Source organism: Pseudoduganella aquatica (assembly GCF_020865585.1).
In the GTDB taxonomy this organism is placed as follows: Bacteria; Pseudomonadota; Gammaproteobacteria; order Burkholderiales; family Burkholderiaceae_D; genus Rugamonas; species Rugamonas aquatica_A.
In genome coordinates this window covers 1,310,945-1,368,615 of record NZ_CP086370.1, presented here as the reverse complement: position 1 = coordinate 1,368,615, position 57,671 = coordinate 1,310,945, and the positions used below count along the sequence as shown (strand labels likewise).

Genomic DNA, 57,671 nt, shown 5'->3' with positions numbered 1-57,671 from the left:
CAGAACGTGTCCACCACCGGGCAGCGCGACCCACCCACATGGCGGTGATACCAGAGCCACGCCTCGGGATTGATGGGCTCACCGACTGAACCAAGCAGGCGCAAGGTCGAGAGGTCGTAGTTCTTGGGATGCACCGCAGGGTCCATGTCCGAGGCCTTGATCAGCGAACGGATCGCGGTGGGGGCGGTGTAGAAAATGCTCACGCCGTGGCGTTCTATGGTCTGCCAGAAGCGGCCCGCATCCGGATAGGTGGGTACGCCTTCGAAGATGACCTGGGTTGCGCCCACCGCCGTCGGCCCGTAGGCGATATAGCTGTGGCCCGTGACCCAGCCGATATCGGCGGTGCACCAGTACACGTCGTCCGGCTTGATATCGAAGGTCCACTTCATCGTCAGCGCGGCCCACAGCAGGTAGCCGCCGCTGGCGTGCTGCACGCCCTTCGGCGTGCCGGTGGAGCCGGACGTGTACAGGATGAACAGCGGATGTTCCGCCCCCACCCACTCCGGCTCGCATCGCTCCGGCTGGTCCGCCATCAGGTCATGCAGCCAGATGTCGCGGTCGGACACGTGCGTGACGCCGCCGCCGGTGCGCTGGTACACCACCACGTGCTTGACGCTGCCGCAGCCGCCCAGCGCCAGCGCCTCGTCCACGATGGATTTGAGCGGCAGCCGCTTGCCGCCCCGCAGCTGCTCGTCCTGCGTGATAACCACGCATGCGCCGGCGTCGGCAATGCGCTCCTGCAGCGCCTTGGCCGAGAAGCCGCCGAACACCACCGAATGCGTGGCGCCGATGCGCGCGCACGCCAGCATGGCCGCCACGCCCTCGACCGACATCGCCATATAGATCACCACCCGGTCGCCCTTGCCCACGCCGCGCGCGCGCAGGCCGTTGGCGATGCGGCACACCCGCGCGTGCAAGCCGCTGTAGGTCACGTGCGAGAAGGCGCCGTCGTCCGCCTCGAAAATAATGGCGGTCTTGCCGCCCAGGCCGCGCTCGATATGGCGGTCCAGGCAGTTGTAGGACACGTTCAGGCGGCCGTCGCCGAACCAGCGGTAGAACGGCGCTTCGCTCTCGTCCAGCACGCGCGTGAACGGCACCTGCCAATCCAGGTTGGCGCGCGCCTGCATGCCCCAATAGCCTTCGTAGTCGCGTTCCGCGTGCGCGCACAGGGCATGGTAGGCGTCCATGTCGGGAATGGCCGCCCTTGCGGAGAAAGCGCTTGGCGGCAAATACGTTGATTGCATGATCTTGACCCTCTTAAAAAAACTGACGGCCGCAGCCGTCAGTAAGACACCAGGAAACCGCAGTGATTACTTCATCAGCTTGAATACCCAGACCGAGCCGCCCTGCTCCAGGAAGTTGACCTTCTTGGCCACTTCGCCGCCCCACAGCGGCACCGCGCCGCCCCAGCCGGACACCACGGCCACGTACTGCACGCCGCCGTCCTGCCAGGTGACCGGCGGCGCCACCACGCCCGAACCGGTCTGGAACTTCCACAGCTCCTTGCCGGTCTTCGCGTCCAGGGCCTTCAGGTAGCCCTCAGGCGTGCCGTAGAACACCAGGCCGCCGGCGGTGGTCATCACGCCGCCCCACAGCGGCGCCGTGTTCTTGACTTCCCAGGCGACCTTGCCGGTCTTGGGGTCCACCGCGCGCAGCGCGCCGATGTAGTCGTCGAACAGCGGCCGGATGGTGAAGCCCGCGCCCAGATACGCGCCGCCCTTCTTGTAGCTGATAGGCTCATTCCAGATGTCCATGCCCCACTCGTTGGCGGGAACGTAGAACAGCTTGGTCTGCGGGCTGTACGCCATCGGCATCTGGTTCTTCGCGCCCAGGAAGGCTGGCGCGGCGAACACGGTCTTGCCCTTCTTGCCTTCCTCGCCCTTGGTCGGATCGCCGGGACGGCCTTCGGTGATGAATTTCGGACGCCCGGTTTCCAGGTCGATCCCGCTGGCCCAGGTGATCTTCTTCACGTAGGGGAAAGCGTTCTTCAGCTTGCCGGTAGCCGCGTCGTTCACGTAGAAGAAGCCGTTGCGGTCGGCCTTGCCGCCATAGCGCTTGCCGTCCATATCGAAGGTGACGAATTCATTGGCGCCGTCAAAGTCCCAGGCGTCGTTCGGCGTGTTCTGGTAGGCCCACTTGATCTGGCCGGTGGCCACGTCCAGCGCCACGGTGGACGATGAATACAGATTGTCGCCGGGGCGCAGATGGCTGTTCCATGGTGCCGGGTTGCCGGTGCCGAAGTAGGCCAGGCCGGTGGACGGATCATAGGTGCCGCCCATCCAGGTGGACGCGCCGCCGGTCTTCCATAGCTCGCCCGGCCAGCTCTTGTTCGGCGTGCCGGTCACGCCGTTGTCGCTTGCATTGCCGTCCTTGTCGTACTTGTGGCCCATGTGGCCTTCCACCGTGGGACGCGACCAGACCAGCTCACCGGTCTTCGGATTGCGCGCCTCCACCCGGCCGACGATGCCGAACTCGCCGCCGGACACGCCGGTCAGCAGCAGGCCCTTGGCGATCAGCGGCGCGGCCGTCATCGAATAGCCTGCGGCATAGTCGTCCACTTTCTCTTTCCAGACCACCTTGCCGGTGTCCTGGTCCAGCGCCACCAGCTGCGCGTCCAGCGTGCCGAAGATGACCAGGTTGTCGAACAGGGCGGCGCCCCGGTTCACCACGTCGCAGCATGGCATGATGCCGTCCGGCAGGCGATGCTCATACTTCCACAGCTTGGCGCCGGTCTTCATGTCGACCGCGAAGATGCGCGAGTACGAGGCGGTGACGAACATCTTCCCGTTGTGGATCAGCGGCTGCGATTCCTGGCCGCGCTGCTTCTCGCCGCCAAAGGAGAACGACCAGGCCGGCGTAAGCTTGCCCACGTTGGCGGTATTGATCTGCGCCAGCGGCGAATAGCGCTGGCCTTCCGAGCCCATGCCGAAGGACAGCACCGACGAGGTATTTTTCGCCGCCGCCTCCAGCATGCCAGTGGTGACGGCCGCGCCGCCCGCCTGCGCCAGTCCCGCGCTGCTGGAGGCCAGCAGCGCCAGCACCGATGCGATTAAAGTTTTTTGCACAATGATCTCCTCTTCCCATGTTTTTATTAAAGTGACGACAAACCCAGTTCCCTGCACTCCTCGTCCGTGAACAGGCGCGAGCGCGTGAGAAAGCGGCGCCCGGTCCCGTTATCCAGCGAGAACATCCCGCCGTTGCCCTGCACGACGTCGATAATCAGCTGCGTGTGCTCCCAGTAGCCGTACTGTTCCAGGCCGATGTAGAACGGCGCGCCGTTCAGGTTGCCCAGGTAGACATCGGTGTCGCTCAGGTTGAACTCCCCGGCCTGGTAGCACATCGGCGTGCTGCCGTCGCAGCAGCCTCCGGACTGGAAGAACATGATCGGCCCATGGCGATGGCGCAGTTCTGCAATCATCTCCAGCGCGGGGCCGGTCGCGATAACGCGGGCTACGGCGGTTTTCATGTCAGCCTCAGAAAAAGCCCAGCGCCTTCGGGTTGTAGCTGACCAGCAGGTTCTTGGTCTGCTGGTAGTGGTCCAGCATCATCTTGTGGTTCTCGCGGCCGATGCCGGACTGCTTGTAGCCGCCGAAGGCCGCGTGCGCTGGATACAGGTGGTAGCAATTGGTCCACACGCGGCCGGCCTGGATGCCGCGGCCGACGCGGAAGGCGCGCGCGCCGTCGCGGGTCCATACGCCTGCACCCAGGCCGTACAGCGTGTCGTTGGCGATGCGCAGCGCGTCCGCCTCATCCTTGAAGGTAGTGACCGACACCACCGGCCCGAAGATCTCCTCCTGGAAGATGCGCATGCTGTTCTCGCCCTTGAACACGGTGGGCGTGACGTAGTAGCCGCCTTCCAGCTCGCCGCCCTGCACATTGCGCGCGCCGCCGGCCAGCAGCTGGGCGCCTTCCTGTTTGCCGATGTCCATATACGACAGGATCTTCTCCAGCTGCTCCTGCGAAGCCTGCGCGCCTATCATGGTGGAGGAGTCGAGCGGGTTGCCCTGCTTGATGGCCGCCACGCGTTTCAGCGCGCGTTCCATAAAGGCTTCGTAGATCGACTCCTGTATCAGCACGCGCGAAGGGCAGGTGCACACCTCGCCCTGGTTCAGCGCGAACATGGCAAAGCCTTCCAGGCATTTGTCGAAAAACTCGTCATCGGCCGCCATCACGTCTTCGAAGAAGATATTGGGCGACTTGCCGCCCAGTTCCAGCGTGACCGGAATCAGGTTCTGCGCGGCATACTGCATGATCAGGCGGCCGGTGCCGGTTTCGCCGGTGAAGGCGATCTTGGCGATGCGCTTGTTCGAGGCCAGCGGCTTGCCCGCCTCCAGGCCGAAGCCGTTGACAATATTAAGCACGCCCGGCGGCAGCAGGTCGCCGATCAGCTCCACCAGCACCATGATGGAAGCAGGCGTTTGCTCGGCCGGTTTCAGCACTACGCAGTTGCCGGCCGCCAGCGCGGGCGCCAGCTTCCATACCGCCATCAGGATGGGGAAGTTCCACGGAATGATCTGGCCGACCACGCCCAGCGGCTCGTGGAAGTGGTAGGCGTAGGTGCTGTCGTCGATCTGCGCGACCGAGCCTTCCTGGGCGCGGATGCAGCCGGCGAAATAGCGGAAATGGTCGATCGCCAGCGGAATGTCCGCCGCCATGGTTTCGCGGATAGGCTTGCCGTTGTCTATGGTTTCCGCCGTGGCGATCAGCTGCAGGTTCTGCTCCATGCGGTCGGCGATCTTGTTCAGGATGTTGGCGCGCTCGGTCTGCGAGGTCTTGCCCCACGCTTCCTTCGCTGCGTGCGCCGCATCCAGCGCGATTTCCACGTCTTCCGCCGTGGAGCGCGCAATCTCGCAGAACGGCAGGCCGGTGATCGGCGTGAGGTTGGCGAAGTACTCGCCCTTTACCGGCGCGACGAACTTGCCGCCGATGTAGTTGTCATAGCGTTGCTTGAAAGGGTTGGCGACACCCAGTTTGTTGATATCGGCGAGATTCATGTCATCCTCTTTCTTCAGTGTTGGTTGGACTTGCACCCTCTATTTCGCAAACACCGTGCCAGCCCTCCGCGCCGCGAAAACCGCGCTGCCGCCGCCGCAATCTGTTCCAAAGTTGAACAGGTGTTGCATGGCCGCTGTGGCAAGTGTCACGCTCAGGGGATGGCCACGCCCCAGGGCAATTCGCCCACCGCGATGTCGGCCACCTTGCGCGCGCTGGCCGTGTCGATGACGGAGACGCTGTTGGAGCGTCCGTTGGCCACATACAGCTTGGCGCCGTCCGGCGTGAGCGCCATATTCCAGGGCCGCTTGCCCACGGCCACGGTCGCGCTGACGATATGGCTGGCGGTATCGATCAGCATCACCGTGCCGTCCGCGCCGTTGGACACATAGACTTGCTTGCCGCTCGGGTGCACGGCGATGCCGTTGGCGTTGCGCCCAGCCGGTATCCTGGCCAGCGTGCTGCGCGTGGCGGTGTCGATCACGTACACCGTGTTGACCAACTCACAGGCGATATAGGCCCTGCTGCCGTCCGGCGAAAAGCCGATGCCGCGAGGGCGCAGGCCCACGGCCACAGCCCCGGTCTGGCGCCGCTGCGCCACGTCGATCACGTCCACCTGCTCGGCTTCCTCCGCGCTGACATAGAGCCAGCGCCCATCCGGACTGAACACAGCGTGCTCGGGATTGCGGCCCTGGACCGGTATGTCGGCCAGCCGCGCGCCGCTGCGGGCATCCACCAGCGTGACGCTGTTACTCTCCTCGACCGCGACGGCGGCGTAGCGGCCATCGGCCGACACGCCCACGCCTTCCGGCGATCTGCCCAGCGCCAGCGCTGCGGGCGCTGAACCGCCTGCGCTATCGAGCATCAGCAGCTGGCTGCTGGCGGCGTCCGTCACGAACAGCCGCGTGCCGCCGGCCAGCGCAACAGCGGCAATGCCGCGCGGCCTTTTGCCCGCCTGAAGGCTGCGCAGCACCGTGTCGGTGGCGGTATCGACCACGCTCACCGTGCCGGACTTCTCGTTCGGCACATAAGCCAGCGCGGCCGCCTGGACGCAGGGTTGCACAGCCAGCAGCAGGGAAAGGCTTGCAAGCACGCCGGCGGCGCGGGGACAATAGGATTTTTTCATGGCGGCACCTTTAAGGTCAGTGAGGATCGCAAGGCGATGCAAACGCCATGCCACGCGCACAGGAAAAGCGATGGCAGGTATATTGCTTACGGGTTGAAGCAGACTTGCCGGCCCCCGCCAGGCAGGCGCGGAACTCAACCAAGGAGATTCAACATGCAGCACCGATTTCATTTAAACGCCGTCGCAGCCCTGTTCGTGGCGGGCGCCGCGCAGCAAGCGGCGGCAGCCACCGGCGAAGCGCCGGTCGTCATCGTCAGCGGCAGCCGCGTGGAGCACAGCAGCATGGACTTCCCGGCCGCCATCGACGTGGTGGACGCCGAACGCATCCGCGACAGCCAGATGCGCGTGAACGCATCCGAATCGCTGGCCTCCGTGCCCGGCCTGGTGGCGCAAAACCGCCAGAACTACGCGCAGGATTTGCAGATCTCCTCGCGCGGCTTCGGCGCACGCTCGGCCTTCGGCGTACGCGGCGTGAAACTGATCGCCGACGGCATCCCGGCCAGCATGCCGGACGGCCAGGGCCAGGCCGCCACCTTCAACCTCGACATGGCCGAGCGCCTGGAAGTGCTGCGCGGCCCCTTCTCCGCCGTCTACGGCAACCATGCCGGCGGCGTGGTGCAGCTGTTCACCCGCGACGGCGAAGGCCCTCCCACGCTGGAAACCAGCCTGTCCGCCGGCAGCGACGGCGCACGCAAAGTGGATGTCAACGCACAGGGCAAGGCGGGCAATGTGGGCTACGTGCTGGACGCGTCGCGCTTCGACACGGACGGCTACCGCGACCACAGCGCCGCACGGCGCGACCAGGCCTACGCCAAGCTCACGCTGGCGCCCGGCGCAGGCGGCAAGCTGACCATCACCGCGAGCGCCCTGCGCCAGGACAATACGCAGGATCCGCTGGGCGTCACCTGGGCCACCTGGCGGCGCGACCCGCGCGCCGGCGAAATAGACACCAGCGACACGGCCGCAATCAAGCGCACCTTCGCGGAACGCTACAACACCCGCAAAAGCATAGACCACCAGCAGATAGGCGCGGCGTGGGAACAGCAGCTCGGCGGTATCGCGGGCGGCGACAGCGGCAAGCTGCGCGTCACCGCTTATGGCGGGAACCGCCAGGTCATCCAGTACCAGGCCTTCTCGCGCGCCTTCCAGGCGCCGGCCAGCCATTCGGGCGGCGTGGTCGATTTCGACCGCGACTTCAGCGGCATCGACGTCAGTTGGGTGGATGTGCGCGCCCTGGCCGGGGGCAAGCTGACTTCCACCGTCGGCATCGAATACGGCCGCTCGCAGGACGACCGCAAAGGCTATGAAAATTTCACCGCCACCGAGTTGGGCGTCAAGGGCAAGCTGCGGCGCGATGAAACGGACACCGTGGCCAGTACCGATCCCTACCTGCAAACCGAATGGGCGCAAAGCGCTTGGGTGCTGAACGCGGGCCTGCGCCACAGCCGCTTCAAGGTGGACGTAAGCGACCGCTATCTCTCGAACGGCAACGACAGCGGAGGGCTGCGCTACAGCCGCACCACACCGGTGGCTGGTCTGCTGTACAAGGTATCGCCGGTACTGAACGTGTACGCCAGCGCCGCGCGCGGCTTCGAGACACCCACGCTGAACGAACTGTTCTACTCCGGCGCCGGCGGCGGTTTCAACTTCGGCTTGCAGCCTGCGCGCAGCACGCACCTTGAAACGGGCGTGAAAGCGCTGCTGGGCGCAGACAGCCGTATCGACGCCGCAGTGTTCCAGGTGAAGACCAGCGGCGAGCTGGTGGTCGACGCCGCCAGCGGCGGCCGCACCAGCTACCGCAACGCCAGCGAAACGCTGCGCAGGGGCGCCGAGGTATCGGCGGATACGCGCTTCGGCTATGGCTTCAGCGCCCGCGTGGCGCTGACCGCGCTGCGCGCCGTGTACGATCAAGCCTTCGGCAACGTGCAACGCGGCAGCCGCCTGCCCGGCGTCCCTAAGGCCTACGCCTACGGCGAACTGGCATGGCAATCGCCATCGCGCGCACTGGGCGCCGCCGTCGAAACCGTGGCCAGCGCCAGGGTCTACGCGGAGGACAGCAACACCGAGCAGACCGCCCCCGGCTACGCCATCGTGAACCTGCGACTGACGGCCCGGCAGGAAATTGGCGGCTGGCGCTTCAAGCAGTTCGCCCGCCTGAACAACGTGGCCGACAAAGCCTATGTGGGATCGGTCATCGTAGGCGACACCAACAAGCGCTACTACGAAGGCGCGCCGGGCCGCAACTGGCAACTAGGCGCCAGCGCCCAATACCAGTTCTAAAACCGCAGGGCGCGTACCGCGTAGGGCGGGTTAGCGGCGCAGCCGCGTAACCCGCCAACCCTGCAAGCCACGTTCAGAAGCGATACCGCACTCCCGCCGAAACAGAGCGCGGCGCCCCCGGCGCCACAAAACGCGCCAGCGATGCCTCCCCGCCGGCGCCCTGCGGACTAGCCAGCTGCCCGCCCGGGAAGATATCCATACCAACCGAGCCAAAAGTCTCATAGCGGCGGTTCGCAGCATTATTCACGCGAACAAACAGCTCCCAACCCGGCTGCGGCTTATAGCTCAAGCTCAGTCCCAGCAAAGCATAGCCGCGCGTGCGCAGGTCCGCGCGCTGCGGCGCCTCGCCGTCCTGCGGATCGGCCGACAAGCCATCCTCATTCCCCTGCGTACCCTGGCTGGACACAGCGCGCAGTTCCGCGCCCAGTGTGAGCGCAGCGGCGGCACGCCAGTCCAGCGCCAGCTTAAGCGTATTGCGCGGCAGTCCCGCGATGCGCGTTCCCGGTGTAACAAGCACCTTGCGCGTGCCCGTGAACAGCGTTCCGTCCGCGTCATAAACGGCATCAAGCCAGCTGTAGCTGAGCCGCACAGCATACGGCCCGCGCTCAAAACCCGCGCTCAAATCCAGCCCCTGGTGCCGCGTGCGTGAAAAATTGGAGAAATACCCATGCTGGCTCAGGCCTGCGCTGCGGAACAGAATATCGTCCCGGTTCACGGTGCGGTACACGGTGGCAGTAACAGTATCGCGGCCGGACTGCCAGCGCGTGCCCGCCTCCACCGTGCGTGACACCACCTGCTTCAAATAAGGATCGGACTGCAGCCCCACCGGCAAGCGGCAAGGCTGCTCCGGATCCGCGCAGCCCAGTTCAATCACGGTAGGCACGCGGTTGCTCTGCGCCGCATTGGCAAACACCGTCCACCCGGGCGCCGCCTCATACGACAGCCCCAGAGCGGGACTAAGCTTGCGGTAGCTGAACGCCTCGCGCGGCTGTGGCACGCCCTCGTTACTGATAGTGTTGGCCACGCGCGCGCTGGCATAGCGGACAGACGCGGTGAGCCAGGTTGCAGGTGCGACAGTCCAGGTGCCGGTGAAATAGACGCTGCCGCCGCGCGCCCGGCCATCGACGGAAGCGTCCAGTTCACGTTCTTCGCCGCTGTCCGCGACCACGCCGCGCGCGGTATCGAAACCGGCCGCCTGCTCATACTGCGCAAAGCCCACCGTGCTGCTGTCATAGCTCAGGCCAGCCATCAGATTCGCCCCGGCAGAGTGGCCCGACCATTGCGCGCTGAAACCACGGCTGCGCTGGCGAGTGCTGGTGGTATTTAGCGACGCGGCATGCTGGTCCGCGTCTTCAAAGCCGTCGCTGACATCGCCGTTCACCGTGTCGCGGCGGCTGTTGCGCACATACGCGGCTGCGGTCAATTGCGCATCCGCAGCCAGGCGGCGCGTGTAGCTCCATTGCGCCTGGCGCAAGCGGTTGCGGGTCTCGTCCGGCCAGGTATAGACCGCGCGCCGGTCTTCCTCGTACATGGCGTCCGGCAGCAAGCCGTTGCCCACCAGGCGGCTCGCGCCACCCAGCAGAGTAAGCTGCCATTCGCTGTCCGTCTGCGTCCGGCCCAGCTTGAGGAACAGATTGCCAAGCCACCCGTCCGAATGCGCGCGCCAGCCGCCGTCGTCGAACAGCGTGCCGGCGGTGAAGATATGCCAGCCGTTCTGTGCCGCGCCATAGGCCAGGTCAGCCCGGCGCCGCTGGTGGCTGGCGCTACTGACGGATGCCTGTAGACCGGGATCGCTGGCGCCGGAACGCGTGTTCAGCGCCAGCGCACCGCCCAGCGTATTAAGCCCGTACAAGGGATTGGAGCCCGGCGCCAGCAGCACGCTGCCTATCGCCGCTTCCGGCAGCATGTCCCAGTTCACCACGTCGCCAAAGGGTTCGTTGACGCGCACACCGTCCAGATAAACGGAGATACCCTGCCCCGTTCCCAGCACTGGGGAAGCCCGGAAGCCACGATAGGTAAGGTCGTTCTGGAAGGGACTGCCAGAGATGTCGTTCAGGTTAACGCCGGCGAAACTGCGCGCAAGGAACTCGCTCAGATTGTCGCCCCCGGCACGCGACAGCGCCGCATCGGACGCCGTCTGCACCGCGTAGGGCAGCGTCTTGCGCTCCACGCCCAGTCCCGGCAAGGGCGCAATGCCGACGATCTCCACGCTCGCCATCGGCGAGGCCGCCATGCCGGCACCATGCGCCAGCAGCATGGCCGCCAGCGCAATGGCCGTACGCTGCATCATGGCTGCACCATGCGCACGCCATGTTTGGCGAAGATAGCCTGCAGTTCTCCGCTCTCGCGCATCTCATTCACCGCCGCCTGCAGCAACCGCGCCACATCCTGTTCATCCTTGCGCACGGCCATGCCCACAGCCCAGCCCTTGCGCGGCAAGCGCTGGAAATCCGCCTGCGCCAGGGGGAATGCAGGATCGTCGCGGAACACCGATTCAATCTCCGAGCGGTTGGCCAGCACCGCATCCAGCCGCCCCTCCTTCAGTTCCTCCAGCGCGGCTGCGGCGCTCGGGAAGATGCGCACGTTTTCACGGAAGCGGCCATTGCCTTCACCCAGCAGCACCATGGCGGCGATCGATACCTTTTCCACGCCGATGCGCTTGCCAGCCAGCGCATCAATGCCGTCGAACACCGGCACGGCCTGGGCGCTGCGCACCAGACGCACCGCCTCCACATGGTAAGGCGCGAAGATCTGCACCTTGCCGTTCTCCGCCATCAACTGCGGATCGACCGGCACGTGCAGCAGCACATCGGCCGGACCGTAGCCGAGGTAATGGCCTTTCCACACCATGTTGCGCAAGTCGTCCCCCAGATTTTCGCCCGCCGGGAAAGGCAGCAGCGTGAGCCTGAGCTTGAGCTTTTTGGCCAGCGCATCGGCCAGGTCGATATCTATGCCGCTGCCGTGATCGGAGAACGGCGCAAACTCGTTGTACACCGCCACCTTCAGCGCGCCCGACTGCTGCAGCCGGCTCCAGTCGGCGTGCGCCGGCAGCACGGCGGAGGCGAGCGCCAGCACCGCAGCGGCCTTGCGGTAGAAATGGGACATGGCGTGCTCCGGTATCAGTTGGTTTCGCGGCGGTTTTCCAGGTAGGTCTTGATGGCCCACATGGCTTCCTGGTTGAAGATGCCTTCGAACGGCGGCATATAGACCGCGCCGTTGCGCACCTTGCCGGCGCGGATGGAGCTGAGGAAGTAGGCGTCCACTTCCTTCAGGCAGGCGGCTTTCTTGGCGGCGTTCTTGACGGTGGCGCAGTCGCGGTCCAGCAGGCGCAGGTCGGGCGCGATGCCGCCCGATACCGCCTCCAGGCCATGGCAGCGGGCGCAGTTCTGGTTGTAGGCGGAGCCGCCTATCTTCAGCGCCAGCTTGTTGCCCTTGTAAGGATTCTCGTCGCGCCATTTGTCGCCCAGGGCGGCAAGGCCGGTGGTGTCGACCGCCTGCGGCGTGACGGCGCCATGCGCCTGCGCACCGAAGGAAGTGATAAGGGCCGCCGCCGCGAGGCAAAGGGTAAGTGCGCGTTTCATGGTGTTGTCTCCTGTAGTTGTGAATAGCTGCTGATCCACAAGGAGCAATTGGCGTGCCACACGGTTTTGCAAGGTACGCGCAGGGGGCGTGCCGCAGCGCTGTACCAGATTGGGACAGGTGTCACATGCTGTGCAACACCTGTCCTTTCAGCGCGCCGTGACGCAACAGGTACTGTGCCTGTCGCCGGCCCGGAACTGGATGTCCACCGGCAGGAAGCGGGCGATCACGGCGGCATTCGTCAACGCATGCTGCGACACGCGGGCCACCGTGAATTTGCCGCCGCCCGCCAGCGCCATTGGTATCAGCAACTGGTCGGCCAGATGCTCCCCCACCGCTGCGCCGGATGCGACATAGCGGCGCACTTCAGCTACCGCATGCCGGGCGACGTTTTCCGCCGTCACCGACTTTTCGCCAAAGCCGGCGATCACCTCGGTAACGTGCTCGGAGTCCAGCGTAATGAGCAGCACATTGCCCGGTCCCTGCTCGTCCGGCAGCTTCCGCTGGTGCAGCTGGGACTCGGACCAGCCCAGGCCTGTGGCCACGCACTCCAGTTCGCGCCGGGCCACACGCTCCGGCACACCGGCGATCAGGCTCTCCGCATAGGAGTGCAGCCTCGCGCCTGGCGACATCAGCTCGATGCGCGTCAGTTGCCCGCACGGCCGCACCACCGCAGCGATTTCGCCGCCGCCCGCCGGATAAAAACCGTGGCGCCGAAGCGCTATCGACATGTCCGCGCCCATGGCCGCCATTGCCCGGCCATAGCTGCGCTCCAGGAAATGCGCGGGCGGCGCCATGGGGTTGTGCGTTCCGCCGCAGACCGTCACCGTGGACGGCGCGTCGGCAAACAGCAATGCAGGCAATAGCGTCTGCAGCACCAGCGTGCAGCTACCCGCCGTTCCGATCGCAAAGCGGTAGCTGCCGCCGCGTATCGCGCCTGGCTTGAATTCCAGTTCGCGCGCGCCCACCGCTGCAAGCGATACGTCCGCGCCGCACACCTCCGCTGCGGCCTGCACGGCAACCAGGTGCTGCCGCATCAGACCCGGCTTGGGGCGGTTGGCGCGGATGTTCACGATACGGAAAGGGCGTCCAGTGATCATGGCCAGCGTCAGGGCGGTGCGCAGCACCTGCCCGCCGCCCTCACCCTGCGCACCGTCCAGTTCCAGCATGTCCATCGCCATCATCACCCTTTCACACAGACGACCTGCTTCAGCGTGTGCACCACCTCCACCAGGTCGCGCTGGGCATGCATGACGGCGTCGATGTCCTTGTACGCCATTGGAATCTCGTCGATCACATTGGCGTCCTTGCGGCACTCCACGCCTTCCGTCGCGCGCACCTGGTCCGCCAGCGTGTAGCGGCGCTTGGCCTCGTTGCGGCTCATGGTGCGGCCCGCGCCGTGGCTGCAGCTGTTGAAGCTCTCCGGATTGCCCTTGCCGCGCACGATGAAGCTCTTGGCCCCCATCGAGCCCGGAATAATACCCAGCTCGCCTTCGCGCGCCGACACCGCCCCCTTGCGGGTGACCAGTACGTCCTGGCCGAAGTGACGCTCCTTCTGCACATAGTTGTGGTGGCAATTGACCGCCTCGACGTGCGTCTCGAAGGGCTTGGCGATGACTTTGCGCACCGCCGTGATCAGGTTCTGCATCATCACCTCACGGTTCATGCGGGCGAACTTCTGCGCCCAGCCCACGGCTTCCACGTAGTCGTCGTAATGCTGCGTTCCCTCGTTCAGATAGGCCAGGTCCTTGTCCGGCAAGTTGGCGATATGCGTGCGCATGTCCTGCTGTGCCACCTCGATGAAGTGGCTGCCGATCGCATTGCCCACGCCACGCGACCCCGAGTGCAGCATGAACCACACCGCGCCCTGCTCATCCAGGCAGACTTCCACAAAGTGGTTGCCCGAACCCAGCGTGCCGAGATGGCGGTAGTTATTGGTGTTCTTCAGCTTGGGCGTCTTCTGGCAGATGACGTCGAATTCGTCCTTCAGCTGAGTCCACGCCGCGTCCACCGCCGACGGCGGGTTCTGCCAGCTGCCTTCGTCGCGGCCCTTATAGCCGCGCGTCTTGGGCGTCATGCCGTGAGGGATGGCTTTTTCGATGGCGCTGCGCAGCGGGCCAAGGTTGTCCGGCAGATCGCGTGCATTGAGCGTGGTCTTGGCCGCCATCATGCCGCAGCCGATGTCCACGCCCACCGCTGCCGGGATAATCGCGCCCAGCGTCGGGATCACGCTACCGATGGTCGATCCCTTACCCAAGTGCACATCGGGCATTACCGCGATGTGCTTGTAGATAAAGGGCATCTTCGCCGTGTTGGCCAGCTGGGCTTTGGCCTGCTCTTCAACCGGCACGCCGCCGGTCCACATTTTCACCGGGCTGCCGCCCTCGTTATCCAGCAATTCGTAAGTTTCGTCTTTCATCATCGTTCCATTTAATCCGGTTTAATCATCGCCGACAAGAGCGGCCAGTACGCCATACCAGACTTGCCTGGCCTGGGCGGCAGGAAGTGCGCGGCCGGCAGTGCCATGCAGCTGCCAGCTGACAACTGTGCGGTAAGGCGCCGACCTGATGCTGAGTCCCTCGCCCTTCGCCGCTTTGCCCACTGCGCCGGCACTGATCGTCCAGCCTCTGGCAGCATTTCCGCCCATCTTCGCCATTTCTCTCTCCTCCCGGTTTGTATGCTCTATATTGCAAGCAGTGTGCCAGTCAGGAAAAATACGCTAAGCGATTGATAAATAAAGAAATTTATAAATACAAGGGATTCCGCCATCTATGATAAATTATCTTAATAGATAAATATTTATCGAAAAATGAAAAAGAAAACAGTCATCCTCGGCTTTGTCGGCACGCAGCTCGACAGTGGAAAAGGCAGCGCGCGCTGGGAAAAGTGGCGGCCCACCGTCGCCATGGCGCAGCACGACGACCTGGTGATCGAGCGCTTCGAACTGCTCTACAACGGCAGCTACGGCCCACTGATAGACCAGGTGCGCGAGGACATCGGCACGATCTCGCCGGAAACCACGGTGCTCCAGCACAAGCTGGCGATACGCGATCCTTGGGATTTTGGCGACGTGTACAGCAGCCTGTTCGACTTCGCGCGCAGCTACCCCTTCGATCCCGACAACGAGGAATACTGGATTCACATCACCACGGGCACGCACGTGGTCCAGATCTGCATGTTCCTGATGACGGAGGCACGCTACTTCCCCGGCTGCCTGCTGCAGACTTCGCCCCCACGCCGGCACGCCGCAGGTTCGCCGGGCGACTACACCTTGATCGATCTGGACCTGTCGCGCTACGACCAGATCGCGCAGCGCTTCGCGGCGGCGCAGCAGGAGGGCGTGGCCTTCCTCAAGTCCGGCATCGCCACGCGCAATCCGCAGTTCAATCTGATGATAGACGAGATCGAACACGTCGCCGTGCGTTCGCGCGCGCCCATGCTGCTGATGGGACCAACCGGCGCAGGCAAGTCCTTCCTGGCCCGGCGCGTGTTCGAACTGAAGAAAGCGCGCCACCAGCTGCGCGGCGGCTTCGTTGAGATCAACTGCGCCACGCTGCACGGCGACGGCGCGGGCTCCACGCTGTTCGGCCACATCAAGGGCGCATTCACCGGCGCAGCATCGGACCGCCCCGGCCTCCTGCGCACTGCGAACAAAGGCTTGCTGTTTCTTGACGAGATAGGCGAGCTTGGGCTGGACGAGCAAGCCATGCTGCTCAAGGCCGTGGAGGAAAAACGCTTCCTGCCCATGGGCGGCGACCACGAAGTGGAAAGCGACTTCCAGCTTATCGCCGGCACCAACCGCGACCTGGCGGCGGAAGTGGCCGCCGGCCGTTTCCGCGAAGACCTGTACTCCCGCATCAACTTGTGGACCTATGCCCTGCCCGGCCTGGCCGACCGCCCGGAAGATATCGAACCCAATCTGGACTACCTGCTGCTGCAATTCGGCGAAGAGCACGGCGACGCGGTGCGCTTCAACAAGGAAGCGCGCGAACAGTTCATGACCTTCGCCACTTCGTCCGACGCGCGCTGGAGCGGCAATTTCCGTGACCTGTCCGCGTCCGTCACGCGCATGGCCACGCTGGCCGAAGCCGGGCGCATCACCACGGCGGTGGCCGGCGCAGAAATCGCGCGCCTGCAGCGCCAGTGGCGCACGCTATCCCAGCCTGCCGCAGCGGGCGTTCCGCTCGAAGACGCCATCGGCGCGGAGGCGGCGGCGCAGCTGGATCTATTCGACCGCGCGCAGCTGCAGGCGGTGCTGGATGTATGCCGGCAGTCGAAAAATATGTCCGACGCAGGCCGCAAACTCTTTGCCGTTTCGCGCGCCGGCAAGGCCAAGCCGAACGACGCGGACCGCCTCCGCAAATACCTGGCCCGCTTCGGCCTGGAGTGGGACAGCGTATCGTAGGCCGCCATACCGTCGCTTGTTATACGATGGCCGGATTCAACCTTGGAGAAGAAAATGAACAAGGAGCTGGAACTCAAAAAGGCCAAGCGGACCGCCTTGCTATTCCTGGCCGCAGCTGCCCTGGTCTTTATCGTGACGGCCATCCTGCCGCGCAGCTTCGCAATGGACTGCGTAAAAGCGGTGGCGGAAGCGGCCATGGTGGGCGCGCTGGCCGACTGGTTCGCGGTGGTGGCGCTGTTCCGCCGCGTGCCCATCCCGCTGATCTCCGCGCACACCAACATCATCCCCAACAACAAGGACCGCATCGCCGACAACCTGGCGCACTTCGTGCAGGAGAAGTTTCTCGATTCCGAATCGCTCGTGGGCCTGATCCGCAAGCATGACCCCATCGCCCGGCTGGGCGCCTGGCTGGCCGAGCCGGCCAATGACCGCATCCTGGGCGCCTACGTGGTGCGCCTGGCAGCCGGCATGCTGGACATGGCGGAGGACGCGCGCATCCAGCGCTTCCTGAAAGACGCCTTCCACGCCATGCTGGGCAAGCTGGACCTGTCGCGCTCACTGGCCACCGTGCTCGATGCGCTCACCCGCGACGGCCGCCACCAGGAGGTGCTGGACGACGTGATCGACGCGGCCCTGCTGCATCTGCGCGCGCCGGAAAACCAGGAGCTGATCGCCACCAGCATCATCCATTGGCTCAAGCGCGAGCACGCCGCCATGGAAAAGGTGCTGCCCACGGCCTGGCTGGGAGAGAAAGGCGCGGACTGGGTGACCGAGGCGCTCAACACCCTGCTGATGGAAGTGGCGGAAGACCGCTCGCACAAGCTGCGCCGGCGGCTGGACCGCATGATCGCCGAGTTCATCACGCGGCTGCGCGACGATCCATCCTTCCATGAGCGCGCGGAGGAGATCAAGCGCTATATCCGCGACGGCGAAGCGGTGAACGCCTATCTGGCGGAGATCTGGGATGGCTTGCGCAGCTGGATGCGGCAAGACCTGGCGGCGGAAGAGTCGGAGCTGCACCGGCGCGTGGCGGCGATGAGCAAATGGCTGGGGGAGGAGCTGGGCCGCAATCCGGACCTGCGCGCCTCCTTCAGCCGGCATATGGAAGACGCGGCGCGCGCAATGGCGCCGGACTTCGCGGACTTCCTCACCCGCCATATCAGCGATACGGTGAAGAAGTGGGATACCGATGAAATGTCGCGCCAGATCGAACTCAATATCGGCAAGGACCTGCAGTACATCCGCATCAACGGCACCATTGTTGGCGGATGTATCGGCTTGCTCTTATTCCTGTCCTCGCACCTGATCGGCCTGGCGCGCATGCAATAGCGGCTTAGTAGGCCGTCAGCGCCTTGCCGAACTTGATCAGCCACAGGCGGCTTGGACGCTCGCGGTCGTCGCCGCGCGCCACGCGAATGTTGTTGGCGGCATCGCAGCCAGCGGAGGTGCTGGTGACGATGGCGCCGTTCGCGTCCACATTGCACTTGGTGACGTCGGCATCGGCTACCGCCACACCGGCCGGCGTGAAGATCTTGGTTTTCAAGCCGAAGTCGTTGTCGTTGGCCAGGGCCAGTGTGTTGCCGTCGACGATGGTCAGGCCTTCGGCTTTTTCAGCCAGCCAGCCGATCGCGTTCAGGTCCAGCAGCAGGGTCTTCTTCAGCGCCACCACTTTCGACCAGTCCGCGCCGTTCACCGCAACGCCGCCCATCGAGCTTTTCTCCAGGTCGGAGCTGGCGGCGTTGAACGCGGCCGCGCTGATATCGGTAGCGTTGGCGATTTCCACCAGCATCAGCTTGTTGAACACTTTGCCGCTTGGCGCCGCGCCCTGTTCAATCACGATGAATTTGCCGTTGCCCAACGCCACCACGTCGCCCAGCTTGGCGTTGCCGGTGCGGCCGTCCTGGTAGTCGGCGCCGTTCAGCGGGTAGGCGTACATCTTCGACGTGGTGCCGCTCACCGGATCGAATTCCACCCAGCGCGTAAAGCGTGCAAAGCGCTCGATCTGCTCGCTCTTGCCGGTCACCGAGTATTGCGCGCTGCCGTCGGTCAGAGGGCTTTGCAGGAAGGTGTGCAGCTTGTCGGTGGTGGTGTCCAGCGCCATGCCTTCGATACCGCGGTTGGCGCGGCGCTTGGCGAAGATGGCAGGCAGGCCGCTGCCTGCGGCGTATTTGTTCTGCACGATGCCGGTGGCGGGGTCGATCTTCACAACGAATGGACCGTATTCGTCGGCCACCCACAGCGCGCTGCGCTTCTTGTCCAGCACGATGGCTTCGCTGTCCAGGCCATTCACGTTGAACGCGGCCTTGCTGTTGGCGTCGAACTTCATCGCATCCATGACCGGGACTTCCGCCGAATTGCCCAGGGTGCCCGCTGGCAGCGGCAGGCCGCTCATATTGACGGTGGCGCTGGCTTTGATCGGCTGCACGGAGGTCAGCACCGCACCGGTCTTGCCGACGGTGATGATGCCGATCGATGGCGTGAAGCTCGGCGAGGGGAAGATTTTTGCGCCCATCACGCCGCTGCCGGTCAGCGCCGGCACGTTCGGGCCGTCGCCGTTCGGGCCGCGGTCGGTCAGGCCGTAGAACTCCAGGTCGCCGTTGGCGTTGGTGCCCTTGAAGGCCAGCGAGGAGCCGAAGGACGGCAGGAAGCCCAGCGGGAACTCTTCTTTCACCTTGGCGTTGCTGCCTTCGTAGGGGATGTAGTACTTGCTGTCGGCCTGCATTTGGTAGCGGGTCACGGTTACGCTCACGTCGCCCTGCGTGAAGTTCTGGTTGACCGGCGTGCCCACTTTCGACGCCAGCGTGTCCTCGAAGTGTTCGCGCACCAGGGCGCGGCGGTCGTCATCCACGCTGCGCGCAGCGTACTTGGCGCCGGCGGCGGTCAGGTTGGCGGCCATGGCGGTGTTGAAGGCTGCGGCGGCCAGGGTAAAGTCGGCGGTCTTGGTTGCCAGCGCGGTTTTCACGTCGGCGGTGATTTTGATGCCGTTCTGCGGATCGCTGTCCTCGTCCAGCAATTGCAGCGCCAGCAGGCGGTTGACGACTTTCACATCGCCGACATCGGTGGCGCCAGCCAGCTGCAGCGGCGTGATGGTGGCAGCGCAAGCCGCACTGCCCAGCGCAATGCCGCCGATGTTGAAGCTCACCGTGTCGCCCGTGGTGCAGGTGAATTCGCCTTTCGAGCCGGTAGCCGCCTTGGCGGCGGTGCCGGCCACGTAATCCAGGCCTTCAACTGCGCCATCCAGGAACACGCCGTTGATGACGGGCTTCACCGGCGCAATGACTGCAGGGCTGTCGTCGCTGCTGCCGCAAGCGCTCAGCGCGAGGGCGACGGCCAGGGACAACAGGGAGAGTTGGGGGAGCTTCATGCTGCGGACCTCTTCTGATTGAAAAGGCGCAGTCTACTGAGCAGATATGACAACGTTATGACGCTGAAAAGCGAAAAACCCCCATCTGCACTGAGCGCGATCTTGAGCGCGTTCAGGCTGATGGGGGCTTTTTCATATAACTAGCCTGACGATAACCTACTTTCACACTGGTTGCAGCACTATCATCGGCGCAAAATCGTTTCACGGTCCTGTTCGGGATGGGAAGGGGTGGGACCGATTTGCTATGGTCATCAGGCTTTGACTTGTACGCTGCGTGCTATGGCACGCAGCTGCAATCTGGAAGAAGTAAATTCGGGTAGTAATTCAAACACAGGCAAATGCGATATAACCGTCAAGGTTATAGGGACAAGCCTTACGGGCAATTAGTACTGGTTAGCTTAATGCATTACTGCACTTCCACACCCAGCCTATCAACGTCCTGGTCTCGAACGACCCTTCAAGGAGCTTAAAGCTCCGGGAAATCTCATCTCAAGGCAAGTTTCCCGCTTAGATGCTTTCAGCGGTTATCTCTTCCGAACTTAGCTACCCGGCAATGCCACTGGCGTGACAACCGGTACACCAGAGGTTCGTCCACTCCGGTCCTCTCGTACTAGGAGCAGCCCCCTTCAAATTTCCAACGCCCACGGCAGATAGGGACCAAACTGTCTCACGACGTTTTAAACCCAGCTCACGTACCACTTTAAATGGCGAACAGCCATACCCTTGGGACCGGCTACAGCCCCAGGATGTGATGAGCCGACATCGAGGTGCCAAACTCCCCCGTCGATATGAACTCTTGGGAGGAATCAGCCTGTTATCCCCAGAGTACCTTTTATCCGTTGAGCGATGGCCCTTCCATACAGAACCACCGGATCACTATGTCCTACTTTCGTACCTGCTCGACTTGTCGGTCTCGCAGTTAAGCACGCTTATGCCATTGCACTATCATCACGATGTCCGACCGTAATTAGCGTACCTTCGAACTCCTCCGTTACACTTTAGGAGGAGACCGCCCCAGTCAAACTGCCTACCATGCACTGTCCCCGATCCGGATCACGGACCAAGGTTAGAACCTCAAACAAACCAGGGTGGTATTTCAAGGTTGGCTCCACGAGAACTGGCGTCCCCGCTTCAAAGCCTCCCACCTATCCTACACAGATTGGTTCAAAGTCCAATGCAAAGCTACAGTAAAGGTTCATGGGGTCTTTCCGTCTAGCCGCGGGTAGATTGCATCATCACAAACACTTCAACTTCGCTGAGTCTCGGGAGGAGACAGTGTGGCCATCGTTACGCCATTCGTGCAGGTCGGAACTTACCCGACAAGGAATTTCGCTACCTTAGGACCGTTATAGTTACGGCCGCCGTTTACTGGGACTTCAATCAAGAGCTTGCACCCCATCATTTAATCTTCCAGCACCGGGCAGGCGTCACACCCTATACGTCCACTTTCGTGTTTGCAGAGTGCTGTGTTTTTATTAAACAGTCGCAGCCACCAGTTTATTGCAACCCTTTCGCCCTACTGAAGTAAATCAGCCAAGCTACCGGGGCGTACCTTTTCCCGAAGTTACGGTACCAATTTGCCGAGTTCCTTCTCCCGAGTTCTCTCAAGCGCCTTAGAATACTCATCTCGCCCACCTGTGTCGGTTTGCGGTACGGTCTCGTATGACTGAAGCTTAGAGGCTTTTCTTGGAACCACTTCCGATTGCTACGTGAACAAGTTCACTCGTCCAACTCCCTTGAATTACGCGCCCGGATTTGCCTAAGCGCCTTCTATGAAGCAGAAACTGCCTATTCCAACAGGCAGACAACCTTCCGCGATCCGTCCCCCCATCGCATCATACGACGGTGCAGGAATATTAACCTGCTTCCCATCAGCTACGCATCTCTGCCTCGCCTTAGGGGCCGACTCACCCTGCTCCGATGAACGTTGAACAGGAAACCTTGGGCTTACGGCGTGGGGGCTTTTCACCCCCATTATCGCTACTCATGTCAGCATTCGCACTTCTGATACCTCCAGCATCCTTTACAAGACACCTTCGCAGGCTTACAGAACGCTCTCCTACCATATGCATAAATGCATATCCGCAGCTTCGGTGACTGGCTTAGCCCCGTTACATCTTCCGCGCAGGACGACTCGATCAGTGAGCTATTACGCTTTCTTTAAATGATGGCTGCTTCTAAGCCAACATCCTGACTGTTTTAGCCTTCCCACTTCGTTTTCCACTTAGCCAATCTTTGGGACCTTAGCTGGCGGTCTGGGTTGTTTCCCTCTTGACGCCGGACGTTAGCACCCGACGTCTGTCTCCCAAGCTCGCACTCATCGGTATTCGGAGTTTGCAATGGTTTGGTAAGTCGCGATGACCCCCTAGCCATAACAGTGCTCTACCCCCGATGGTGATACTTGAGGCACTACCTAAATAGTTTTCGGAGAGAACCAGCTATTTCCAAGTTTGTTTAGCCTTTCACCCCTACCCACAGCTCATCCCCTAATTTTTCAACATTAGTGGGTTCGGTCCTCCAGTGCGTGTTACCGCACCTTCAACCTGGCCATGGGTAGATCACTTGGTTTCGGGTCTACACCCAGCGACTGGCGCCCTGTTCGGACTCGATTTCTCTACGGCTCCCCAATCTGGTTAACCTTGCCACTGAATGTAAGTCGCTGACCCATTATACAAAAGGTACGCAGTCACGGAACAAGTCCGCTCCTACTGTTTGTATGCACACGGTTTCAGGATCTATTTCACTCCCCTCCCGGGGTTCTTTTCGCCTTTCCCTCACGGTACTGGTTCACTATCGGTCGATTACGAGTATTTAGCCTTGGAGGATGGTCCCCCCATATTCAGACAGGATTTCTCGTGTCCCGCCCTACTTGTCGCATACTTAGTTCCACACATCGCATTTCGTGTACGGGGCTATCACCCGCTATGGCCGCCATTTCCAGAGCGTTCCACTATGCGTCATGCTAAATCATGCAGGCTCATCCCATTTCGCTCGCCACTACTTTGGGAATCTCGGTTGATTTATTTTCCTGCAGCTACTTAGATGTTTCAGTTCGCCGCGTTCGCTTTGCATACCTATGTATTCAGTATGCAATGACCTAAAAGGCCGGGTTTCCCCATTCGGAAATCCTCGGATCAAAGCTTGTTTGTCAGCTCCCCGAGGCTTATCGCAGACTTCTACGTCCTTCATCGCCTGTAATCGCCAAGGCATCCACCATGTGCACTTATTCACTTGTCCCTATAACCTTGACGGCTATCGGTATCAAGCATTTACTACTGTGTTTGATGATTTATCTACTACCCTGAATATCTTGCGATATTCAATAAATCTTTACTTCTTCCAAATTGTTAAAGAACGATACTACTTAAACCTAAACGTCTGATCGCTTACGTTTAAACAGTAAAACTGGTAGGGCTGGTTGGACTCGAACCAACGACCCCCGCGTTATCAACACGGTGCTCTAACCAGCTGAGCTACAGCCCCAGAAAACGTTCTCTTTAAAAACAGCCGATAAGTGTGAGCGTTTGGCGTGGCGCCATACTCTAGAAAGGAGGTGATCCAGCCGCACCTTCCGATACGGCTACCTTGTTACGACTTCACCCCAGTCACGAATCCTACCGTGGTAAGCGCCCTCCTTGCGGTTAAGCTACCTACTTCTGGTAAAACCCGCTCCCATGGTGTGACGGGCGGTGTGTACAAGACCCGGGAACGTATTCACCGCGACATGCTGATCCGCGATTACTAGCGATTCCAACTTCATGCAGTCGAGTTGCAGACTACAATCCGGACTACGATACACTTTCTGGGATTAGCTCCCCCTCGCGGGTTGGCGGCCCTCTGTATGTACCATTGTATGACGTGTGAAGCCCTACCCATAAGGGCCATGAGGACTTGACGTCATCCCCACCTTCCTCCGGTTTGTCACCGGCAGTCTCATTAGAGTGCCCTTTCGTAGCAACTAATGACAAGGGTTGCGCTCGTTGCGGGACTTAACCCAACATCTCACGACACGAGCTGACGACAGCCATGCAGCACCTGTGTGAAGGTTCTCTTTCGAGCACTCCCCAATCTCTCGGGGATTCCTTCCATGTCAAGGGTAGGTAAGGTTTTTCGCGTTGCATCGAATTAATCCACATCATCCACCGCTTGTGCGGGTCCCCGTCAATTCCTTTGAGTTTTAATCTTGCGACCGTACTCCCCAGGCGGTCTACTTCACGCGTTAGCTGCGTTACCAAGTCAATTAAGACCCGACAACTAGTAGACATCGTTTAGGGCGTGGACTACCAGGGTATCTAATCCTGTTTGCTCCCCACGCTTTCGTGCATGAGCGTCAATCTTGACCCAGGGGGCTGCCTTCGCCATCGGTGTTCCTCCACATCTCTACGCATTTCACTGCTACACGTGGAATTCTACCCCCCTCTGCCAGATTCTAGCCTTGCAGTCTCCATCGCCATTCCCAGGTTGAGCCCGGGGATTTCACGACAGACTTACAAAACCGCCTGCGCACGCTTTACGCCCAGTAATTCCGATTAACGCTTGCACCCTACGTATTACCGCGGCTGCTGGCACGTAGTTAGCCGGTGCTTATTCTTCAGGTACCGTCATTAGCTCCGGATATTAGCCGAAACCGTTTCTTCCCTGACAAAAGAGCTTTACAACCCGAAGGCCTTCTTCACTCACGCGGCATTGCTGGATCAGGCTTGCGCCCATTGTCCAAAATTCCCCACTGCTGCCTCCCGTAGGAGTCTGGACCGTGTCTCAGTTCCAGTGTGGCTGGTCGTCCTCTCAGACCAGCTACTGATCGATGCCTTGGTAGGCCTTTACCCTACCAACTAGCTAATCAGATATCGGCCGCTCCAGGAGCACAAGGCCTTGCGGTCCCCTGCTTTCATCCGTAGATCGTATGCGGTATTAGCGTAACTTTCGCTACGTTATCCCCCACTCTTGGGTACGTTCCGATATATTACTCACCCGTTCGCCACTCGTCAGCGGAGCAAGCTCCCTGTTACCGTTCGACTTGCATGTGTAAAGCATGCCGCCAGCGTTCAATCTGAGCCAGGATCAAACTCTTCAGTTCAATCTCTGTTTAAAGTCCATAAATGGACTTGTCTGCGTTCCATGCCACTGGCATGTAACACCTCACTCAAAATACTGACGATTCCTTCTTTCGAAGGTCACGTTTAATATATTGTGTAAGCGTTTAATAATTTGAGCTAAGAAGCTTGCGCTTCCGGCATCATCATCAAACGCCCACACTTATCGACTGTTAATTTTTAAAGAGGTCTGCGTTTCTTGCTGAATCGTTGTGTTCAGCAGCAGAGAGACGAGATTATGGGGCTTGGTCTTCATTCCGTCAACCCCCTGCTCCGATAATTGCTATCGGCCCGTATCTGCTCCTGGCTGAATGGCAGCGGCGCCAATTGCTTGGCGGCGTACAAGGGCACTTGGTCCGCATAGTTGGCCGACTTCGGATCGGTTGATTGTCCATACACCAGCAGCCCTTGCGCTACCGGCCCAACGGCGTCGAAGCCCACCAGCTGGATATAGCTTGTACCCCAAACTATATTGCGATAACCATCTGCATTCAGGGCCGTTCCCATGTGTACCGAGTTATAGGAACCGTCGATATCACCGATGCCGCCGTGTACCGGCACCCTGACGCCATTGCGGATATCGGCCTGGTAATCTCCCAGCTTCCCGTCCAGCGGAACGCCCGCCGCTTGCAACTTGAGTGCAGCCGCCCGCAAGGCATTCAGCATCGCTGGCATCGCCGATGGCGCTACGCCATGCGGCGTATTGACCGGATCGTCCGGATTCATGGCCACGCGCCACCGGTTCGGGATAAGCGCGGCGGTGTTCCAGAATTCGCGGAACAGAATGGCGCCCCGGCTATCCAGATTCGCCCGCCTGTCCCACGCGGCGAGCACCTGGCAGGCAGCGGCCAGCACCGCATCGCCACCGGTGCAGCCGGCAAGCAGGTCCGGCAGCACCAGTTCCGCCGCATAGATGCGGTTGGCAAACAGCAGTTCCCGCAAATCGTCCGGCGACAGCTGCTGCTTCAACGCCAGCGCAGCATCCACCTGGCTGAAACCTATGCGAGTGCGCAACCCTTGCGCGATACCGACCGAGCCGTACATGGGCGAATATCCGAACGGCGGCGGCCCCAGCAACAAAGACTTCGAGTTGGCCAGCCAGTATCCGTCGTTGGAGTTGGCCACATAGTCGCTCCGCATCAGCGCCGGCGCGTGGGCCGGATTGAATATCCCGTCCGGTGCGCCATCTTGCTGCGCCCAGCCGCAACCGGTTCGCGCGCCGTCGAAGGACAGCAGCGCCGGGAACACCAGGCAGTCCGACAGGAAACGCTCGGTGGCGACCGCCGGCACCACGCTGGCGTCCGCGTACATGGTGTTGCCATCCCGGTCGGCTGCCACGGTGTTCACCCAGGGCAACCCAGCAATACGGTCAAGCGAACTCTTCATGCTGGCGATGCTGGTCGCCCGCCCTATGGCCAACCACTGTTCCAGCAACCGTGTGTTGTTGCGGTTGGCGTCCGCCAGCACATAAGCCTGCGTCGCGCTCCAGTTGACGCCGGCCTCGGGCTTGACCATCACCGCGCCGTGCTTGCTGAAGTAGAACACCTTACGCTTGCTGGCGATACTGCCGTCCGCCTGCAGCATGTCCACAGCCACCGTTTTCGCACTCATCTTCACCGGAACGCCGTCGACCATATATGTGGTGCCGGACGGATCAGCGGTATCGAGCGCCAGGCGGAAGGTGGTGAAATGGGCGGCCTTGGTGACGGTGTGGGTCCACGCCACGTCCTTGTTAAAGCCGATCACGACTATCGGCAGACCTCCCAGCATGACGCCCATCGCATCGTAAGAACCGCTCACGGTCAGGTGGACCTGGTAGAAGCGGTCGGTACTGGTCCACGGATAGTGCGGATTGCCAAGCAACATGCCACGCCCGTTCTGGCTGGCGTCCTTGCCAATAGCCAGGCCGTTGCTGGCCATGCGCGGCTTGAACAGTCCGGCCAGCATGGCGGGATTGGGCGCGGTCTTGCCGGCGCGGCGGCGCGCCAGCGGGACACCGGGATCGCGCGCGGCCGCCAGCACTTCCCTGGCAAAAACCTGGCCGGATGCGTGCAGCGCCTTTTCCGCTATCAGCAGATACAGGTCGTCCACCGAAATCGGCCGTACCCACTCCTTGCCGTTGCAGGCGGCCGGCAAGGCGCCGGCGTGGTCGCGCAGGAAGCGGTTGTAGCCGGCCGCATAGCCCTCCAGCAGATCGCGGATCTCCTGGCTACCGGCGGCGTAGCCGGCGCGCAGTTGCTCCAGGTCGAGGTAGCCCTTGAAGAAGAAATCGCTGTCTTCGTTTTTCAAATCGAAGCCATGCTCGTCGAGGTAGTCGATGGCCACGCTGTATTCGCCGTCGGCGCCCCTGGTGGGCATGGCGGCTCCGCCAAAATAGCGCGAGCGCTCGCCGCGCACGGTCAGCATGCTGTCGGCCAGCATGCAGACATTGTCCTCGGCATAGGCGTAGGCCATGCCATAGCCCAAGCCAATGAAGTTGTCGGCGCGGACATGGGCGACACCATGGGTGGTACGTGCCAGGTCGGCGCTGAAGCGGGGCGCAGGCTGGGGCGGCAGCGGTGCGGTGGCGGGAGCTTGCTTGTCGCCGCAAGCGGCGAGCAAGACGGTGCACAGGAGGAGCGGGCTGAGCAGTTTCATATGCGACCTTTCTACAGTAGGTCGAAACATCATCGCTGCCTATGCCCAACTCCGGTTTGCGCAAGCTCAAACCAGTGCCGTGCTACACGCCTGTCATCACGAAGCTTTGTAGAACACGTAGTCGGCCTGGTACTTCACCATCTGCTTGGCGCCGGCGTTGGCCGCGCTGCAGCTTTCGGATGGCGCCACGCCGCCCTGGGTGTTGATGCGCTGGATGTAGCTTATGCCGCTCATCATGCCGGAGCCGGTGGCAGGGCTGGCCTGTACCAGCTGGTGAGGAATGGAACCCGGCGTGGGCGACGGATGGACAGCCAACTGCTTGCCGGTTACCTTGCTGCCGTCGTTGGCTTCCCAGGTCGGGCCGCCGTAGTATTTGCCGACTGCAGTCTTGTTTTTGTCATAGAGAGTGGCGGTGGGGCCGATGAACGCCCATTCGTAGGCGTCGGGCATGCCGGCTTTCGCGCGGCACTCATAAGCCAGATCGCCTGCGCCGAGCGCAGTCATGACGGCTTTGTGGCCGGCCGGCACGGCAATCGGCGTGCCCTCGGATGCTTGGGCGGCGGTTGCAAAAACGGATAGCAGGAACAGAATGCGTTTCATCGGAATCTCCTGGTTAGTGCGGCAGGATGCCAGCACGCAAGACATATACGAGAGGAAACGCAAAACGGATTCAGGTAAACGCAAAAAACCCCCACCGGATCACCGGAGGGGGTTTTGCTTATAACTAGCCTGACGATAACCTACTTTCACACTGGTTGCAGCACTATCATCGGCGCAAAATCGTTTCACGGTCCTGTTCGGGATGGGAAGGGGTGGGACCGATTTGCTATGGTCATCAGGCTTTGACTTGTAAGCTTTGCAGCGCTAGGGCGCCACAACAGCTTTAAAACTTGGAAGAATTCAGATTTATTATGTAGCGATTGCGTATCAACATACGCACAACATGCGCACTTCTCGCCTATAACCATCAATGTTATAGGGACAAGCCTTACGGGCAATTAGTACTGGTTAGCTTAATGCATTACTGCACTTCCACACCCAGCCTATCAACGTCCTGGTCTCGAACGACCCTTCAAGGAGCTTAAAGCTCCGGGAAATCTCATCTCAAGGCAAGTTTCCCGCTTAGATGCTTTCAGCGGTTATCTCTTCCGAACTTAGCTACCCGGCAATGCCACTGGCGTGACAACCGGTACACCAGAGGTTCGTCCACTCCGGTCCTCTCGTACTAGGAGCAGCCCCCTTCAAATTTCCAACGCCCACGGCAGATAGGGACCAAACTGTCTCACGACGTTTTAAACCCAGCTCACGTACCACTTTAAATGGCGAACAGCCATACCCTTGGGACCGGCTACAGCCCCAGGATGTGATGAGCCGACATCGAGGTGCCAAACTCCCCCGTCGATATGAACTCTTGGGAGGAATCAGCCTGTTATCCCCAGAGTACCTTTTATCCGTTGAGCGATGGCCCTTCCATACAGAACCACCGGATCACTATGTCCTACTTTCGTACCTGCTCGACTTGTCGGTCTCGCAGTTAAGCACGCTTATGCCATTGCACTATCATCACGATGTCCGACCGTAATTAGCGTACCTTCGAACTCCTCCGTTACACTTTAGGAGGAGACCGCCCCAGTCAAACTGCCTACCATGCACTGTCCCCGATCCGGATCACGGACCAAGGTTAGAACCTCAAACAAACCAGGGTGGTATTTCAAGGTTGGCTCCACGAGAACTGGCGTCCCCGCTTCAAAGCCTCCCACCTATCCTACACAGATTGGTTCAAAGTCCAATGCAAAGCTACAGTAAAGGTTCATGGGGTCTTTCCGTCTAGCCGCGGGTAGATTGCATCATCACAAACACTTCAACTTCGCTGAGTCTCGGGAGGAGACAGTGTGGCCATCGTTACGCCATTCGTGCAGGTCGGAACTTACCCGACAAGGAATTTCGCTACCTTAGGACCGTTATAGTTACGGCCGCCGTTTACTGGGACTTCAATCAAGAGCTTGCACCCCATCATTTAATCTTCCAGCACCGGGCAGGCGTCACACCCTATACGTCCACTTTCGTGTTTGCAGAGTGCTGTGTTTTTATTAAACAGTCGCAGCCACCAGTTTATTGCAACCCTTTCGCCCTACTGAAGTAAATCAGCCAAGCTACCGGGGCGTACCTTTTCCCGAAGTTACGGTACCAATTTGCCGAGTTCCTTCTCCCGAGTTCTCTCAAGCGCCTTAGAATACTCATCTCGCCCACCTGTGTCGGTTTGCGGTACGGTCTCGTATGACTGAAGCTTAGAGGCTTTTCTTGGAACCACTTCCGATTGCTACGTGAACAAGTTCACTCGTCCCACTCCCTTGAATTACGCGCCCGGATTTGCCTAAGCGCCTTCTATGAAGCAGAAACTGACTATTCCAACAGTCAGACAACCTTCCGCGATCCGTCCCCCCATCGCATCATACGACGGTGCAGGAATATTAACCTGCTTCCCATCAGCTACGCATCTCTGCCTCGCCTTAGGGGCCGACTCACCCTGCTCCGATGAACGTTGAACAGGAAACCTTGGGCTTACGGCGTGGGGGCTTTTCACCCCCATTATCGCTACTCATGTCAGCATTCGCACTTCTGATACCTCCAGCATCCTTTACAAGACACCTTCGCAGGCTTACAGAACGCTCTCCTACCATATCCTTGCGGATATCCGCAGCTTCGGTGACTGGCTTAGCCCCGTTACATCTTCCGCGCAGGACGACTCGATCAGTGAGCTATTACGCTTTCTTTAAATGATGGCTGCTTCTAAGCCAACATCCTGACTGTTTTAGCCTTCCCACTTCGTTTTCCACTTAGCCAATCTTTGGGACCTTAGCTGGCGGTCTGGGTTGTTTCCCTCTTGACGCCGGACGTTAGCACCCGACGTCTGTCTCCCAAGCTCGCACTCATCGGTATTCGGAGTTTGCAATGGTTTGGTAAGTCGCGATGACCCCCTAGCCATAACAGTGCTCTACCCCCGATGGTGATACTTGAGGCACTACCTAAATAGTTTTCGGAGAGAACCAGCTATTTCCAAGTTTGTTTAGCCTTTCACCCCTACCCACAGCTCATCCCCTAATTTTTCAACATTAGTGGGTTCGGTCCTCCAGTGCGTGTTACCGCACCTTCAACCTGGCCATGGGTAGATCACTTGGTTTCGGGTCTACACCCAGCGACTGGCGCCCTGTTCGGACTCGATTTCTCTACGGCTCCCCAATCTGGTTAACCTTGCCACTGAATGTAAGTCGCTGACCCATTATACAAAAGGTACGCAGTCACGGAACAAGTCCGCTCCTACTGTTTGTATGCACACGGTTTCAGGATCTATTTCACTCCCCTCCCGGGGTTCTTTTCGCCTTTCCCTCACGGTACTGGTTCACTATCGGTCGATTACGAGTATTTAGCCTTGGAGGATGGTCCCCCCATATTCAGACAGGATTTCTCGTGTCCCGCCCTACTTGTCGCATACTTAGTTCCACACATCGCATTTCGTGTACGGGGCTATCACCCGCTATGGCCGCCATTTCCAGAGCGTTCCACTATGCGTCATGCTAAATCATGCAGGCTCATCCCATTTCGCTCGCCACTACTTTGGGAATCTCGGTTGATTTATTTTCCTGCAGCTACTTAGATGTTTCAGTTCGCCGCGTTCGCTTTGCATGCCTATGTATTCAGCATGCAATGACCTATAAGGCCGGGTTTCCCCATTCGGAAATCCTCGGATCAAAGCTTGTTTGTCAGCTCCCCGAGGCTTATCGCAGACTTCTACGTCCTTCATCGCCTGTAATCGCCAAGGCATCCACCATGTGCACTTATTCACTTGTCCCTATAACATTGATTCCTTGCGACTAACAAAGAATCGTCATAAAGCAAGAAGTACTACGTTGTTGCGTTTGTTGATACATACAATCACTACCCTCGTTCAATCTTGCGATCAAACGAAAATAATAAATCTTTACTTCTTCCAAATTTTTAAAGAACGGTACAACTCAAACCTAAACCACAGAGGCTTACGTTTGAACTGTAATGGTGGAGGATGACGGGATCGAACCGACGACCCCCTGCTTGCAAAGCAGGTGCTCTCCCAGCTGAGCTAATCCCCCTGAGTTCTTCAATCTTCAACAGCCGATAAGTGTGAGCGTTTGGCGTGGCGCCATACTCTAGAAAGGAGGTGATCCAGCCGCACCTTCCGATACGGCTACCTTGTTACGACTTCACCCCAGTCACGAATCCTACCGTGGTAAGCGCCCTCCTTACGGTTAAGCTACCTACTTCTGGTAAAACCCGCTCCCATGGTGTGACGGGCGGTGTGTACAAGACCCGGGAACGTATTCACCGCGACATGCTGATCCGCGATTACTAGCGATTCCAACTTCATGCAGTCGAGTTGCAGACTACAATCCGGACTACGATACACTTTCTGGGATTAGCTCCCCCTCGCGGGTTGGCGGCCCTCTGTATGTACCATTGTATGACGTGTGAAGCCCTACCCATAAGGGCCATGAGGACTTGACGTCATCCCCACCTTCCTCCGGTTTGTCACCGGCAGTCTCATTAGAGTGCCCTTTCGTAGCAACTAATGACAAGGGTTGCGCTCGTTGCGGGACTTAACCCAACATCTCACGACACGAGCTGACGACAGCCATGCAGCACCTGTGTGAAGGTTCTCTTTCGAGCACTCCCCAATCTCTCGGGGATTCCTTCCATGTCAAGGGTAGGTAAGGTTTTTCGCGTTGCATCGAATTAATCCACATCATCCACCGCTTGTGCGGGTCCCCGTCAATTCCTTTGAGTTTTAATCTTGCGACCGTACTCCCCAGGCGGTCTACTTCACGCGTTAGCTGCGTTACCAAGTCAATTAAGACCCGACAACTAGTAGACATCGTTTAGGGCGTGGACTACCAGGGTATCTAATCCTGTTTGCTCCCCACGCTTTCGTGCATGAGCGTCAATCTTGACCCAGGGGGCTGCCTTCGCCATCGGTGTTCCTCCACATCTCTACGCATTTCACTGCTACACGTGGAATTCTACCCCCCTCTGCCAGATTCTAGCCTTGCAGTCTCCATCGCCATTCCCAGGTTGAGCCCGGGGATTTCACGACAGACTTACAAAACCGCCTGCGCACGCTTTACGCCCAGTAATTCCGATTAACGCTTGCACCCTACGTATTACCGCGGCTGCTGGCACGTAGTTAGCCGGTGCTTATTCTTCAGGTACCGTCATTAGCTCCGGATATTAGCCGAAACCGTTTCTTCCCTGACAAAAGAGCTTTACAACCCGAAGGCCTTCTTCACTCACGCGGCATTGCTGGATCAGGCTTGCGCCCATTGTCCAAAATTCCCCACTGCTGCCTCCCGTAGGAGTCTGGACCGTGTCTCAGTTCCAGTGTGGCTGGTCGTCCTCTCAGACCAGCTACTGATCGATGCCTTGGTAGGCCTTTACCCTACCAACTAGCTAATCAGATATCGGCCGCTCCAGGAGCACAAGGCCTTGCGGTCCCCTGCTTTCATCCTTAGATCGTATGCGGTATTAGCGTAACTTTCGCTACGTTATCCCCCACTCTTGGGTACGTTCCGATATATTACTCACCCGTTCGCCACTCGTCAGCGGAGCAAGCTCCCTGTTACCGTTCGACTTGCATGTGTAAAGCATGCCGCCAGCGTTCAATCTGAGCCAGGATCAAACTCTTCAGTTCAATCTCTGTTTAAAGTCATTGCTGACTTGGTCGCTCTTCAAAATAACTGACGATTCCTTCTTTCGAAGGTCACGTTTAATTTTTTCGTTGAGCGTTTAATAATTTGAGCTAAGAGGCTTGCGCCTCCGGCATCATCATCAAACGCCCACACTTATCGACTGTTAATTTTTAAAGATCTGCTGCGTTTGACAAAGCGTTTTGTTTGTCAGCAGCGAAGAAGGAAGATTATGAGGCTTGTCGTTACTTCCGTCAACCCCCTGTTTTTCCTTCTATCCTGCGCTGCGTATGTTCAGCAGCGCGGGGACAGAACTATAGCAAGCCGCTCCGCAGCTTGCAAGCCCTAGCGCAAAATTATCGTCTGGCGCTTCCAGGCCGGGTCTTGCCACTTGTAGAACGCGGACAGCGACTCCGGCTTGTCGGCCGCACGCTCCACTGCCAGCGACGGAATGCTCACCAGTTCGAAGCTGCGCTTGTATGCGCCAGCACTGCGCACCTCGCGGGCGACCAGCATCTTGTCCGTACCCGGCACCCAGCCTGCGAATTCAGCGTACCCGATATCCGGTTCACTGCTTGCGGGCGGCAGTACGTCCGCAACCCAGGCGGCGCCTTCTTTACGGAATATCCATAACTCGCGCCAGCCATCCATGGGCTGCACCGCCAGGGCCAGGGCGGTTCCCGCAGCATTCACGCGGGCCGATGCGTTCCAAACGATGCCGTAGGTGCAGCGCCGCAGCAGCGGATTTGCCGCCGTGTGTTTGCCGTCGACCAGCAGCACGCAGGTTTCGCCGGGCTGGCCCAGTGCGCTGGTTACCGCAAGCCCAGCCGGTGCGACCAGCTTCATAGCAGCAGGAGGCGCCGGCTCCAAGGCCCAGCGCACCCCACCCAGCCTGACCGCCGCCTCCCCGTATGCCGCGCTGTCCTCTTCCGCCAATTCGGCCTTGTTCACGCCGGCGAGCGCCTCAAGCGCGCGGTTCGCGGCAGCCGGGGCATCCACGCCCTTGCGCGCACGCTGGAAGGCGATCGCGGACCACACGGATGCGCGCCGCATGCGCAAGCGATTCTGCACATGTTCCGGCAGTCCTTCGGCCGGGACGCTATCAAGCACGCCGGCGCGCCAAACGTCATACGCCGCGCGCTGCGTCACGCCCAGCGCCGGGTCGATGCACGCCGGCTTGGTCAGGGCCAGCGCGGCATTGGCGCGCTGCATCGGCGTGACACGCGGCAGCGAGGCGGCGCCGGTCGGCTGCAACGGCGCACCCGCTATCGGCACAGTCGTCGCCGCAGCCATTCCCGCAGCCATCCCGATCACGCGCCGGTACGCGTCGCCGTCGTAGCACAGGCGGACCTGGCCGTCCTGCTCCACGCCCCGCAACACCACGCCATATTGCGCCACCACCTCCAGATGCGCCGATGTGGCCTGCTCCACCTGCGGGGTCTGGCGGGACGAAGCGCGCTGTGCCAGCCGCTCGGCCATGGCGCCCAGCGCATCGAATGGCTCGCCGTTGATGGCGTCCGCCGGCGCAGCTTTCAGATAGGCCGCCGTGTAGGCGATACCGAGTGCTTCGCTGCCCGGCGTATCACGCAGAAAACGCACCACCGACAGCAATGCCGGCGCATCGGCAGGCGTATCGCCCAGCATGCGCACCCGCGACGCGCGGATATAACCGGTCCGCTCGCGCCTGTGGTCATACACTTGCAGGAAATCCTGGCGCTGCCCGCGTACTTCCAGCACGTCGCCCTGCCACAGCAGCGCCTGCTGCTGGGCCGTATCGCGGGCGGCGGCGCGCAGCGGCGCCTGGTCCTGCACCACCACGGCCAGTGCGGCCGCCGCAACCACACTCGCGAGCATAATCAGTTCTCCCCGCCGTTGGCAGCCACGGTCTCGCGGGCGGGCTTGCGCTGTCCAAGCAGGGCGGAGCCGATAAAGCCGCCCTCGGCCGGCGGCGCCGCGATGATCACCTGCACCTTGTCGGACAGCTTGTCCGCCATGGTCTTCTGGATCAGCAGCGGATGCTGGCTCAGCAGCGCGCCCTCACGCTCCATCTGCGCGCTGCTGGCCTTGCCCAGCGCATCCTGGCGGTAGGCCTCCGCGTCCGCCAGCTTGCGGCGCGACTCCGCCTCGCCGGTTGCTTCGATCACCCGCGCCTGCGCATTGCCTTCGGACGTCTTGATGCGCGCCGTCTTCTCAGCTTCCGCTTCCAGCCTGCGCTGCTCCACCTGCTTCTGCTTGAACGGCAGCACATGCCGCATCGCCTCCTCCTGCGCCCTCGCCGCGATCACCTGCTCGGAAGCAGCGGCTTCCGCCTGCTTCTCACGCCGCACTTTCTCCGCATCCGCCTCCAGCGCAGACTGCTTGACCTGCTTCTCCTTCAACTCCAGCGTGTAGCGCATCTTTTCCGATTCCAGTTCCTCGGCCAGCAGCTTCTCCATGCCCGCCTTGAAGTCTTCAGGCAGCTCCACCTTGCCGATGGCGACGGAGCGCAGCAGGATGCCGTCGGCCGCAAGCTTGGGCTTCAGCTGCGTTTCGATCGCCGCCTGGATCTCGGCCCGCTTGGTGGAGAAGATTTCGCGCACTGTATAGCGCGTAAAGACCTGGTAGATCACTCCCTGCACCGCAGGCCCCACCACATCGCCTTGCACGTCGCTGGACAGCTTGCGCGCCAGCTCCGGCAGGCGCGCCTGGTCGTAGGCATAGCGCACCGAAAGATCGACGCCCAGCGACAGCCCCTCCGCGGACTGGAACGGCGCCTCGCCGCTGCGCGCTGCCCGGTAAGTCTGGTCGCGCAAGGGGAAGCGGCGCAGCGTGTGCAAGCCCGGCACAACTACAGCCAGCCCCTCTCCCAGCTGGGTGCTGGCGCCGCTCCATTGATTCAGCCGTACCGCGCCTTCGCCACGCGCAACCGGCTGCACAGGCGGATGCGCATAGATGCCATATGCAAGCGCGCCTGCCGCCGCCAGCAGGACCAGCCTGGCCGCCAGGCCTGGCTTGGACAGGGCTGCGGCGCCGTAGCCAAACGCTCGGCCAACTGTCTTGCCAACTGTGCGGCTGAACGCGCCGCGTATCGCCAATGCCATCGTCTTTGCAGCGGCAGCGGCCCGGTTCGTCATGATGCTCTCCTTGTGGTGGGTGGTGGAATGGCATCCATAGTGCAGCGCCGAGCCGGGAGCGTTCAATGCCGCCGCCGCGCCGCTTTACTCACCGCTGTGAAGAAACGCTCACAGCGGGCGTATGACTTTTCAGCCAAAACGGTGGATACTCTCTGCCATGATCCAGAGGGAGATGCAGGTGTTGCGAGTCGCAGTCATTGAAGACGATGTCCCCACCAGCCGGCAACTGGCGGGCTGGATCGCTGCGGCCAAGCCGGGCATTGCCATCGACCAGTGGTATAGCCGAGACGAGGCCGAAGCCGCCATCGCGCGCGAAAAATACGACCTGGTGGTGCTCGACATTGAACTGGGCCGCGAGCGCCACGCGGGCGTGGCCATCATCAACGCCATCAACAAGCGCCACGGCACGCCGGTGCTGGTGGTGTCGGCCATGCCGGCCACCATCTACCGCTCCATCATGAAGGCTCTTGACGCCTGGGACTATCTGCAAAAGAGCACCTTCGAAGAGGCCGATTTCGTCGACACCTTCCTGGAGATCCTGCGCTCGGCGAAAGAGAGCAAACAGCCGCCGGCCGACCTGGCGATGGACCCGCTGCGCCAGCGCTCGCCCACCTGGCGCGGCCAGCGCATCAACCTGCCGCTGACGGCGCAGCGCATCCTGGCCGCCTTGTTCGCGCAGCGCGGCCAGGTGGTCAGCTACGACGAGCTGTTCGAGGTGGTCAAGAGCGGCCGCAACCGCGACAACATCCGCAAGCACGTCAGCACCATCCGCGACGCCTTCCGCGAAATCGATCCCGCCTTCGCCTGCATAGAAAGCGTGCCGATGCGCGGCTTCCGCTGGACCGATAGCGCCTGAGCATGGCCTGGCCCGTCCCCAGCCTGCAGCCCTACCGCCAGCGCATCCTCCTGCGCGCGGCCTTCCTGTCGCTGGCGGCGGCCACGGTGGGGCTGGCCATCTCCGTGCTGCAGCAGGAGAAACAGCTCAGCTACCAAAGCTACGCGCAGTCCTTTCGCAAGACGCAGGACCAGCTCGGCGCCACGCTGCGCCATCCCACCGGCCAGCTCGCGCTGCTCAACCCTCCCGCAGCAGCGCCAGGCAGCGAACTGCATCCGCTGCTGCTGCCCTTCCCCGCGCTCGATTTCGACGACCAGTACAAGGTGCAGCAGGCAGTGGCCATGTCCGGCTGCCTGGCGCAGGTTGGCGAACACGGATCGATTTGCACCGGCATAGGCAACAATCCCTGGGCGGGTGGCTTCATTTACGTGGCAGGCACCTTCGACAGCGCGCAGCTGGTGCCGCATCCGAAGCGCGAAGTGAGCGTGGACCAGGCCCACCGCGTGGTGCTCAAGGTGGCGATGCGCGGAGCGCAGTACCACTGGATCGCGCCGTTCGAGCAGCCAGTGGAAGGCGTCGAATCGCGCGGCGGCATGCAGGGACGGCTGACCGGCTTCACCGCCGCCGATGCGGGCCGCCCCAACGCCAGGCCGGTGCGCGACTTTCGCGGCTGGATCTGGCAAAGCCCGGTGTGCACCGATGCGGCCATGCCGCCGGACGATGCGCGCTGCAGGCACAGCACCTTCTTCTCGGTGCGGCTGCCGGTCGGCGTGCTGCAGGACGCCTTGTTCGACAAGGCGCGCCCGGTATGGCCGCCGGAAGATCTCGACAAGATCGGCGTGCACCTGGCGGTGCTCGGCCCCGGCGATGGCGCGCCCCTGCTCGATACCGCGCGCGACCGCGTGGCGCCGGGCTTCCGGCTGACCGATTTGCGCGCGCAGCTGCTGCCTGGCGAGACGCTGCGCATCAGCAAAACCGGCGGCCCGGAATTGCTGCGCCTCGAAGGCGCGGCAGACAGCACGGCAACCGCATCGCCGCTGCTGGCGCGGCTGGTGCGCCGCCTGCCGGTGACCGCCAGCGATGCGCCGCTCACGGGCAGCATGGTGATCGCCACGCCGCTCGGCAACTACACGCTGGAACTGCATGGCGACGCGCGCAGCGTGAACCAGAATCTGAGCGTGGTGGCAACGCGGGTGTCCTGGTTTGTCGGCGCCATGCTGGGCGCGCTGCTGCTGGCCTGGCTGGTGGTGGAGGTGGGCATTATCCGCCGCATTACCGCGCTGACCAGGCGCGCGGACAGCGTGGCGCAAACCGTCAAAGGCAGCAGCGAATTGGCGCAGCAGGATTTCAGCGACCTGCGCGGACAGGATGAACTAGGCGTGCTGGCCCGCTGCCTGCAAGACCTGCTGCGCCGCGTGCGCGAAGACGCGGAACGCGAGGCCATCCGCGCCGAGCAGGAGCGCGATATGTGGCATGCGGTTGGCCACGAAATCATGTCGCCGCTGCAGTCGCTGATGGCGCTGCACGGTGCGGAAGGCAATCAGAGCAAGCGCTATATCGAGCGCATGCAGCAAGCGGTTCGGATTTTGTACGGCAGCGCCTCGCCCAGCGAAGCTTTCCAGTCCAGCGCCATGCAGCTGGAGGATGTGGACCTGGACGCCTTCCTGCAGTCGGTGGCGGCCAACGCGTCTTGCGCCGGCATAGCCGGCGTGTGCTACGACGGTCCGGGCGCCGCCGTCATGGTGCGCGCCGACGAACATGCACTTGAGGATGTAATCACGCACATCCTCCAGAACGCGGCGCGGCACCGCGAAGCCGGCAGCACCATCCGCATCACGCTGGAAGCGGGCGAGCGCAATGCAGCCGTCGGCATTCATAACCAGGGCATGCCGATCGCGGAAGAAATGCTGGATAAGGTGTTTGAATACGGCGTGTCCAGCCAGGACGGCGGTGCGGCTGGCAGCCGGGGCCAAGGCCTGTTTGTCGCCAAGACCTATATGGCCAAGATGGGCGGCACCATCGCCGCGCACAATGTGGCCGGCGGCGTGGCCTTCACGCTGAACTTACAGAGAAGCTGAAAAGCGAAAAACCCCGCCAGGATCACCTGACGGGGTTCTTCATATAACTAGCCTGACGATAACCTACTTTCACACTGGTTGCAGCACTATCATCGGCGCAAAATCGTTTCACGGTCCTGTTCGGGATGGGAAGGGGTGGGACCGATTTGCTATGGTCATCAGGCTTTGACTTGTACGCTGCGTGCTATGGCACGCAGCTGCAATCTGGAAGAAGTAAATTCGGGTAGTAATTCAAACACAGGCAAATGCGATATAACCGTCAAGGTTATAGGGACAAGCCTTACGGGCAATTAGTACTGGTTAGCTTAATGCATTACTGCACTTCCACACCCAGCCTATCAACGTCCTGGTCTCGAACGACCCTTCAAGGAGCTTAAAGCTCCGGGAAATCTCATCTCAAGGCAAGTTTCCCGCTTAGATGCTTTCAGCGGTTATCTCTTCCGAACTTAGCTACCCGGCAATGCCACTGGCGTGACAACCGGTACACCAGAGGTTCGTCCACTCCGGTCCTCTCGTACTAGGAGCAGCCCCCTTCAAATTTCCAACGCCCACGGCAGATAGGGACCAAACTGTCTCACGACGTTTTAAACCCAGCTCACGTACCACTTTAAATGGCGAACAGCCATACCCTTGGGACCGGCTACAGCCCCAGGATGTGATGAGCCGACATCGAGGTGCCAAACTCCCCCGTCGATATGAACTCTTGGGAGGAATCAGCCTGTTATCCCCAGAGTACCTTTTATCCGTTGAGCGATGGCCCTTCCATACAGAACCACCGGATCACTATGTCCTACTTTCGTACCTGCTCGACTTGTCGGTCTCGCAGTTAAGCACGCTTATGCCATTGCACTATCATCACGATGTCCGACCGTAATTAGCGTACCTTCGAACTCCTCCGTTACACTTTAGGAGGAGACCGCCCCAGTCAAACTGCCTACCATGCACTGTCCCCGATCCGGATCACGGACCAAGGTTAGAACCTCAAACAAACCAGGGTGGTATTTCAAGGTTGGCTCCACGAGAACTGGCGTCCCCGCTTCAAAGCCTCCCACCTATCCTACACAGATTGGTTCAAAGTCCAATGCAAAGCTACAGTAAAGGTTCATGGGGTCTTTCCGTCTAGCCGCGGGTAGATTGCATCATCACAAACACTTCAACTTCGCTGAGTCTCGGGAGGAGACAGTGTGGCCATCGTTACGCCATTCGTGCAGGTCGGAACTTACCCGACAAGGAATTTCGCTACCTTAGGACCGTTATAGTTACGGCCGCCGTTTACTGGGACTTCAATCAAGAGCTTGCACCCCATCATTTAATCTTCCAGCACCGGGCAGGCGTCACACCCTATACGTCCACTTTCGTGTTTGCAGAGTGCTGTGTTTTTATTAAACAGTCGCAGCCACCAGTTTATTGCAACCCTTTCGCCCTACTGAAGTAAATCAGCCAAGCTACCGGGGCGTACCTTTTCCCGAAGTTACGGTACCAATTTGCCGAGTTCCTTCTCCCGAGTTCTCTCAAGCGCCTTAGAATACTCATCTCGCCCACCTGTGTCGGTTTGCGGTACGGTCTCGTATGACTGAAGCTTAGAGGCTTTTCTTGGAACCACTTCCGATTGCTACGTGAACAAGTTCACTCGTCCCACTCCCTTGAATTACGCGCCCGGATTTGCCTAAGCGCCTTCTATGAAGCAGAAACTGACTATTCCAACAGTCAGACAACCTTCCGCGATCCGTCCCCCCATCGCATCATACGACGGTGCAGGAATATTAACCTGCTTCCCATCAGCTACGCATCTCTGCCTCGCCTTAGGGGCCGACTCACCCTGCTCCGATGAACGTTGAACAGGAAACCTTGGGCTTACGGCGTGGGGGCTTTTCACCCCCATTATCGCTACTCATGTCAGCATTCGCACTTCTGATACCTCCAGCATCCTTTACAAGACACCTTCGCAGGCTTACAGAACGCTCTCCTACCATATCCTTGCGGATATCCGCAGCTTCGGTGACTGGCTTAGCCCCGTTACATCTTCCGCGCAGGACGACTCGATCAGTGAGCTATTACGCTTTCTTTAAATGATGGCTGCTTCTAAGCCAACATCCTGACTGTTTTAGCCTTCCCACTTCGTTTTCCACTTAGCCAATCTTTGGGACCTTAGCTGGCGGTCTGGGTTGTTTCCCTCTTGACGCCGGACGTTAGCACCCGACGTCTGTCTCCCAAGCTCGCACTCATCGGTATTCGGAGTTTGCAATGGTTTGGTAAGTCGCGATGACCCCCTAGCCATAACAGTGCTCTACCCCCGATGGTGATACTTGAGGCACTACCTAAATAGTTTTCGGAGAGAACCAGCTATTTCCAAGTTTGTTTAGCCTTTCACCCCTACCCACAGCTCATCCCCTAATTTTTCAACATTAGTGGGTTCGGTCCTCCAGTGCGTGTTACCGCACCTTCAACCTGGCCATGGGTAGATCACTTGGTTTCGGGTCTACACCCAGCGACTGGCGCCCTGTTCGGACTCGATTTCTCTACGGCTCCCCAATCTGGTTAACCTTGCCACTGAATGTAAGTCGCTGACCCATTATACAAAAGGTACGCAGTCACGGAACAAGTCCGCTCCTACTGTTTGTATGCACACGGTTTCAGGATCTATTTCACTCCCCTCCCGGGGTTCTTTTCGCCTTTCCCTCACGGTACTGGTTCACTATCGGTCGATTACGAGTATTTAGCCTTGGAGGATGGTCCCCCCATATTCAGACAGGATTTCTCGTGTCCCGCCCTACTTGTCGCATACTTAGTTCCACACATCGCATTTCGTGTACGGGGCTATCACCCGCTATGGCCGCCATTTCCAGAGCGTTCCACTATGCGTCATGCTAAATCATGCAGGCTCATCCCATTTCGCTCGCCACTACTTTGGGAATCTCGGTTGATTTATTTTCCTGCAGCTACTTAGATGTTTCAGTTCGCCGCGTTCGCTTTGCATGCCTATGTATTCAGCATGCAATGACCTAAAAGGCCGGGTTTCCCCATTCGGAAATCCTCGGATCAAAGCTTGTTTGTCAGCTCCCCGAGGCTTATCGCAGACTTCTACGTCCTTCATCGCCTGTAATCGCCAAGGCATCCACCATGTGCACTTATTCACTTGTCCCTATAACCTTGACGGCTATCGGTATCAAGCATTTACTACTGTGTTTGATGATTTATCTACTACCCTGAATATCTTGCGATATTCAATAAATCTTTACTTCTTCCAAATTGTTAAAGAACGGTACTACTTTTATTTAAGGTTCGGACCTTAGATAAAAGCAGTGGTGGAGGATGACGGGATCGAACCGACGACCCCCTGCTTGCAAAGCAGGTGCTCTCCCAGCTGAGCTAATCCCCCGGGGTAAGACTGGTAGGGCTGGTTGGACTCGAACCAACGACCCCCGCGTTATCAACACGGTGCTCTAACCAGCTGAGCTACAGCCCCAAAAACGTTCTCTTTAAAAACAGCCGATAAGTGTGAGCGTTTGGCGTGGCGCCATACTCTAGAAAGGAGGTGATCCAGCCGCACCTTCCGATACGGCTACCTTGTTACGACTTCACCCCAGTCACGAATCCTACCGTGGTAAGCGCCCTCCTTGCGGTTAAGCTACCTACTTCTGGTAAAACCCGCTCCCATGGTGTGACGGGCGGTGTGTACAAGACCCGGGAACGTATTCACCGCGACATGCTGATCCGCGATTACTAGCGATTCCAACTTCATGCAGTCGAGTTGCAGACTACAATCCGGACTACGATACACTTTCTGGGATTAGCTCCCCCTCGCGGGTTGGCGGCCCTCTGTATGTACCATTGTATGACGTGTGAAGCCCTACCCATAAGGGCCATGAGGACTTGACGTCATCCCCACCTTCCTCCGGTTTGTCACCGGCAGTCTCATTAGAGTGCCCTTTCGTAGCAACTAATGACAAGGGTTGCGCTCGTTGCGGGACTTAACCCAACATCTCACGACACGAGCTGACGACAGCCATGCAGCACCTGTGTGAAGGTTCCCTTTCGGGCACTCCCCAATCTCTCGGGGATTCCTTCCATGTCAAGGGTAGGTAAGGTTTTTCGCGTTGCATCGAATTAATCCACATCATCCACCGCTTGTGCGGGTCCCCGTCAATTCCTTTGAGTTTTAATCTTGCGACCGTACTCCCCAGGCGGTCTACTTCACGCGTTAGCTGCGTTACCAAGTCAATTAAGACCCGACAACTAGTAGACATCGTTTAGGGCGTGGACTACCAGGGTATCTAATCCTGTTTGCTCCCCACGCTTTCGTGCATGAGCGTCAATCTTGACCCAGGGGGCTGCCTTCGCCATCGGTGTTCCTCCACATCTCTACGCATTTCACTGCTACACGTGGAATTCTACCCCCCTCTGCCAGATTCTAGCCTTGCAGTCTCCATCGCCATTCCCAGGTTGAGCCCGGGGATTTCACGACAGACTTACAAAACCGCCTGCGCACGCTTTACGCCCAGTAATTCCGATTAACGCTTGCACCCTACGTATTACCGCGGCTGCTGGCACGTAGTTAGCCGGTGCTTATTCTTCAGGTACCGTCATTAGCTCCGGATATTAGCCGAAACCGTTTCTTCCCTGACAAAAGAGCTTTACAACCCGAAGGCCTTCTTCACTCACGCGGCATTGCTGGATCAGGCTTGCGCCCATTGTCCAAAATTCCCCACTGCTGCCTCCCGTAGGAGTCTGGACCGTGTCTCAGTTCCAGTGTGGCTGGTCGTCCTCTCAGACCAGCTACTGATCGATGCCTTGGTAGGCCTTTACCCTACCAACTAGCTAATCAGATATCGGCCGCTCCAGGAGCACAAGGCCTTGCGGTCCCCTGCTTTCATCCGTAGATCGTATGCGGTATTAGCGTAACTTTCGCTACGTTATCCCCCACTCTTGGGTACGTTCCGATATATTACTCACCCGTTCGCCACTCGTCAGCGGAGCAAGCTCCCTGTTACCGTTCGACTTGCATGTGTAAAGCATGCCGCCAGCGTTCAATCTGAGCCAGGATCAAACTCTTCAGTTCAATCTCTGTTTAAAGTCATTGCTGACTTGGTCGCCCTTCAAAATAACTGACGATTCCTTCTTTCGAAGGTCACGTTTAATTTTTTCGTTGAGCGTTTAATAATTTGAGCTAAGAGGCTTGCGCCTCCGGCATCATCATCAAACGCCCACACTTATCGACTGTTAATTTTTAAAGAGGTCTGCGTTTCTTGCTGAAGCGTTGTGTTCAGCAGCAGAGAGACGAGATTATGGGGCTTGGCTCCACACTCGTCAACACCTAATTTCAGAGTCCGTCGAAATTCGGCGCCCGCTTTTCCAGGAAGGCGTGCATGCCTTCGCGCTGGGCCGGGGTGCCGAAGGCTGCCTGGAACAGGCGGCGCTCGTAGTTCACGCCTTCCGTCAGCGTGGTTTCGAAGGCCCGGTTGACGGCGTCCTTGATCTGCATGGCGACCGACGTGGACATGGAGGCGATGGAGGTGGCGGCCGCCAGCGTTTCCTCGATCAGCTTGTCCGCCGGCACCACGCGCGACACCAGGCCGATGCGTTCGGCTTCAGCCGCATCTATCATGCGCGCGGTCAGCAGCAGGTCCATGGCTTTGGCCTTGCCGATGGCGCGCGGCAGGCGCTGCGTGCCGCCCGCGCCCGGCGTGACGCCGACCTTGATTTCAGGCTGGCCGAACTTGGCGCTGTCGGCGGCGATCAGGAAATCGCACATCATGGCCAGCTCGCAGCCGCCGCCCAGCGCGAAGCCGGCTACCGCGCCCACCACCGGCTTGCGCACTTTCAGGATGTGCTCCCAGTTGCGGGTGATGTAATTGTCGCGGTAGGTATCCTGGTAGGTATAGTCGGCCATGGCGGCGATGTCCGCGCCGGCGGCAAAGGCTTTTTCGCTACCGGTCAGCACGATACAGCCGATGTCCGGATCGGCGTCGAACTTGCGGAAAGCGTCGCCCAGCTCGTTCATCATGCGGTCGTTCAGCGCGTTCAGCGCTTTCGGACGGTTCAAACGGATCAAGGCAACCTTGCCGTGCGTTTCCACAATCAGGTCTTCATATTGCATCGGGCTCTCCTTATATACAAAGCGGGTATCGGCCGATTGTAGCGGTTCTGATAGCAGCGCTGGTATTATTTGCAGCGATGCCATTCCTACCTCCCGCCCTGCGCCGCTACGTCGGTGACAAACTGGCCAGCGATCCCCTGCTGCGTAATCCGGACTTCCGCCGTTACTGGCTCAGCAGCGTGCTGAACAGCTTTGGCGCCCAGATCAGCGCCCTGGCCGTTCCGCTGTGCTCCGCCCTGCTGCTGCACGCCACGCCCGGCCAGATGGGCATCATCGCCGCCTGCCAGGCGCTGCCCTACGCGCTGTTCGCCCTGCCCGCCGGCGTGTGGCTGGACCGGCGCCGCAAGCTGCCCATCCTGCTGGCGAGCCGCCTGCTGCAGGGCGCGCTGCTGGCCAGCATCCCGCTGGGCTGGTGGCTGGGCATGCTGTCCATGCACTGGCTGTACGCGGTGACCTTCCTGTTCGCCACCTGCGGCGTACTCAGCGGCGCTGCCGAGCAGATCTTCCTCAACCTGCTGGTGGGCCGCCAGCAGCTGATCGAGGCGCAGTCGAAGTTCGCCACCACCGATTCCATCTCGCGCCTGGTCGCGCCCGGCCTGGCCGGACTGCTGGTGCAATGGCTGACCGCGCCGTTCGCCATCCTGTTCGACGCCGCCAGCTTCTTCATTTCAGCGTGGAATTTGCGCAAGACGCAGCTGGCCGAGCCGGCGCCCGTGCCCTCGGACAAGCATCCGCTGCGCGACATCGCCTCCGGCTTCGCCTTTATCTGGCACGAGCCGCTGCTGCGCACGCTGGCCTGGGGCGCGGCGCTGTGGCACTTTTTCCTGTTCGGCTACAGCGCGCTGCTGATCCTGCTTGCCACGCGCGAACTGGGCATGACGGCGGGCATGCTGGGCGCGGCGCAGATGCTGGGCGGCCTGGGCGTATTCCTGAGCGCGGTGCTGGTCAAGCGGCTGAACCGCCGCTACGGGGCGGGCAAGACCTTTCTGGTGGGCACCTGCGGCACAGTGGCCGGCTTCGCACTGATGCCGGCGATACCGGCCTCGCTGTTCGGCAACCCGGTCTACAGCGCGGCGGCCTTCGGCCTGGTGGTGTTCATGTATGACTGCGCGGTGATGCTGTACTTCATCCCCTTCATGGCCCTGCGCATGAAGGCCACGCCGGACGCCTACACCGGCCGCGTGATTTCCACTATGCGCTTCCTGACCGGGGTAACCGGTCCGGCAGGGGCGCTGGCGGCCGGCTATCTGGGCGACCACTACGGCATCCGCACCGGCATGGCCTGCGTGGCGGCCGGCGGGATAGTGCTGGCGGCGGCGCTGGTGATGTCCCGCCCGCTGCGCAGCGTGGCGCCGGATCAACCGTAAGGCGTATACTCGAAGCCGTTGCCGATCACCTTGAGAATTTCGGCAACGTATTCGCTGCTCTCGCTAAATGCTGCCAGCAGATCGGCACGGCTTACGCCATTGTTCAGCGCATAGTTCCAACTGTTGACCCCGCCCGTATCGCCCGCGCGGTGCAGCACGTTACGGTACAGATTGTCGATAAACACTTCGTTGCTGCTGCTGACGCCGTACAGGCTCTGGAACTCCGGGCTGGACAGGAAAGCATCCGCCACCGCCTTCAAACCCATACCCTGATCCATTTGCGACATCCAGTATCCCAGGCCGCCCTTGTCCGGCGTACGGTTGAATGCCGCCTGGTAAAGCCGGTAGGTCTGGCCACCGTTGCCATCCACATCCAATGCGATGTTGCGGTCGGAGAACTGCAAGCGCTCCACGCCGGTCAGCGTGTCGCCCGAACCGACGCTGCCGCCGTTACGGTACAGCACCTTGGTTTCGGTGGCGCCGCGTGTAACGGCATAGCTCGAATAGCTGTTGCCATACACGACGACATCGACGCCGTCGCCGCCGGACAGGCGAATATTGGTGCCGATGCCGGACAGGACGTCGTTGCCGCTGCCGCCCTGCGCCACCGTATCGAGCGTGGTGAAGCTGTAGACCCGGTCGGCCAGGAATTTGTTGCCGGAGTAATCCATCAGCGAACCCGCCGGCAGTTCCAGCGTGTATTTGGTGCCAGGCTGCAGATTGGCCGTCGGGTCGATGGTGACCACCTTGCCGGTGATTTGCATCCGGCTGCTCGACGAGCTGTAGCTCTCCACCACATTGCCCTGGGCGTCGATCAGGCGGATGGGACTGTCGCCGGTGCGCATCAGGTCGTCAAAGGTCAGCGTGAGATTGCCAGTCAGGCTGGCGCCCTTGCCACCGTTGACCGGCGAAAAGGACAACAGGGTGGGCATCACGGTATCGCCGCTCAGGTTGTAGCTGCTGAGCGTGTAGCTGCCGCTGGGTGCGGCGCCATAATAAGTGCTGGCGCCCAGCGTCAGGTAATAGTCGCCGGTTGCGTCCGCCGTGAAGCTGTAGCCCTTGCCGCTCAGGCCGGACAACGTGGTCAGGTAAGAGCTATAGCCGGAAGAGGACACCATGGACATGACCACCTCGCTGCCGGACACGTCCAGCGTGCCGGCGCCGGATGCCTTGCCCTCCAGCACAAATGCGTACTTGGTGCCGGCCACCAGCTTGACCTTGATCCAGTCGCTGTCGCCGGCAAAGTTCAGCGCTCCGGCCAGTTTGCCGCCGGTGGCCAGCAGGCCCGTGGTGGCGCTGCTGGCGGCGAAATCGTCGCCGGTCGGCGCATTGGCCTGCAGCGTGTAGCCGGAGGTGCCGCTGCTGTAGTTGTTCGCCACCGTGAGATAGTAGTCGCCCGTGTAATTGGCGGTGTAGACACGGTAGTCGGTGGCGCCGGCTTTGGTGTAGCTGAGCAGGCCGCTGCTCGACCCGTTGGCATCCGCGCCGCTCATATAGAGGCTGGGGTTGCCGACCGGGTTCTGCCCCTTCAGCTCGAAGGTATAGGTGGTGCCGGCTTTAACGGCGAACTTGAATACGTCCTTGTCGTAAGCCAGTTCCAGGCTGCCGGTGACCGTGTTGCCCAGGCTCAGCGGCGCGGCGCTGGCTTTGTCGCTGCCGTAGTCGTCGCGGGTGCCGATGACGGCGCTGGCCACATAGTTACCCAGGTAGTAACTGGACGAGTCGCTTACTTCGAAATAATAGGTGCCGGTCTTGGTGGGCACGAATTGCAGCACGGTCTGCGAATTGGAACCCGATTGCGCGGCCATGACCTGGCTGGCGCTGTCATACAGCTTGAGCTGGGTGTAGCTGGAACTGTAGGCGCCGCTGGCGCCTGGCTTGGCGGTGAACCAGTAAGTGGTATTGGCATTAAGCGAGACCGCATACCAGTCTTTGTCGCCTGCGGCATCCATCTTGCCCGGCGTGGAGCTGCCAACCGTCAGCCGGCCCGCGCCGGCCGCGTTGGCGCCATAGTCGTCCAGCCCGGCCGCCATCAGCACGCTGTAGTCGGACGCGGCGCCGGTGCTGCCGCTGCTGCTGCCGCTCAGCGTCAAGTAATAGCTACCGCTCAAGGCGGCGACAAAGGAGTAGCTGCCTGCGGAGGAACTGGTGGCGACGTATTGGCCGTTGGCGTCGGTCAGGGAAACACTCACGCCGCTGCCGCTACTCATGGCGGGCTTGACGCTGTAAAGGGTGCCCGCCGTGAGCGCGACCTTGTAGACGTCGAGGTCGGACGGACCTTCAAAGGAACCGCTGGTGCTGATGCCCAGCGCGAGGGGCGCAGCCGTCGCCGCCGTATCCCCCACGGCGTCCGCCGCGCCGGCAATCGCGCTGACGGTGTAGGCGGTGGCCAGGCTGCCGAAATTGTTGGTGGCGCTGAAGTAGTAGTCTCCGGCCAGGCCGGACTTGAACACGGTGGACAGTTCGGTCCCGCTAACGCTCGACCCGGCCGAGGAAACATAGCCGCCCTGGGCTTGCGACAGGCCCAGAGCGTAATCGTAGTAGGAGTAGCCGGTCAGCGCCGGCAACGTCAGCTTGAAGGTGTAATAGGTGTTGGCGGCCAGGCTGACGCGGAACCAGTCGCTATCGCCGCGCTGCTCAAACACGCCGCTGGCCTGGCTGCCTACAGCCAGCACGCCAGAGGTATTTTTGTCGGAAGTGTAGTCGTCGATCGTGGCCATGGGGTGCTTTGCAGTTGAATTGCCGCAGATTGTATCGGCTTTGCTATATGGCAAATGTCACACATTGTCACGAGGAAACTAATGGCGACTGGCGTGCGCCGGACACAGGCCCTTCGCGCCTACACTGGATCATTGCCGTCCAGGCTCAGGAGACCACCATGTTCAAGCACATTTTATTTCCCACCGACGGTTCCCCCCTGTCCGAGCAGGCCACGGCGCGGGTGATGGAGCTGGCACGCGTTCATGGCGGGCGCGTAACCGCCATCAGCGTGCTGCAGCCCTTCCCTTTCATGACGATGAGCGGCGACAGCGGCGTGGTGGTGCCGGACGCGGAAGTGTTCGAGGGCCAGATGGCGCGCGCCGCGCAAGATGCGGTAGGCAAGGTGACGGCGGCGGCCAGCGCGGCCGGCGTGCCCTGCGAGGGCATCGTGGCGAACTCGCCCAGCCCTTACCAGGAGATCGTGGCGGCGGCAGGAAAGCTGGGCTGCGACGCGATTGTGATGGCGTCGCACGGCAGGACGGGGCTGAACAAGCTGTTCCTGGGCAGCGAGACGCAAAAGGTGCTGGCGCATACGGAACTGCCGGTGCTGGTGTTGCGCTAGCAGCGGCGGGTTGCGGCGCACAGCGCCTAAGCCGCCCTACGCTCCCGCCGCAATCAGAGTTTGCGGCGGGCCTGGGCGGAGGCGGCGGGCGGCACTTGTTTGGGCATCAGCACCCAGACGCTGCCGCGCTGCTTCATGCGGCCGGCGTTTTCTGCCGCTTCGGTGCCGAAGCCGAAGAAGTAGTCGACCCGGATCGCGCCACGGATGGCGCCGCCCGTGTCCTGCGCCATGACCAGGCGCTGCAGCGGAATGTCGCTATTGGCCTGGGTGGTGGACAGGAACACCGGCGCGCCCAGCGGCAGCTGCGAAGCGTCGATGGCGACCGAACGCTGCGGCGTCAGCGGCACGCCCAGCGCGCCCTTGGGTCCCACCTTCGGGTCCGGCAGTTTTTCTTCCTTGAAGAAGACGTAGGAAGGGTTGGCGTTGAACAGCTCGGACTGGCGCGTGGGGTGGCCGGCGATCCAGGCCTTGATGCCCTGGGCGGAGGCCTGGTCCAGCGTCAGCTCGCCCTTGTCCACCAGGTAGCGGCCGATGGACTTGTAGGGATAGCCGTTCTGGTCGGCATAGGCCACGCGCACGGTTTCCTGGGTGTCGGTCAGCTGCACGCGGCCGGAGCCCTGCACTTGCAGGAAGAACGCTTCCACCGAATCGTCCACCCACAGCAGTTCCTTGCCGCTGAAGCTGGCGCGCTCGATGTCGGCGCGGGTGGAGTACGGCACCACCTTCTTGCCCTGCAAGCGGCCGCGCAGACGCATGCCTTTCAGCTCGGGATAGACGCCGGCCAGCTCCACGGTCAGCAGGTCGTCCGGCACCTTATATAGCGGCGTCTGGTAAGGGCCGCCCTTTTTGCGCGCGCCGCGCAGCAGCGGCTCGTAGTAGCCGGTGACCAGGCCGGTGTCCGCCCCGTCCGGCGCGATCACCTGCTGCGGCTCGAAGAAGCTCTCGAAGAACAGGCGGATGCCCTTTTCGTCATTGCCGTTGACCTGGCGCGCCACGCCGCACGGCTCCTTCCACTCTGCGCGCTTGCCCAGCACAGAACAGGACGACATGAACGCCGGCCAGGCCGCGCGCAGGTCGTCCCGCTCCCAGCCCGGCAGCGCGGCGAAACTGGACGGCACGAAGCGGATGGCGGCGGGCGGCGCGGGGGGCTGCGCCTGCGGCGCTGCGGGCGCGGCGGGCTGGACCGGCGCCTGCGGCTCGGGTGGACGCGGCAATGGCTGAGGCTGCGCTGGCGCGGACGGCATCGGCGAAGTACAGGCGGAAAGCGCCAGCGCCACAGCGCTGGTGGAAAGGATTAAACTACTGCGTGCAAATAACATGGGGGACTGGTTATGTGGGTGTTGATGTTGGAAGCGTTTGTGGCGCTGTTTCTGCTGGTGTTTATTGTCTGGTGGACGCTGCCATCCAAGAAGAAGCCACCAGAGGCAAAACCTGGGGTCAGACCCGCTGGGTCTGACCCCGGCAGTCGCGACGATTCCTAGTGCAGCGTGCGCGGCAGCGACAGCACGAATTCGGGGATCTTGGCTTCGAACTGGTGGCCGTCCTCCGCCACGCAGAAGTACTCGCCCACCATGGAGCCTTGCGGCGTGGCCAGCGCGGTGCCGCTGGTGTATTCGAACTGCTCGCCCGGCTGCAGCAGCGGCTGGTGGCCGACCACGCCCAGGCCGCGCACCTCTTCCGTGTGGTTGTTGGCGTCGGTGATGATCCAATGACGCGAGATCAGCTGCGCGGCCACCGTTCCCGTGTTCTTGATCGTGATCGAGTAGGTGAACACGAAATTGGTGCGTTCGGGATCGGACTGTTCGGGCAGATACTGGGTTCTGACCGAGACAGTGAATTCATAAGAGGCCATCTGCAATCCTTAATAATTCGTCAGTAATTCTTCGTGCAAGCGTAACGAATTGTTATCGTCTGTCTGACATTGCACCGCAAATCCGGCGCGGGCGCAAGGGTCAGCGTAAAATAGCGCATCTTTTTATCGCAGGCCCATCCATGACTACCTTCCGTATTGCCCCCTCCATCCTGTCCGCCGACTTCGCCCGCCTGGGCGAGGAAGTGCGCAATGTCGTCAGCGCCGGCGCCGACATCATCCACTTCGACGTGATGGACAACCACTACGTGCCCAACCTGACCATCGGCCCGCTGGTGTGCCAGGCCATCCGCCCGCACGTGGACGTGCCGATCGACGTGCACCTGATGGTCAAGCCGGTGGACCGCATCATCCCCGACTTCGCCAAGGCCGGCGCCAACATCATCACCTTCCACCCGGAAGCGTCCGACCACATCGACCGCTCGCTGCAGCTGATCCGCGACCACGGCTGCAAGGCCGGCCTGGTGTTCAACCCGGCCACCCCGCTAAGCTACCTGGAGCACGTGATGGACAAGATCGACATGATCCTCATCATGTCGGTGAACCCCGGTTTCGGCGGCCAGTCCTTCATCCCGCAGGCGCTGAAGAAGATCGCCGAAGCGCGCCGCATGATCGACGAATCCGGCCGCGACATCCTGCTGGAAGTGGATGGCGGCATCAAGATCGACAACATCGCCGCCGCCGCCAAGGCCGGCGCGGACACCTTTGTCGCCGGTTCGGCCATCTTCGGCCAGCCGGACTATAAGGCAGTCATCGACGCCATGCGCGCACAGCTGGCGGGCGTGTAATGACGACGGCGGCCTCTACTCCCCTGCGCGGCGTACAGGCCGCCATCATCGACCTCGACGGCACCATGCTGCACACCATGCCGGACTTCCACGTTGCCATCAACCGCATGCTGGCCGAGATCGGCATGCAGCCCTTGGCCGTCGAACAGATTGAACTGATGGTGGGCAAAGGCTCGGAACACCTGATCCGCCTGGTGCTGGGCGTGTATTTCGACGCCGCCGGCGTGGAGCAGCGCTTCACGGCCGCGATGGCGGCCTACCAGCGCCATTATCTGGACATCAACGGCGACCACAGCACGCTGTATCCGGACGTGGCCGCCGGCCTGGACGCGCTCAAGGCCCACGGCCTGCGCCTGGCCTGCGTGACCAACAAGCCCATCGCCTTCGCCCAGCCGCTGCTGGAGCAGAAAGGCCTGGCCGGCTATTTCGAGGTGGTCTACGGCGGCGACTCGCTGGCGCAGAAAAAACCCCATCCGCTGCCGCTGCTGCAGGTGTGCCGCGATTTCGCGCTGGCCCCGGCCCAGGTGGTGGCCATAGGCGATTCCTCGAACGACGCGCAGGCCGCGCGGGCGGCCGGCTGCCCGGTGTTGACGGTGCCGTACGGCTACAATCACGGCGAGTCTATACACGACACAGATTCCGATGGTATAGTTGACACGCTGCTACACGCGGCCGACTTGATACGCTTGCACAACCAGATAGCAAACTGATCCTAAACACAGCATGTTTCTCAACAAAAGACACAATGTCACGCACCAGGGCTCGATTGAGGCCTGGCTATGGCGACGCTGGCAATCCTGGGCTAACTAACCCCCGCTGATTGCTGTCGTCCGCATTTTCGTGCGCCGACAGGTTTTTTGAACTACTCCCGCCCGAACTCCACCTATTGCTCCGGGCGGCATGGAGAGAACATGACCGAACTCGAATTCAAATCGCTGGCCACGCAAGGCTACAACCGTATTCCCCTGATCGCGGAAGCCTTCGCCGATCTCGAAACCCCGCTCACGCTCTACCTGAAACTGGCCCAGACCCAGAACCACGGCAAGAACACCTTCCTGCTTGAATCGGTGGTGGGCGGCGAGCGCTTCGGACGCTATTCCTTCATCGGCCTGCCCGCGACCACGCTGCTGCGCACGCACGGCACGCTGACCGAGATCGTCAAGAACGGCACGGTGATCGAGACCCACGAAGGCAATCCGCTCGACTTCATCGAGCAGTACCAGTCCCGCTTCAAGGTGGCGCTGCGCCCCGGCATGCCGCGCTTCTGCGGCGGCCTGGCCGGCTACTTCGGCTACGACACCGTGCGCCACATCGAGAAGAAGCTGGCCGGCGGCGCGCCGAAAGACGACCTGAACCTGCCGGACATCCAGCTGATGGTGACCGAAGAGCTGGCCGTGATCGACAACATCTCCGGCAAGCTGTACCTGATCGTCTACGCCGACACCAGCCAGCCGGAAGCCTATTCCAAAGCGCGCCAGCGCCTGAAAGACCTGCGCGGCCTGCTGCGCCGCGGCGTGGACGCGCCGGTGACGTCCGCCTCGGTGCGCACCGAAACCATCCGCGACTTCGACAAGGCAGACTACCTGAAGGCGGTGGCCAAGGCCCACGAATACGTGATGGCGGGCGACCTGATGCAGGTGCAGATCGGCCAGCGCCTGCGCAAGCCCTATGTGGATTCGCCGCTGACCCTGTACCGCGCGCTGCGTTCGCTGAACCCGTCGCCGTATATGTACTTCTACAATTTCGGCGACATGCAGATCGTCGGCGCTTCGCCCGAGATCCTGGTGCGCAACGAGACGGCGGCCGACGGCCAGAAGAAAGTCACGCTGCGCCCCATCGCCGGCACCCGCCCGCGCGGCGGCACGCCGGAGCGCGACGCCGAACTGGCGGCCGAACTGCTGGCCGACCCGAAGGAAATCGCCGAACACGTGATGCTGATCGACCTGGCGCGCAATGACCTGGGCCGCATCTCCAACATCGGCACCGTCAAGGTCACCGACCGCATGGTGATCGAGAAGTACTCGCATGTGCAGCACATCGTCTCCAACGTGGAGGGCAGGCTGAAAGACGGCATGTCCAACCTGGACGTGCTGCGCGCCACATTCCCAGCCGGCACCCTGACGGGCGCGCCGAAAGTGCGTGCCATGGAAGTGATCGACGAGCTGGAAATTTCCAAGCGCGGCATCTACGGCGGCGCCTGCGGCTACCTGTCCTTCGGCGGCGAAATGGACGTGGCGATCGCCATCCGCACCGGCGTGATCAAGGACGGCATGCTGTACGTGCAGGCCGCAGCCGGCATCGTGGCCGACTCGATACCGGAAATGGAATGGCAGGAAACTGAAAACAAGGCGCGCGCCGTGCTGCGCGCCGCCGAACAAGTGCAAGATGGCCTGGATGGGGAGTTCTGAGATGCTGCTGATGATCGACAATTACGACTCCTTTACCTACAACATCGTGCAGTACTTCGGCGAGCTGGGCGAGGACGTGCGCACTTTCCGCAACGACGAAATCACCATCGCCGACATCGAGGCGATGAACCCGGACCGCATCTGCATTTCGCCCGGCCCGAAAGCGCCGGCGCAGGCCGGCATTTCGGTCGAGGTGCTCAAGCACTTCGCCGGCAAAAAACCTATTCTGGGCGTCTGCCTTGGCCACCAGGCCATAGGCGAGGCCTTCGGCGGCAAGGTGATCCGCGCCAAGCAAGTCATGCATGGCAAAACTTCCGCAATCGCGCATACCGGCGTGGGCGTGTTCAAAGACCTGCCCAGTCCTTTCACCGTGATCCGCTACCACTCGCTGGCGATCGAACGCGCCTCGCTGCCTTCCTGCCTGGAAGTGACGGCGTGGACCGACGACGGCGAGATCATGGGCGTGCGCCACAAGGAATACGACATCGAGGGCGTGCAGTTCCACCCCGAGTCCATCCTGTCGGAACACGGCCACGCGCTGCTGAAGAACTTCCTGGAACGCTGATTTTCCGGCGGCGCCACCGCGCCCACGCCCAAAATCCGTCCCGAGCTCAATACGAACCGAATAGGAATTGCCATGCCTACGCCTAAGAACACGCACCAGATCACCCATCAAGAAGCGCTGCTGCGCTGCATCGAGCACCGCGAGATCTTCCACGACGAAATGCTGCACCTGTTCCGCCAGATCATGTCCGGCGAAATGTCGCCCGTCATGGTCGCGGCCCTGACCATGGGCCTGCGCGTGAAGAAAGAAACCATAGGCGAAATCGCCGCCGCCGCGCAGGTGATGCGCGAGTTCTCCACCAAAGTGCCGATGGCCGACACCACCAACCTGCTCGACATCGTCGGCACCGGCGGCGACGGCGCGCACACCTTCAACATCTCCTCCACCGCCATGTTCGTGGCGGCGGCGGCCGGCGCGCGCGTGGCCAAGCACGGCGGACGCAGCGTGTCGTCCTCGTCCGGCTCGGCCGACGTGATCGAATCGCTGGGCGCCAACATCAACCTGAAGCCGGAGCAGATTGCGCAATCCATCGCGCAGACCGGCATCGGCTTCATGTTCGCGCCCAACCACCACGCCGCCATGAAGCACGTGGCGCCGGTGCGGCGCGAACTGGGCGTGCGCTCCATCTTCAACATCCTGGGGCCGCTCACCAATCCGGCCGGCGCGCCGAATATCCTGATGGGCGTGTTCCACCAGGATCTGGTGGGCATCCAGGTGCGCGTGCTGCAGCGCCTGGGCGCGCAGCATGCGGTGGTGGTGTACGGCAAAGACAATATGGATGAAGTGTCGCTGGGCGCGGCCACCATGGTGGGCGAGCTGGTGAACGGCGAAATCCGCGAGTATGAAATCCATCCGGAAGATTTCGGCATGCAGATGATCGCCAGCCGCAACCTGAAAGTGGCCGACGCCACCGAATCGAAAGCCAAGATGCTGGAAGCGCTGCGCGGCGAACCGGGACCGGCCTACGACATCGTGGCGCTGAACGCGGGCACGGCGCTGTATGCGGCCGGCGTAGCCTCCTCCATCGAGGACGGCCTGGCCAAAGCGCGCACGGCCATCACCTCCGGCGCCGCGCTGGCCAAGGTGGAACAGTTCATCTCGGTGACGCAGCAGCTCGGCGCCGCCAACTAAGGAGAACGGCATGTTCGGCATCCATGACCTGGCGCTGTTCGTCGTTTCCGGCCTGCTGCTCAATATGATGCCGGGGCCGGATACCCTGCTCATCATGGCGCGCAGCGCCACCCAGGGCTGGCGCGCGGGCTGCGCCGCCGCGCTGGGCATCGGTGCTGGCACCATGGTGCATGTCACCGCCGCCGCCGTCGGCCTGTCTGCGCTGCTGTCCACTTCCGCCATGGCGTTCAATGCGGTGAAGTGGGTGGGCGCGGCGTATATCGCGTATGTCGGCATCGGCATGCTGCGGGCCAAGCTGAAGCCGGAGGCGGAAGCCGGGGTCAGACCCGCCGGGTCAGACCCCAGCCTTGCTGCAACCAGCTACCGCCGCATCTTCGCCCAAGGCTTTTTGAGCAATGTGCTGAATCCGAAAGTGGCCCTCTTCTTCCTGGCCTTTGTGCCGCAATTCATCTCAGCCGACTCGTCCAGCAAGGCGCTGGCCTTCCTGATCCTGGGCTGCATCTTCAACTTCAACAGCATGTTGTGGTGTAACGGGCTGGCTGTCTTCGCCGCCTTCGCCAGCGCACGCCTGAAAGTCAAACCGCTGGTGGCACTCTGGCTGAACCGCATTACGGGCGGCCTGTTCCTGGCACTCGGTGCGCGCCTGGCGCTGTCCGAACAACACTGAAAGCACGACCATGTCCAACATCCTGAACAAAATCCTGGCCACCAAGGCCGATGAAGTGGCAGCCGCCAAAAAGCACCGCAGCCTGGAAAGCGTGCGCGCCGAAGCGGAAGGCGACGCCGAACTGCGCGCCGGCCTGCGCGGCTTTGAAGCCAGCCTGCGCAAGCAGATCGCCGACGGCAACGCGGCCGTGATCGCGGAGGTGAAAAAAGCGTCGCCATCGAAAGGCGTGCTGCGCGCCGA

At 61.1% G+C, this 57,671-nt stretch carries 34 protein-coding genes, 4 tRNA genes and 9 rRNA genes (2 of these 47 running past the window's edge); 14 read left to right on the top strand and 33 right to left on the bottom strand.

Features of this window, described 5'->3' with window-relative positions:
- The 5 genes from acs to KT882_RS05940 form a co-directional block, all read right to left on the bottom strand.
- Nucleotides 1-1,244, bottom strand: the 5' portion of a protein-coding gene (gene acs / locus KT882_RS05960; protein WP_228894935.1) for an acetate--CoA ligase. 712 nt of this gene lie to the left of the window's left edge; only the first 1,244 of its 1,956 coding nucleotides appear in the window; it begins with the start codon at nt 1,242-1,244; its stop codon lies beyond the left edge, outside the window.
- Nucleotides 1,245-1,310: 66 nt separating this feature from the next.
- Nucleotides 1,311-3,041, bottom strand: coding sequence for a PQQ-dependent methanol/ethanol family dehydrogenase (locus tag KT882_RS05955; protein WP_407682043.1), 1,731 nt, complete (start codon nt 3,039-3,041; stop codon nt 1,311-1,313).
- A gap of 50 nt (nt 3,042-3,091) precedes the next feature.
- Nucleotides 3,092-3,466: a DUF779 domain-containing protein gene (locus KT882_RS05950; RefSeq protein ID WP_161075435.1), complete on the bottom strand. Its 375-nt coding sequence runs from the start codon at nt 3,464-3,466 to the stop codon at nt 3,092-3,094.
- Between the two features lie 7 nt (nt 3,467-3,473).
- A complete protein-coding gene (gene adh / locus KT882_RS05945) occupies nt 3,474-4,994 on the bottom strand; it encodes an aldehyde dehydrogenase (RefSeq protein ID WP_228894933.1) in 1,521 nt (506 codons plus the stop codon).
- Nucleotides 4,995-5,146: 152 nt separating this feature from the next.
- Nucleotides 5,147-6,118 (bottom strand): beta-propeller fold lactonase family protein, encoded by a 972-nt coding sequence (locus tag KT882_RS05940; protein ID WP_228894931.1) that lies wholly within the window; start codon nt 6,116-6,118, stop codon nt 5,147-5,149.
- A gap of 153 nt (nt 6,119-6,271) precedes the next feature.
- Between KT882_RS05940 and KT882_RS05935 the strand changes: the two genes are divergently transcribed.
- Nucleotides 6,272-8,398, top strand: a complete 2,127-nt coding sequence (locus KT882_RS05935; protein WP_228894928.1) for a TonB-dependent receptor family protein — start codon at nt 6,272-6,274, stop codon at nt 8,396-8,398.
- Between the two features lie 73 nt (nt 8,399-8,471).
- On the opposite strand, the gene KT882_RS05930 is transcribed toward KT882_RS05935, so the two are convergent.
- The 6 genes from KT882_RS05930 to KT882_RS05905 all read right to left on the bottom strand — a co-directional run bounded on the left by KT882_RS05930 (nt 8,472) and on the right by KT882_RS05905 (nt 14,633).
- Nucleotides 8,472-10,688 carry a TonB-dependent receptor gene (locus tag KT882_RS05930; protein WP_228894925.1) on the bottom strand — a complete coding sequence of 739 codons (2,217 nt, stop codon included), beginning with the start codon at nt 10,686-10,688 and terminating at the stop codon, nt 8,472-8,474.
- Nucleotides 10,685-11,503 (bottom strand): substrate-binding periplasmic protein, encoded by an 819-nt coding sequence (locus tag KT882_RS05925; RefSeq protein ID WP_161075430.1) that lies wholly within the window; start codon nt 11,501-11,503, stop codon nt 10,685-10,687. Before KT882_RS05925 ends, KT882_RS05930 begins: the two co-directional genes overlap by 4 nt.
- A 14-nt stretch (nt 11,504-11,517) precedes the next feature.
- Nucleotides 11,518-11,979: a cytochrome c-550 PedF gene (gene pedF / locus KT882_RS05920; protein WP_161075429.1), complete on the bottom strand. Its 462-nt coding sequence runs from the start codon at nt 11,977-11,979 to the stop codon at nt 11,518-11,520.
- 147 nt (nt 11,980-12,126) lie between these two features.
- Entirely contained in the window at nt 12,127-13,161 is a 1,035-nt protein-coding gene (gene rtcA, locus KT882_RS05915) for an RNA 3'-terminal phosphate cyclase (RefSeq protein ID WP_371869410.1), read from the bottom strand.
- The gene (locus KT882_RS05910; protein WP_161075440.1) at nt 13,161-14,396 is read right to left on the bottom strand and encodes an RtcB family protein; all 1,236 of its coding nucleotides are present in this window, start codon (nt 14,394-14,396) and stop codon (nt 13,161-13,163) included. The genes rtcA and KT882_RS05910 overlap by 1 nt, the downstream gene beginning before the upstream one ends.
- A 21-nt stretch (nt 14,397-14,417) precedes the next feature.
- On the bottom strand, nt 14,418-14,633 hold the full coding sequence (locus KT882_RS05905; RefSeq protein WP_161075428.1) for a hypothetical protein: 216 nt from the start codon (nt 14,631-14,633) through the stop codon (nt 14,418-14,420).
- Between the two features lie 153 nt (nt 14,634-14,786).
- On the opposite strand from KT882_RS05905, the gene rtcR reads away from it, so the two are divergent.
- Both rtcR and KT882_RS05895 read left to right on the top strand, forming a co-directional pair.
- A complete protein-coding gene (gene rtcR / locus KT882_RS05900) occupies nt 14,787-16,382 on the top strand; it encodes an RNA repair transcriptional activator RtcR (protein WP_161075427.1) in 1,596 nt (531 codons plus the stop codon).
- A 54-nt stretch (nt 16,383-16,436) separates the two neighbouring features.
- Nucleotides 16,437-17,711: a DUF445 domain-containing protein gene (locus KT882_RS05895; RefSeq protein WP_161075426.1), complete on the top strand. Its 1,275-nt coding sequence runs from the start codon at nt 16,437-16,439 to the stop codon at nt 17,709-17,711.
- A 4-nt stretch (nt 17,712-17,715) separates the two neighbouring features.
- Here the strand turns inward: KT882_RS05895 and KT882_RS05890 are convergent, their stop codons facing one another.
- The 13 genes from KT882_RS05890 to KT882_RS05830 form a co-directional block, all read right to left on the bottom strand.
- Nucleotides 17,716-19,746, bottom strand: coding sequence for an esterase-like activity of phytase family protein (locus KT882_RS05890; RefSeq protein ID WP_161075425.1), 2,031 nt, complete (start codon nt 19,744-19,746; stop codon nt 17,716-17,718).
- Nucleotides 19,747-19,889: 143 nt separating this feature from the next.
- Nucleotides 19,890-20,002, bottom strand: a 5S ribosomal RNA gene (gene rrf / locus KT882_RS05885).
- 106 nt (nt 20,003-20,108) lie between these two features.
- Nucleotides 20,109-22,983, bottom strand: a 23S ribosomal RNA gene (locus tag KT882_RS05880).
- A 169-nt stretch (nt 22,984-23,152) separates the two neighbouring features.
- Nucleotides 23,153-23,229 (bottom strand) — tRNA-Ile (locus KT882_RS05875).
- Nucleotides 23,230-23,292: 63 nt separating this feature from the next.
- Nucleotides 23,293-24,823 (bottom strand): 16S ribosomal RNA (locus tag KT882_RS05870).
- Together the 16S, 23S and 5S rRNA genes with 1 tRNA gene alongside form the textbook arrangement of a ribosomal RNA operon.
- A gap of 268 nt (nt 24,824-25,091) precedes the next feature.
- On the bottom strand, nt 25,092-27,476 hold the full coding sequence (locus KT882_RS05865) for a penicillin acylase family protein (RefSeq protein ID WP_228894923.1): 2,385 nt from the start codon (nt 27,474-27,476) through the stop codon (nt 25,092-25,094).
- Between the two features lie 96 nt (nt 27,477-27,572).
- The gene (locus tag KT882_RS05860) at nt 27,573-28,076 is read right to left on the bottom strand and encodes a DUF3455 domain-containing protein (protein ID WP_161075724.1); all 504 of its coding nucleotides are present in this window, start codon (nt 28,074-28,076) and stop codon (nt 27,573-27,575) included.
- 127 nt (nt 28,077-28,203) lie between these two features.
- Nucleotides 28,204-28,316 (bottom strand): 5S ribosomal RNA (rrf, locus tag KT882_RS05855).
- A gap of 137 nt (nt 28,317-28,453) precedes the next feature.
- Nucleotides 28,454-31,326 (bottom strand): 23S ribosomal RNA (locus KT882_RS05850).
- Nucleotides 31,327-31,527: 201 nt separating this feature from the next.
- Nucleotides 31,528-31,603, bottom strand: a tRNA-Ala gene (locus KT882_RS05845).
- Between the two features lie 61 nt (nt 31,604-31,664).
- Nucleotides 31,665-33,195, bottom strand: a 16S ribosomal RNA gene (locus KT882_RS05840).
- Nucleotides 33,196-33,535: 340 nt separating this feature from the next.
- Nucleotides 33,536-35,044: a hypothetical protein gene (locus tag KT882_RS05835; RefSeq protein ID WP_228894921.1), complete on the bottom strand. Its 1,509-nt coding sequence runs from the start codon at nt 35,042-35,044 to the stop codon at nt 33,536-33,538.
- A 2-nt stretch (nt 35,045-35,046) separates the two neighbouring features.
- Nucleotides 35,047-36,303 (bottom strand): SPFH domain-containing protein, encoded by a 1,257-nt coding sequence (locus tag KT882_RS05830; protein WP_228894918.1) that lies wholly within the window; start codon nt 36,301-36,303, stop codon nt 35,047-35,049.
- 178 nt (nt 36,304-36,481) lie between these two features.
- On the opposite strand from KT882_RS05830, the gene KT882_RS05825 reads away from it, so the two are divergent.
- A complete protein-coding gene (locus tag KT882_RS05825) occupies nt 36,482-37,159 on the top strand; it encodes a response regulator transcription factor (RefSeq protein WP_161075681.1) in 678 nt (225 codons plus the stop codon).
- Between the two features lie 2 nt (nt 37,160-37,161).
- Nucleotides 37,162-39,216 (top strand): sensor histidine kinase, encoded by a 2,055-nt coding sequence (locus tag KT882_RS05820; protein WP_228894917.1) that lies wholly within the window; start codon nt 37,162-37,164, stop codon nt 39,214-39,216.
- A 50-nt stretch (nt 39,217-39,266) separates the two neighbouring features.
- On the opposite strand, the gene rrf (KT882_RS05815) is transcribed toward KT882_RS05820, so the two are convergent.
- The 6 genes from rrf (KT882_RS05815) to KT882_RS05790 form a co-directional block, all read right to left on the bottom strand.
- A 5S ribosomal RNA gene (gene rrf / locus KT882_RS05815) occupies nt 39,267-39,379 on the bottom strand.
- A 106-nt stretch (nt 39,380-39,485) separates the two neighbouring features.
- Nucleotides 39,486-42,358 (bottom strand): 23S ribosomal RNA (locus KT882_RS05810).
- Nucleotides 42,359-42,519: 161 nt separating this feature from the next.
- Nucleotides 42,520-42,595: transfer RNA gene (locus tag KT882_RS05805), tRNA-Ala, on the bottom strand.
- 10 nt (nt 42,596-42,605) lie between these two features.
- Nucleotides 42,606-42,682: transfer RNA gene (locus KT882_RS05800), tRNA-Ile, on the bottom strand.
- A gap of 62 nt (nt 42,683-42,744) precedes the next feature.
- Nucleotides 42,745-44,275 (bottom strand): 16S ribosomal RNA (locus KT882_RS05795).
- A 261-nt stretch (nt 44,276-44,536) separates the two neighbouring features.
- The gene (locus KT882_RS05790) at nt 44,537-45,313 is read right to left on the bottom strand and encodes an enoyl-CoA hydratase (protein ID WP_228894916.1); all 777 of its coding nucleotides are present in this window, start codon (nt 45,311-45,313) and stop codon (nt 44,537-44,539) included.
- 77 nt (nt 45,314-45,390) lie between these two features.
- Between KT882_RS05790 and KT882_RS05785 the strand changes: the two genes are divergently transcribed.
- On the top strand, nt 45,391-46,680 hold the full coding sequence (locus KT882_RS05785; RefSeq protein WP_228894915.1) for an MFS transporter: 1,290 nt from the start codon (nt 45,391-45,393) through the stop codon (nt 46,678-46,680).
- Here the strand turns inward: KT882_RS05785 and KT882_RS05780 are convergent.
- Nucleotides 46,671-49,400, bottom strand: coding sequence for a DUF4214 domain-containing protein (locus tag KT882_RS05780; protein WP_228894914.1), 2,730 nt, complete (start codon nt 49,398-49,400; stop codon nt 46,671-46,673). The genes KT882_RS05785 and KT882_RS05780 overlap by 10 nt on opposite strands.
- 158 nt (nt 49,401-49,558) lie before the next feature.
- Here KT882_RS05780 and KT882_RS05775 point away from each other — a divergent pair, with 158 nt between their 5' ends.
- Nucleotides 49,559-50,002, top strand: coding sequence for a universal stress protein (locus tag KT882_RS05775; protein WP_161074113.1), 444 nt, complete (start codon nt 49,559-49,561; stop codon nt 50,000-50,002).
- A 53-nt stretch (nt 50,003-50,055) separates the two neighbouring features.
- Here KT882_RS05775 and mltA read toward each other — a convergent pair whose 3' ends face one another.
- The gene (mltA, locus tag KT882_RS05770) at nt 50,056-51,321 is read right to left on the bottom strand and encodes a murein transglycosylase A (RefSeq protein ID WP_228894901.1); all 1,266 of its coding nucleotides are present in this window, start codon (nt 51,319-51,321) and stop codon (nt 50,056-50,058) included.
- Nucleotides 51,322-51,479: 158 nt separating this feature from the next.
- Complete coding sequence (apaG, locus tag KT882_RS05765; RefSeq protein ID WP_161074115.1) at nt 51,480-51,854, bottom strand: Co2+/Mg2+ efflux protein ApaG; 375 nt, start codon at nt 51,852-51,854, stop codon at nt 51,480-51,482.
- 140 nt (nt 51,855-51,994) lie between these two features.
- On the opposite strand from apaG, the gene rpe reads away from it, so the two are divergent.
- From rpe to trpC, 7 genes are all read left to right on the top strand, one after another.
- Nucleotides 51,995-52,660 carry a ribulose-phosphate 3-epimerase gene (gene rpe / locus KT882_RS05760; RefSeq protein WP_056403590.1) on the top strand — a complete coding sequence of 222 codons (666 nt, stop codon included), beginning with the start codon at nt 51,995-51,997 and terminating at the stop codon, nt 52,658-52,660.
- Nucleotides 52,660-53,370, top strand: a complete 711-nt coding sequence (locus tag KT882_RS05755; protein ID WP_161074116.1) for a phosphoglycolate phosphatase — start codon at nt 52,660-52,662, stop codon at nt 53,368-53,370. Before rpe ends, KT882_RS05755 begins: the two co-directional genes overlap by 1 nt.
- A gap of 201 nt (nt 53,371-53,571) precedes the next feature.
- Nucleotides 53,572-55,068 carry an anthranilate synthase component I gene (trpE, locus tag KT882_RS05750; protein WP_161074117.1) on the top strand — a complete coding sequence of 499 codons (1,497 nt, stop codon included), beginning with the start codon at nt 53,572-53,574 and terminating at the stop codon, nt 55,066-55,068.
- 1 nt (nt 55,069) lies between these two features.
- Nucleotides 55,070-55,633 carry an anthranilate synthase component II gene (locus KT882_RS05745; RefSeq protein WP_161074118.1) on the top strand — a complete coding sequence of 188 codons (564 nt, stop codon included), beginning with the start codon at nt 55,070-55,072 and terminating at the stop codon, nt 55,631-55,633.
- Between the two features lie 72 nt (nt 55,634-55,705).
- A complete protein-coding gene (gene trpD / locus KT882_RS05740) occupies nt 55,706-56,764 on the top strand; it encodes an anthranilate phosphoribosyltransferase (protein WP_161074119.1) in 1,059 nt (352 codons plus the stop codon).
- Between the two features lie 10 nt (nt 56,765-56,774).
- Nucleotides 56,775-57,431 carry a LysE family translocator gene (locus tag KT882_RS05735; protein WP_161074120.1) on the top strand — a complete coding sequence of 219 codons (657 nt, stop codon included), beginning with the start codon at nt 56,775-56,777 and terminating at the stop codon, nt 57,429-57,431.
- A gap of 10 nt (nt 57,432-57,441) precedes the next feature.
- Nucleotides 57,442-57,671: the 5' end (the start) of an indole-3-glycerol phosphate synthase TrpC gene (trpC, locus tag KT882_RS05730; RefSeq protein WP_161074121.1), read on the top strand. The gene runs 571 nt beyond the window's last position; 230 of the gene's 801 nt are visible here — the first part of the coding sequence; it begins with the start codon at nt 57,442-57,444; its stop codon lies off the right edge, out of view.

Bases quoted from the DNA above. Each gene is read 5' to 3' on its own strand.
- KT882_RS05950 (WP_161075435.1), bottom strand. From the start codon at position 3,466: ATGAAAACCGCCGTAGCCCGCGTTATCGCGACCGGCCCCGCGCTGGAG.
- adh (WP_228894933.1), bottom strand. From the start codon at position 4,994: ATGAATCTCGCCGATATCAACAAACTGGGTGTCGCCAACCCTTTCAAG.
- KT882_RS05940 (WP_228894931.1), bottom strand. From the start codon at position 6,118: ATGAAAAAATCCTATTGTCCCCGCGCCGCCGGCGTGCTTGCAAGCCTT.
- KT882_RS05935 (WP_228894928.1), top strand. From the start codon at position 6,272: ATGCAGCACCGATTTCATTTAAACGCCGTCGCAGCCCTGTTCGTGGCG.
- KT882_RS05930 (WP_228894925.1), bottom strand. From the start codon at position 10,688: ATGATGCAGCGTACGGCCATTGCGCTGGCGGCCATGCTGCTGGCGCAT.
- KT882_RS05925 (WP_161075430.1), bottom strand. From the start codon at position 11,503: ATGTCCCATTTCTACCGCAAGGCCGCTGCGGTGCTGGCGCTCGCCTCC.
- pedF (WP_161075429.1), bottom strand. From the start codon at position 11,979: ATGAAACGCGCACTTACCCTTTGCCTCGCGGCGGCGGCCCTTATCACT.
- rtcA (WP_371869410.1), bottom strand. From the start codon at position 13,161: ATGATGGCGATGGACATGCTGGAACTGGACGGTGCGCAGGGTGAGGGC.
- KT882_RS05910 (WP_161075440.1), bottom strand. From the start codon at position 14,396: ATGAAAGACGAAACTTACGAATTGCTGGATAACGAGGGCGGCAGCCCG.
- KT882_RS05905 (WP_161075428.1), bottom strand. From the start codon at position 14,633: ATGGCGAAGATGGGCGGAAATGCTGCCAGAGGCTGGACGATCAGTGCC.
- rtcR (WP_161075427.1), top strand. From the start codon at position 14,787: ATGAAAAAGAAAACAGTCATCCTCGGCTTTGTCGGCACGCAGCTCGAC.
- KT882_RS05895 (WP_161075426.1), top strand. From the start codon at position 16,437: ATGAACAAGGAGCTGGAACTCAAAAAGGCCAAGCGGACCGCCTTGCTA.
- KT882_RS05890 (WP_161075425.1), bottom strand. From the start codon at position 19,746: ATGAAGCTCCCCCAACTCTCCCTGTTGTCCCTGGCCGTCGCCCTCGCG.
- KT882_RS05865 (WP_228894923.1), bottom strand. From the start codon at position 27,476: ATGAAACTGCTCAGCCCGCTCCTCCTGTGCACCGTCTTGCTCGCCGCT.
- KT882_RS05860 (WP_161075724.1), bottom strand. From the start codon at position 28,076: ATGAAACGCATTCTGTTCCTGCTATCCGTTTTTGCAACCGCCGCCCAA.
- KT882_RS05835 (WP_228894921.1), bottom strand. From the start codon at position 35,044: ATGCTCGCGAGTGTGGTTGCGGCGGCCGCACTGGCCGTGGTGGTGCAG.
- KT882_RS05830 (WP_228894918.1), bottom strand. From the start codon at position 36,303: ATGACGAACCGGGCCGCTGCCGCTGCAAAGACGATGGCATTGGCGATA.
- KT882_RS05820 (WP_228894917.1), top strand. From the start codon at position 37,162: ATGGCCTGGCCCGTCCCCAGCCTGCAGCCCTACCGCCAGCGCATCCTC.
- KT882_RS05790 (WP_228894916.1), bottom strand. From the start codon at position 45,313: ATGCAATATGAAGACCTGATTGTGGAAACGCACGGCAAGGTTGCCTTG.
- KT882_RS05785 (WP_228894915.1), top strand. From the start codon at position 45,391: ATGCCATTCCTACCTCCCGCCCTGCGCCGCTACGTCGGTGACAAACTG.
- KT882_RS05780 (WP_228894914.1), bottom strand. From the start codon at position 49,400: ATGGCCACGATCGACGACTACACTTCCGACAAAAATACCTCTGGCGTG.
- KT882_RS05775 (WP_161074113.1), top strand. From the start codon at position 49,559: ATGTTCAAGCACATTTTATTTCCCACCGACGGTTCCCCCCTGTCCGAG.
- mltA (WP_228894901.1), bottom strand. From the start codon at position 51,321: ATGTTATTTGCACGCAGTAGTTTAATCCTTTCCACCAGCGCTGTGGCG.
- apaG (WP_161074115.1), bottom strand. From the start codon at position 51,854: ATGGCCTCTTATGAATTCACTGTCTCGGTCAGAACCCAGTATCTGCCC.
- rpe (WP_056403590.1), top strand. From the start codon at position 51,995: ATGACTACCTTCCGTATTGCCCCCTCCATCCTGTCCGCCGACTTCGCC.
- KT882_RS05755 (WP_161074116.1), top strand. From the start codon at position 52,660: ATGACGACGGCGGCCTCTACTCCCCTGCGCGGCGTACAGGCCGCCATC.
- trpE (WP_161074117.1), top strand. From the start codon at position 53,572: ATGACCGAACTCGAATTCAAATCGCTGGCCACGCAAGGCTACAACCGT.
- KT882_RS05745 (WP_161074118.1), top strand. From the start codon at position 55,070: ATGCTGCTGATGATCGACAATTACGACTCCTTTACCTACAACATCGTG.
- trpD (WP_161074119.1), top strand. From the start codon at position 55,706: ATGCCTACGCCTAAGAACACGCACCAGATCACCCATCAAGAAGCGCTG.
- KT882_RS05735 (WP_161074120.1), top strand. From the start codon at position 56,775: ATGTTCGGCATCCATGACCTGGCGCTGTTCGTCGTTTCCGGCCTGCTG.